This is a genomic window from Ruegeria sp. CDSB114 (assembly GCF_059611025.1).
On the sequence record NZ_JBXWOT010000005.1, the window covers coordinates 1 to 54321 of the forward strand.

The following is a 54321-nucleotide window of genomic DNA, read 5'->3' on the forward strand; positions in this document are numbered from 1 at the left end:
CAATGTCCGAATACGAAGACGCAGCTGAGTAAACAGACGACAACCAGATCAGCCCCCGCACTGGCCAGGGGCTGATCTTATGGGATGAAATTGCCAGGAACCCCAAATGGCGGCGTCTTGATGCTGGTCCCGGTCAGACCATGCAGAAATTCCACAAGACTGGCGATTTCTGCATCTGTCAGGTCAATCTCTGGGATGTCGATCCGGCTGCGTTGGCGCGCCATTTCGAACTGATCGTCCCATACCGCGAAATCAATCTGTTCCAGCCACGGAATTTCGGGCAGGGCGGCCATGTCACGGGTCCAACGCGACAGGCTGCGTTCAGGGTTGAGGTGATGGCGGATCACGCTGTCGAGATCGGGAAAGGCCCCGTTATGGCCGTATGGTGCGGTTAGAGCGACATTGCGCAGCATCGGCGTTCGAAAGCGGTAGGCATCCTCAAGCCGATCACTTTCGCCCATGCGGCCAACATCGCGGACATTGGGATCCCATTGCCGGGTGCGACCCGGGCCAAAGGGCGGCAAGGCCAGCGCGTGGAACTTCTGATCCGACATTAGGGGCCCGGCGTGGCAGGTGGAGCATTGCGCCTTGCCATAGAAAAGGGTCATCCCAGCCTTCTGAACCGGTGACAGCGCATCGGTGTTCCCTGCCAGATAATGATCAAAGGGGCTGTCGATACTGCGCCATTCGATAGCCATGAAGGCGGCCAGAGCATTGGCGATCTGGGTGATGGTTATGTCTTCGGATGTCTTGACTTCAGGAAAGGCTACGATCATGGCCGGACCGTAGGCGGGGTCGGTGCGCACACGCTTGGCAAGAATCGGCCAGCCCTTGTCTATCCGGTCATGTACCGCGCCGGTCACTTCGTTTTCAGCCACATTTCCTGCCATCTCAAACTGGGATGTCATTGGAAACAGCGCCTGCGCGGCCAGCAGAGAATTCAATCCCGCGGGCAACCATTCCTGCGCCGGAGAGTTGAAGCCGTTGCCATAGACATCCGAGATACTCAGTCGTCCGTCATGGAAAACAGTATGGATGTCCTTCGCCCCGAGGTTCCAAAGGCCGGGCGAATTTCGGGGAATACGCTTGCGGATTTTGTCGGACCCAGTGCCCGGCGTGCGATCGGGGCCTAACCCCTGACCGCCTTCGCCGATGCCCAGTGACAGCCCATCGGATGTGCCGAAATCCGGGTGGTGGCAATGGGCACAGGCGATGTTTTGATTGCCCGACAGGATCGGATCGTAAAACAGTTGATGACCAATGGCGGCCTGTTCCATATCAAAGGACAGGAAATCATCATCGGTCAGCGGGCGTGGCAGCTCTTGCGCTGCGGCCGCACCGGCGAAAAGGAAAGCAATCCCATGCGCCAGTTTGTATTTGCCCTTTGCCTGTTTGCGGCCCCGGCGCTGGCCGAGCTGGAACAGGCGCGCGATCTGATGGAAGCCGGGGAGTTTCAGGCTGCGCGCGAGGAACTGATGCCCGCCGCACGGTCGGGCAATGCCGAGGCTGAAGAGCTGATCGGGGTAATGTACGGGCTGGGTCTGGGGGTTGAGCAGGATTACGAGCGCGCGTTTGAGTGGTATCTGCGCGCCTCGATGAAGGGGCATCCGGGGGCACAATCGGGGATCGGCTGGTATTATGAGTTGGGTCTGGGAATGCCCGCGCCCGATCTGGTGCGGGCGTATATGTGGTACACGCTCAGCGCTATTGGTGGCGATCCCGATGCGGCAATCAGCCTTGAGGAAGTAGTCAAGAAAATGTCGCCGGAGCAGATCGAAAAAGCGCATGTTCTGGTCAACGACTACAAGGGGTGGATGTACCCGTTTCGGTAAGGGCCGGGCTCGAAAGCCCGGCACCATGGCTTAGTTCAGGTCCGCATCGCGGGATGCGTTCACATCCGCCTCAGCTGCGGCAACAGCCTCGGTCAGGGCGGTGAACACTTCGTCCCCGCGCGCCACGTTGGACTGGAACCAGGCATAAACCGGGGTCGCGGCCTCTTTGAACGCGGCTTTCTGATCGGGTGTCGGCACATAGAGGTCGCCGCCACCGGCGACGAAATCCTCATAGGCCTGGATCGACTTGCGCTTGGGCGACGCGAACGTGGCCTGCTGCAGCGCATAGAACCCGTCGACCACCACGCGGCGCATGTCTTCGGGCATCTCCTGGAACTTGGCGTTATTCATCCACCACAGAGCGCCCATATAGGCATGGCCGTCCAGGGTGACATATTGCAGGCCTGCATCGGGGAATTTCATGCCCATGATGTCGGTGATGCCGTTCTTGGACCCTTCAACCACACCGGTTTGAAAGCTGGTGAACAGTTCCGGCCACGGGATCGGGGTGGGCGATGCACCCAAGGCTTTAACCAGCTCTTGTGGCAGGTCAGCGACCACGGTGCGGATTTTCAACCCTTCCATATCAGCTGGTTCAGCCACGCGACGCTGGGTGTTGGCAAAGTTGCGCCAGCCACCAGTGTTGCCGATGGTCATCAGACGGATCGCGCCGCCGGAATCCTCAAGTGCCATGTCGCGCATGGTGCGGGTGAAATCGCCAGATAAAACATGCTCGGCAATCCGGTCATCCGCCATAAGGTAGGGTAGGTCGAGGACCTGAACATAGGGAAAGATGCCTGACGCCCCGCCCGAGGTCGAGATATAGATGTCGATGGTTCCATCGGCCACACCCTGCAGGCATTCCGCGCCGTTCGAACACAGCTGCGTACCGATGAACAGCTCGACCTCGATCGCGCCGTTCGAAGCGGCTTCGACATAGTTCTTGAAAACGATTAGACCGTCATAATCCTCGTCATTTTCGTTCGAGTTGGCCGTGGCGCGCAGCGTGTAATCCGCTGCCGTGGCCGCGATGGCTGATGCGGCGACCAGCGACGTGGCCACCGCTGCGGTTTTGATAAAGGTTCTGAGCATGCGTTTCCTCCCTGTGGAACTCAGTTAGTTGGCAAATCCCGTTATCCTCGGGATCGTCATGGATAATGCGGGGATGTAGGTGATCAGAAAGATCACGATGATTTCAACGGCCAGAAACGGCAGGATCGCCTTGGCAATGGTTTCAACCTTTTCGCGCGACACGGCGGCGGCCACGAACAGCACCAGCCCCATGGGGGGTGTGGCCAGACCAACGGTCAAGTTGACGCTCATGATGATGGCAAAGTGGATCGGGTCGACGCCGAGGCTGGTAAAGATCGGTCCCAGGATCGGCCCAAGAATGATGATCGCAGGCCCGGCATCCAAAAACATGCCGACAACGAACAAGAGCAGGTTGATCAGAAACAGCAGGATCAGCGGGTTTTCCGACAGGCTGAGGATCAGCGAGGCCAGCTGTTCTGGCGCATGGCTGAGGCTGACCACGGTTTTGAACGCCATGGCCGCCCCCACCAGCAGCAGAACGACGGCGGAGGTTAGGCCGGCATTGCTGAGGATCTCGGGCACTTCTTTGAGCGTCAGGGTGCGCAGGATGAAAAAGCCGATCAGAAAGGCATAGCCGACGGCCACCGCTGCGGCTTCGGTAGGTGTAAAGATACCGCCCAGAATACCACCCAGAATGATCACCGGAGTCAGCAGTGGAAAGAACGCCTTGAGGCTGGCCTGACCCCGTTCACCCCATGTGTATTTGCGGCTGGCAACGGGAAAATCATACTTGTCGGCCATGAATTTGATCATCAGCATCAGGCCAACGCCAACCATTACGCCCGGCACGATCCCAGCCAGAAACAGCGCCGCAACGCTTTCGCCCATCACATACGCGTAGATGATCATGATGCCCGAAGGGGGAATGATCGGACCGATCACCGAACTGGCCGCAGTGATCGCCGCAGCGAATTTGCGGGTATAGCCCTGCTTCTCCATCGCTGGGATCAGCATTGAACCCAGCGCTGATGTATCCGCCACGGCAGAGCCTGAAAGTCCCGCAAACAGGATCGAGCTGAGCACGTTCACATGCGCCAACCCGCCGCGAAAATGGCCCATCAAGGCTTGGCTGAATTCCACCAGACGGATGGTTATCCCGCCGCGGTTCATTAGCTCTCCGGCCAGCATGAAGAAAGGGATTGCCATCAGGGGAAAGCTGTCCATGCCGTTATAAACATTGCGGTACAGCAGGGTGATGTCATTGGATTGGCCATTCAGCCACAGCAGGATACCCGGGGCGGCCAAAAGGGCGAAAAAGACCGGCAGGCCGATCATCAGAAAGACAAGGAAAGTGGGCAGGAACCAAATCAACATCTATTCAGCCCCCACCGGTGCGTCGGCAATTTCAGGCAGCAGGTCTGCGCCCCCCAATAGCGAGACAATCGCGCGCAGGATCAGCTCGACATTTACTACGATCAGAAGGGCCACCCCTACCAGCAGCGAGGCCATCATCCAGCTGCGCGGGACGCGGTACCATTCGTCAAAGCCAAATGAGGTGGGAATATACAAGGCGGCGGTTGCGAATTTGCCCCCGAACCCGGTCACTTCGGACCAGCCGATCTTAACCGCCACCAGCAGCACCGCCAGTGACACGAACAGCAGCGCGAGCATCAGTATCTGTCCCAATACGCGCGGAAGCATCAGGGGCACCATGTCGATGGCCACGAACCCGCCGCGGCGAAATGCGGTCGGGGCCATCAGACCCGTCATCCAGAGCATGCAGAACCGGGCGGCCTCATCCGGCCAGGGCAGTGCGTTGCCCAGCACATATCGGAAGAATACCTGAATCAGGATTGCGGTCACCATGAATGCAATCGCAACGACGCCAACCGCGCGGCCCAATCGCAGCACGGTTTCGTTCACGAATGCAATCGGCGCCAGCATCGTTGCCAGTCCGCCCATGCGTTTCCTCCCTATGTCAGCCGCGGGTTTGTCCCGCAGTCGTCAGAGCGCGCTTAGGACTGCGCGAATTGGCCGAGTTTTCCGGCATAGAAGGTCAGCGCGTCTCCATCGCTTATGCTGGCCTTCAGGACTTTGCCCACCACGATCACATGATCGCCTGCGTCGTGATAAGCGTGTTGTTCACATTCAAACCGTGCCAGACAATCCGGCAGCAGAGGGGTGCCATTCGAGCAATGCCCATGGGCGATGTCCTTCAGGGCAAAGGCGTCTTTCGAGCAGCCAAAGCATAGCTCGGCCTGTTCAGACGACAGCACATGAACGCTGAAATGGCGTGCTTTGTGGAAATACGGGAAGCGGCGCGAGTTGCGATCGCCAGCCCACATGATCAGCGGCGGATCCAGCGACAGGGACGAAAAGCTGTTGGCCGTGATGCAGACCGGGCCGTCCGTGCTGTTGCAGGTGACGATGGTCACGCCGGTGGCAAAGCGGCCAAAGGCGTCGCGCAGGGTGCGGGTGTCATCCTTATGCGGGATGAACGTATGGTTCATGTCCTTTGACATTGCATTCATCATGGTACCTCATGGCCCAGTGCCGCCTCATAAAGGCGGTACCAGCTCTCGCGATCCAGATTGACTTTCAAAGCGTCTGATATCTGTTTGATCCGGCCCAGATTGTTGGTGCCCATCACCGGCAGGATGCCTGCGGGGTGGGCCAGCAAAAAGCCCACGGCCACGGCTGCCCGGTCCACTCCGAACTCTGCAGCGATCTCATCAGCGACCACACCGACCGGAGGGTTCCCGGCCATCAGCAGTCCGCCGCCCAACGGCGACCACGCCATCACCGGCTGCCCATGCTGTTGATGAAACGCCAGGTCGCCATTGGTGAAGGGGCGGATTTCGCCCAACGAGATCTCGATCTGGTTGGTGACCAGTTGGGTCTTCATCGCTGATTGCAGCAGGGTCCAGTCCCACGGGCGGAAATTCGATACGCCAACCGCGCCCACCTTGCCGCTGGCCACGACCTCGTCCAGCGCTGCGCCAGTCTCATGGTGGTCCATGAAGGGATCAGGGCGGTGGATCAGTAGCAGGTCGACATGGTCGATTGCCATTTCGGACAGCGAGGTTTCAACCGATTTCAGGATATGCGCGCGCGATGTGTCATAATATTTGACCATGGCGTCTGCGTATCGGCCCATCGGCGCAACGATGTCGCATTTGGTGACGATCTCCATCCGCGCGCGCAGCGCCGGGTTGGCGCGCAGGGCGTTGCCCAAAACCGCCTCGGCTGCGTAACCGCCATAGATATCGGCCTGATCGAATGTGGTGATGCCCTGATCCAGGCAGGCTTGTATCTTGGCTTCGACATGATCCGCCGAGGTGTCACTGTCATCACCCAAGCGCCACATGCCATATACCAGACGGCTTAGTTCCAGCGTGTCTGAAAGCTTTACACGTTGCATTAGCGGCGAACTCCGTTGCCCAGCGGGGTGGCCGGGGTGGTTTTGGGCACGCGTCCGTATTCCTCGGGCAGCGAGCAGGTTTTCAGGTTGGGCATCACGCGGGCACCGAAATGGCGGGCCTCGTCCAGATGTGGATAGCCCGAGAAGATGAAGGCGCGGATGCCCATCTTTTGATAGTCTTCAATCTTGGTCATGACTTGATCGGTGGAGCCCACAAGCGCTGCGCCGCAGCCAGACCGCGCCCGGCCCACGCCTGTCCAGAGACCAGGTTCGACATAGCCGTATTCATCCGCCAGATCGCGGTTTTTGGCCTGATGCGCCACACCCAGCGAGGTGGAATCCAGCGCCCGTTCGCGGATGGCGCGACCGTATTCGTCGTCCAGCTTGGATACGATGTAATCCGCGTATTCTTGCGCTTCGGCCTCGGTGTCGCGAACGATCATGTGAACGCGCAAGCCGTAATCCAGTGTCCGGTTGTAATTCTCGGCTACCGCATGAACCGCCTGCATCCGCCCGGCCAGTTGATCCTTGGTTTCTGGCCACATCAGGTAGACATCGCAATGCTCTCCGCACAGTTCGAGCGCAGATGGGGAATAGCCGCCGAAATACAACAGTGGTCCGCCGGTCTGATAGGGTTTGGCTGGGTCGGTGGTCAGGCCCGAGAAATTATAGACCTCGCCCGCATGGTTGATCTTATCCCGCGTCCAAGCCTGTTTCAGGATTTCGACGACTTCGCGCGAGCGTTGATAACGGAACGCGCTGTCTGCCTTTTCACCAGGGAAATCGGACGAGATGATGTTGACTGTCAAGCGCCCCTGCAACATGTGATCCAGCGTCGCGATGGTGCGGGCCAGCATGATGGGCTGCATTTCACCGCAACGCACCGCGGCCAGCAGGTTGATCTTGTCGGTGATCGGTGCGCATCCAGCAACAAAGCTAAGTGTGTCCTGACCGACCTGATAGGATGACGGGCACAGGATGTTGCGAAACCCCTGTGCCTCGGCCTCTTTCACGATGGCGGAACAGTGGTCCCAGCTGGACCGCAGATCGCCATCGGGCATCCCCAGAAACTGATAGTCATCCGAACACAGAGCCGAAAACCACGAGACCTCGGCCGCGTTCAGATCGGGGGAGGTGATTGGGACGATCGTCATCTGAGTCGGTCTCCGCAATGGATTTGCTTTTTCTCTTGCGTAGCAATCACATTGATGTAGATCAATAGTGTATCAATTTTTCCTGTGACCAATCGAAGCGCCCCGACGTGCCCCCCTCAAGCCGAAACCCCAATGCCCTGCCGATATATGTTCAGATTGCAGAACTGCTGATCCGCGATATTGCGGCCGGCCGTCTGATTGACGGTGAGCGCCTGCCGCCGGAACGGGACATGGCGGCGGACCTGAATGTCTCGGTCGGAACCCTGCGAAAATCGCTGTCCGAGCTTGAGAAAAAAGGGATGTTGGAACGCATTCAGGGCTCGGGCAATTACATCCGTGAGACCGGAACGCAAAACAGCGTCTATGCGATGTTTCGGCTTGAGCTGCCCGAAGGGGGCGGTTTGCCAAGCGCGGATATCCTGTCGGTCGATCATCTGGAAAAGCCTGCCAATCTACCCGGATTCGGAGCCGCGGCCATGGGGTCGCGCGTGCGCCGGATGCGCTATTTGAATGACACAATCATCGCGGTCGAAGAGATATGGCTCGACGAATCAGTGGGTTTGATCGACGGCGACCTGCTGTCGGACTCGTTGTATCGCTATTATCAGCAGCAGTTGGGGTTCTGGATCACGCGGGCCGAAGACAGGGTTTCAATCGCGGTGCTGCCCGATTGGACACCGACGGGCTTCACCAAGCCCGTTGGGCAGACGGTCGGGTATATCGAGCGGTTCAGCTGGTCAGAACAGGCCGAACCCGTCGAATTCTCTAAAACTTGGTTCGATCCGGATCGGGCCACCTATGTTCAACGCTTGAAGTAAAAGGAAACGCGCATGACCCGGACCATCAATTACGGGCTGATCGGATGCGGCATGATGGGGCAGGAGCACCTGCACAATATCGCTCTGCTGGATGGCACGCGCGTGGTGGCGATCTATGAGCCCGACCCGCAGATGGCCCGCGCCGCGCAAGAGATTGCACCGGAGGCCGAGATGGTAGGATCAGTAGCGGATCTTTTGGCGATCGAGGATCTGGATTGCCTGGTTATCGCCAGCCCGAACCACCTACACGTAGATCAAATCTGCGACATCGCGGCGATGCGCCCACTGCCCCTGTTGGTGGAAAAGCCGCTTTTTACCGATCCGCAGGATGCAGCGCGGCTGGAAACGGTGCAGCGTGACTATCCCCATCCAATCTGGGTGGCGATGGAATATCGCTATATGCCTCCGATTGCCGCTTTGATCAAAGGGCTCCAATCCACCGGCGGGGTGCAGATGCTGACGATCCGGGAACATCGATTTCCCTTTCTGGAAAAGGTCGGCAACTGGAACCGGTTCAACCGCAATACCGGCGGCACATTTGTCGAGAAATGCTGCCATTTCTTCGACCTGATGCGGCTGATCCTTGGGTCCGATCCGGTGCGGATCACCGCCAGCGGTGGGCAGGCGGTAAACCATCTGGACGAAAGCTATGATGGGGAAATGCCGGATATTCTGGATCACGGTTATGTTCTGGTTGATTTCGCCAACGGCACGCGGGCGATGCTGGAACTGTGCATGTTCGCCGAAGGATCGCGGTACCAAGAGGAAATCTCGGCCACAGGACCGCAGGCCAAGATCGAGGCGCTGGTGCCGGGGCCGGGGCGCTTTTGGCCCGATCATCTGGGTGACCCGCCGGTGCCGCAGGTCATTGTCAGCCCGCGTAATCCAAAAGGGCCGGTGTCACAAGACATCCCCGTTGACCCGCGCTTGCTGGCCGCCGGGGATCACAATGGCTCGACCTATTACCAGCATCAGGGGTTCCTTGCGCTTGTTCGAGGCGAGCGCGCAGCGCCGGATGTGACGCTGCAGGATGGTCTGTGGGCCGTTCGTATGGGGTTGGCGGCGCAACAGTCGCTGGCAACCGGAGAGGCCGTTCGACTGAACGGCTAAGCCACGGCCACCGGTGACGGAATTGCGCCTATCGGAAACCTGCTCCCCGGATTCGCACGTAAACCCGTGTCGTTTTTGATTTCTGATGGGTCTTTTTCGCTTGTTGATGCTGCGTCTGCACCCTAGCTCTGTCCGTGGGACACCCCTCCCCAACGAGGGGCGTGTATCTGGAAGGGTAATACACATGACTATCGAACAACCGGCATCGAATGACGCCGTGCGCAAACCTGAAACGCGGCCGGCAAATCCGCGCTTTTCCTCGGGGCCCTGCGCCAAACCCCCCACATTTGACCTGACCAAACTGGCTGACGCAGCACTTGGCCGTTCGCATCGCGCTGCTGTTGGCAAGGACAAGCTGAAAGCGGCCATCGAAGGTACGCGTGAAGTGCTGGGCATTCCAGCAGATTACAAGATCGGCATCGTTCCCGCGTCTGACACCGGCGCGGTTGAGATGGCGCTGTGGTCGCTGTTGGGTGAACGCAAGGTCGAGATGCTGGCCTGGGAAAGCTTTGGCGCGGGATGGATCACGGATGTGGTCAAGCAGCTAAAAATCGACGCCGAAGTGAAAACAGCCGATTATGGGCAGATCATCGATCTGGCCTCGGTCGACTTCTTCCATGACGTGGTCTTTACATGGAACGGCACGACTTCGGGCGTGCGGGTGCCAAACGGTGACTGGATTGCGGGTGACCGTCAGGGTTTGACGATCTGCGATGCGACTTCGGCGGCCTTCGCGATGGACCTGCCGTGGGACAAGTTGGATGTGACCACGTTTAGCTGGCAGAAAGTTCTGGGCGGAGAGGCGGCGCATGGGATGCTGATCCTTTCCCCGCGCGCTGTGGAGCGGCTGGAAAGCTATACCCCCGCATGGCCATTGCCCAAGATTTTCCGCCTGACCAAGGGCGGTAAGCTGATCGATGGTATCTTTTCTGGCGCCACGATCAACACCCCGTCGATGCTGGCGGTTGAGGACTATCTGTTCGCATTGGACTGGGCGCGCTCGGTTGGTGGTCTGCAGGGATTGATTGGCCGGGCCGATGCGAATGCCGGTGCGGTGCATGCGTTCTGCGAGCAGAATGACTGGATCGCCAACCTGGCTGACGACCCGGCGACGCGGTCGAATACGTCTGTCTGTCTGAAATTCACCGATGCGCGCATCCGGGACGGCGCAGCCTTTGCCAAGGCCGTTGCAAAGCGGTTGGAGGCCGAGAATATCGCGTTGGATATCGGGGCTTATCGCGACGCACCTGCGGGTCTGCGTATCTGGTGCGGCGGCACGGTCGAAACTTCGGATATCGAAGCGATGTTGCCCTGGCTAGCCTGGGCCTTCGAGGCTGAGCTCGCAGCACAAACTGAAGCCGCCTGATCTTTCCCAATCTTCACCGGGCCGCCTCAGGCCCGGACATCTCATTACATTCAAGGACCACAGACATGGCTCCCAAAGTACTCGTTTCTGACAAACTCAGTGAAACCGCTGTTCAGATTTTCCGCGACCGCGGCATCGACGTGGATTTCATGCCCGATCTGGGCAAGGACAAAGATAAACTGGCCGAAGTGATTGGCCAATATGACGGCCTTGCCATTCGCTCGGCCACCAAGGTCACGCCGACCTTGCTGGAACATGCGGACAAGCTGAAAGTCATAGGTCGCGCCGGCATCGGCACCGACAATGTCGACAAGGATGCCGCCAGCAAGAAGGGCGTCATCGTGATGAACACGCCCTTTGGCAACATGATCACCACAGCCGAGCACGCGATTGCGATGATGTTCGCCGTGGCGCGGCAAATCCCCGAGGCCAGCACTTCGACCCATGCAGGCAAATGGGAAAAGTCTAAGTTCATGGGGATCGAGCTGACCAACAAGACCTTGGGCGTCATTGGTGCGGGCAATATCGGCGGGATCGTCTGCGAACGCGCCCTGGGCCTGAAAATGAAGGTTGTCGCCTATGATCCCTATCTGGGCGAAGAGAAAGCCGCCAAGATGGGTGTTGAAAAGGTTGAACTGGATGAGCTGCTGTCGCGTGCCGATTTTATCACCTTGCATGTGCCGCTGACCGATCAGACTCGCAACATCCTCAGCCGCGAAAATCTGGCCAAGACCAAGCCCGGCGTGCGCATCGTCAACTGTGCCCGTGGTGGTCTGGTCGACGAAGAGGCGCTGGCCGAGATGTTGCAATCCGGCCATGTCGCCGGGGCCGCCTTTGACGTATTCAGCGAGGAACCTGCCAAGGAAAACGCGCTGTTCAACCTGCCCAACGTCGTCTGCACGCCGCATCTGGGGGCCGCAACGACCGAGGCGCAGGAAAACGTGGCGCTGCAGGTGGCTGAGCAGATCTCGAACTACCTGCTGACCGGCGCGGTTGAGAACGCGCTGAACATGCCGTCCGTCACCGCCGAAGAGGCCAAGGTCATGGGCCCGTGGATCAAATTGGCCGGGCATCTGGGCGGATTCATTGGTCAGATGACGGATGAGCCGATCAAAGCGATCAACATCCTGTATGATGGTGTTGCGTCAGAGATGAATCTTGCCGCTTTGAACTGCTCGGCTGTTGCCGGGATCATGAAGAAGTTCAATCCCGAGGTGAACATGGTGTCGGCTCCGGTTGTGGCCAAGGAACGTGGTATTCAGATTTCGACCACCAATCAGGACAAGTCTGGCGCCTTCGAGGGCTATATCAAGGTGACCGTCGTGACCGAGAAACGCGAGCGTTCGATCGGCGGAACCGTGTTCAGCGATGGCAAGCCGCGCTTCATTCAGATCAAAGGCATCAATATCGACGCCGAGGTGGGCGCGCACATGCTCTATACCACGAACGAAGATGTGCCGGGTATCATCGGTGCGTTAGGTCAGGCCATGGGTGAGCACAGCGTCAATATCGCGAACTTTACCCTCGGACGCGCCGAGGCAGGGGGGGAGGCGATCGCCTTGCTTTATGTTGATGAACCCGTACCAGCCGAGGCGCGGGCAAAGCTGGCCGAAACCGGCCTGTTCACGCAAATCAAACCGCTGGAGTTCGACGTTGCCTGAGGTGGTGTTGAATATCTGAGACACTTCATACCCGCGTCTTCCAAGGCGTGGGTATTTTCTTTTCCCGGCCGCCAAGACGCGTCACAAGCAGGGTGTTCCTGTTGATTTAGGGTTTTCCATGTCCTCGCCAATTTATGCAATCGGTGACATCCACGGCCAGCTCGGCATGCTGCAGGTTGCGCTGTCGCGGATCGAGGCAGATGGCGGGCCAGATGCAAAGATTGTGTTTCTGGGTGACTATGTCGACCGAGGCCCGAACAGCCGCGCCGTGCTGGACCTGCTGATCGAAGGCCAAAAGGCGGGGCGCAACTGGGTCATGGTCAAGGGCAACCACGACCGTATGATGGCTCGCTTCGTGCAAGAGCGCGAAATTGCAGATAAGCAACTACCCGTCACGCTGAGCTGGCTGAACCCACGGCTGGGTGGTCGGGAAACGCTGGCCTCCTACGGGGTGGAAGTCACGGACAATGACCGCATCTATCAGGTCCATGAACGGGCCTGTGCCGCCGTACCGCCAGCACATCTGGATTTCATCAACGCTTTGCCAGTTTACCATCAAGAGGATGAGCTGCTGTTCGTCCACGCTGGCATCAGGCCCGGTCTTCCACTGTCGCAGCAATCCGAAGATGACCTGGTTTGGATACGGCAGGAATTTTTGGTTGAATCTGGCCCGCACCCCTGGCTGATCGTGCATGGTCACACCCCTGTGGATGCGGCGGAACATTGCGGCAATCGGATCAATTTGGATGCGGGCGCGGGCTATGGTCATCCGTTGGCCACTGCCGTGTTCGAGGGCCGTGATTGCTGGTTGCTGACCGCACAGGGGCGCGCGCCGCTGAGACCTAGTCTTCGGTAAACAGGTCTTTGTAAGCTTCGCGTAGCGCGTTTTTTTGCACTTTGCCCATCGTATTGCGCGGCAATTCGTTCAGCACTATCAGCTTGCGGGGATGTTTGAATCGCGCCAGTTGGGTCTGTGCGCTTGCCATGATGGCCTCGAGGTCGGGCGACTTGTTTGGTTCGGCTACCAACAGGCCTAACACGGTTTCGCCGAAATCCGGATGGGGCACGCCGATAACTGCGCTTTCCAGAACACCGAGCTGGTCGTCCAGCACCAGTTCGACCTCTTTGGGATAGATGTTGTACCCGCCCGAGATGATCAGGTCCTTGCCGCGTCCGACGATATGGACATAGCCGTCCGCGTCCACACGTCCAAGGTCGCCGGTGATAAAGAACCCGTCCTCGCGCAACTCTGCTGCGGTCTTCTCGGGCATTTCCCAATAGCCCTGAAAGACGTTGGGGCCACGCACCTCGATCATGCCGATTTCGCCCTGTGGCAAGGTTTCACCCGTCTCAGAGTCGGTCACTTTGAGCTCAACGCCCGGCAAGGGGAACCCCACGGATCCGGCGCGGCGTTCACCGTCATAGGGGTTCGAGGTGTTCATGTTGGTCTCGGTCATACCGTAGCGTTCAAGAATGCGGTGCCCGGTGCGGGCCTCAAACTGCTGATGCGTTTCGGCCAGCATTGGGGCCGAGCCCGAGATGAACAGCCGCATATGACGTGCCAGATCGCCGGTGAACCGGTCGTCATCCAACAGACGGGTGTAGAAGGTCGGAACCCCCATCATCGCGGTTGCATCAGGCAAATGCCGCAGTACCTCATCCAGATCGAATTTCGGCAGAAAGATCATCGACCCGCCCGAAGCCAGTACCACGTTGGTTGCCACGAACAGCCCATGAGTGTGAAAGATTGGCAGAGCATGCAGCAACACGTCATCGTCGGTAAACCGCCATTCCCGTACCAATGTTTCGGCATTCGACAGCAGATTGGCCTGTGACAGCATCGCGCCCTTGGATCGGCCGGTCGTGCCGGACGTGTACAGGAAGGCGGCCAGATCATCCTCGGTGCGGTTGACCGGCTCGAAAGCAGGCAGCATACCCAGAGCACGCCGCATCAGGCTGCCGGATCCATCAGCGTTTAGCGTTTCAAGCCGCGCCTTCTGGGCGGCGGCGACGGGTGCCAGACCAGCCTTATTCACATCATCGCAGACCACCAGCGCAGCGCCGCTGTTTTCGATGAAATAGCTCAGTTCGCTGACCGTATAGGCAGTGTTGAGTGGCAGAAAAACCAGACCGGTCTGCACACAAGCAGCAAACAGCGCAAGCGCTTCGGGCGACTTTTCCACCTGAACCGCAACGCGTTGTCCGGGTTCGAGCTCAAAGCCGATTAGGGTATTGGCCAACCGAGATGCCATGTCCAAGAAATCAGAATGGGTCAGCACCTGACCGTTGGGCAGATGCAGGAAAGGCGTCTCTTTGCCCGCGTGAATGCTAAACAAGCGATCGTAAAGCGGGTTGCCCATTTACCGAGTTCCTTTCTGTCCAGTCCTGGCGAATCTGTCTTGGAATGGCGTGCTGGTAAAGCCCTGAATGGCGCAATCGGTCGCCGTTCTGTCCGCATGATGTGCCAGAGGTTGCTGCGGACAAACTGTCTTCTGGCGATCGGGGGCTATCTGCGTTAATCGCAGGTGAATTCGCCGGAGATAGACTATGTATGTTGCCACCCTGTTGACCAATCCCGAAACGCGCGCGCTGGATTTGGCGCTGGTCGAGTCGCTGCGGAATGCCTGGGGCGGGGCCGAGATCATCTGGCTCAGCCCGGATGAGGCGGCAGAGTTCGCGGTGCAGGACCTTCCGGGCAACCAGTGGGATGTCTGGGGTGATTTGCAGAAGCTTGGTGTTGACCTGATCGTGCAGCCCGCCGAGGGGCGGTGCAAAAAGATGCTGTTGGCGGATATGGACAGCACCATGATCCAGCAGGAATGCATCGACGAATTGGCGGATGAGGCTGGTGTCGGCGACCGCGTCAAGGACATCACAGCCCGCGCAATGAATGGCGAATTGGATTTCGAAGGCGCGCTGACCGAACGGGTCGGGTTGCTGAAAGGGTTGGATGAGGCGGTGATCGGCAAGGTGCTGGCCGAACGCATCACCTTGATGCCCGGCGGCAAGGAGCTGGTCGCGACGATGCGCGCCAATGGCGGCTATGCGGCGCTGGTCTCGGGCGGGTTCACGGCGTTTACTGCCAAGGTGGGCAGTGAATTGGGGTTTGACGAAAACCGTGCCAACACTCTGCTGGCCGAAAACGGCAAGCTGACCGGCGATGTGCAGCGACCGATTCTGGGACGACAGGCCAAAGTCGACGCGCTGGAACAGATTACCAAGCGTCTGGGCCTGTCCGAAAACGATGTGATCGCTGTGGGTGACGGGGCAAATGATCTGGGTATGTTGGGCCGGGCCGGAACCGGGGTTGCGCTGCATGCAAAGCCTTCGGTCGCGGAACAATGCGAAATGCGCGTCAACCATGGCGATTTGACCGCGCTTTTGTATCTGCAGGGCTATGCGCGGCAGGAATTTTCCCAAGCCTGAAAGCCGGGGCTTCCCTTTATTTAACAAAAATGTTAAACAGTGGTCATGAGTACGCTTCTGACCACATTCTCCGCCTTGTCCGACGCCACGCGGTTTTCCATCGTTGAACAGTTGATGCAGGACGGAGAGCAGCCCGTAGGCGATCTGATCGAAGGGCGCGGTATGTCAGGTGCTGCGGTCTCGCGTCACCTGAAGGTTTTGCGTGAGGCCGGGCTGGTTCGGCAACGGGTGCAGGGCACCCAGCGGATGTATTCGATCCGCCCCGAAGGTCTGTACGCGATCGCGGAGTGGACCATTTCGAAACGACAATTCTGGGAAAGCAGTCTGGATCGTCTGGGCGATGCTATTGAAAGGGATACCTCATGGCCGATCTAAAGCTGGAGCGCACGTTCCCGATACCGCCAGAGGATCTGTTTGCGTGGATCAGTGTCGCAGAACGGCTGTTGCAATGGTGGGGCCCCGAAGGGGTGCATGTGCCCGAACATACTCTCGATTTTTCGCGCGTTGGTCCGTGGTATTCGGTCATGCAGAATGGCGAGGGCCAGCGGTTCAAGGTCTCGGGCCATGTGACCCATGTCGATCGGCCCAATTCGGTTGGCTTCACCTGGGGCTGGCATGACGATCAGGATCAGCGCGGGGCCGAAAGCCATGTAACGCTGCGGATCGAAGCCGCAGGCAGCGGCGCTCGGCTGGTGGTCGATCACCGCGACCTGGGCGATGACGAGATTGCCGCAAACCACGAGAAAGGCTGGACCTCGACGCTGAACAAGCTGGCCGGTCTGGTGCAATAAGTTTTCATCTGGGAGGAAAGAAATGCCACAGTTTCTGTTTGTCTATCACGGCGGGACCACGCCATCGGACCCGGCCGAAGTCGAAGCAACCATGGCCGCCTGGGGCGCGTGGTTTCAGAATATGGGCCCGGCGCTGGAAATACCCGGCAACCCGGTGGGCCAGTCCTATACCGTCAGCTCGGGCGGTGTGGTCGACAATGGCGGTGCCAACCCGGTATCCGGCTTTACCGTGATCAAGGCCGACAGCATCGACGCCGCCAACGAGATGGCCAAGGGGTGCCCCATGGTCGTGAACGGGTCAGGCTCGGTCGAGGTGGCCGAGATTCACGAGATTGAGATGTAGCCGCCCTAGCCGGGGAATCCCGGCGCGGGTCGGATCACGCCACATTCCAGCCCGCGACGGCTGTATTGCGTGGCGTTCATAAAGGTGCGGGTGGCCGGGTGATCGGCCTCCAGTACGCCGAGGCTGACCAGAATGGCAGCAATGGCGCATTCGCTGGCACGGGTGGCGCCATCGGTGATCTTCAGCGCGACGCCCATGCGTTTTTCAGGGATGATGGCGATGAATACGGCCTCGGCCCCGGTCTTGATCGCGGCGCGCCCGTTCATGGCGCGCATCAGCTCGGTACAGGCGCGCGTCTCTCCGGCCACCAGCTCGGGATGTTTGATCATCGCCGCGGTCAGGTGTTGTGCTGCATCGCTGGCCCGGTCCGACCGGTCCGCCGCTGAGGCAAACCACGCCATCGACCGTGCCATCCCCACCAGCGAGGTGGCAAAGTTCGGGGCGGAACAGCCATCGATGCCATAGCCGGAGCTGGTTTCGCCGGTGGTTTCTTCCAGCGCGGACAAACAGGCCTGTTGAACCGGGTGGTCGATTTCAAGATATTCCGGCCCGGCGCCCATATGCTGTGCTACCGTCAAAAACCCGCAATGTTTGCCCGAGCAGTTGTTATGGATCTGACAGGGCGTGTCGTCGGCAAGTATCAGCCCGTCGCGCGCCGCCATATCCTGAGGCTCTTGCGGCCCACAGCGCAAATCGGGTTCAGCCAGGCCCAGATGGTCCAGCCAGGACGTTACCCTGTCTGTGTGAATATGCGCGCCGTTATGCGAGGCACAGGCCAATGCCAGATGCTCGCTGTTCAGCCCGTATTTCGCGGCCGCCCCCGATGTAATCAACGGCAGAGCCTGTATCATCTTGGCCGAAGACCGAGGGTAGATTATCGCCTCCGGGTCGCCCCAGCTGCGCACGATCTGACCCGTGTCATCACAGATAACCGCATGTCCCAGATGCAGGCTTTCCAGTAAAGGCCCCCGCCATAGTTCGGTCATTGCTACAGGCTGCGTCATCGGGACCCTCCTAAACATGCGCAAAAAACTGCCAACCGCCCTTTCGCCTATGGCGAAACTTGCGATAGTGTGTGTATGTCGGCAATCACCGGAAGACGCAACTTACAGACGAACCGTCAGGGTTCGCGAGCCATTCCGGTGGGTATGAGGTATTAGGTCGAGCTAGGAGGCTGGACAGATGGGATCAAAGCTCGTCCGCGTAATCGCGGGCCTGTGCGTGGCAGGGATGACAACGGCTGCAACCGCTCAGCAGGCAGACAGCACCAATAGAGTATCCGTAAACACCGACTGGAGTGTGTTTGTGGAAAAGGACCCAACCGAATGCTGGAGCGTTGCAACGCCGGATGAAACCGTCAACACGCGCGGCGGGCGCGTTGTTTCGGTAAGGCGCAGCGACATCCTGCTGTTTGTCGTGTTCAGACCTGATCCCGATGTGAAGGGGCGCGTCTCATTCACCGGGGGCTATCCGTTTGCCGCGGGATCGACCGTATCTGTATCCATCGACGGAAACAGCTTCGAATTCAGCACCGAAGGCGAATGGGCCTGGCCCGCGTCAGAGGGTGATGACCAAAAAGTAATCGCTGCCATGAAGAGCGGTACCGAAGCAGTGCTGACCGCCCGGTCCGAACGCGGTACTCAGACCAAAGATACTTTCTCATTGCTGGGCTTCACAGCCGCTTTAGACGACGCCGAGAAACGCTGTACCAACTGAGCGCGCCAGCGCTCGGGCAGTGGCCCGGCTTGCAAAGTGGTGCCAGTTTCGCAGGATAGGACCGCCCTCCTTCATAGCTTAACTTAACGTCATCTATAAATTTGATCTGCGTCAATGCTCCGTGCTCTGAAATACTGAACTAATCGGTTCAAGCAGAGAGAAAAGGAGAGCATCGATGCAGAAGAAAGTTTTGGGCCTGTTTGTGCTGACCGCCGTCGTATTGCTGAGCGCTTGTGATAAATCCGCTGAGACATACCCGGTTTCGGGAGAGCAATGTGGGCCAAACGATCCGGTCAAAACGCTGGACGCCGAGGATTGCTTTATTCCACCAGCAGGTGCGTGATCCAGTACGGCTGGCCTGGAAACGTCCGGGCGGCATAAGAGTTCGAATGACCGCGGGGTTGATCCCCCCGCGGTTTTTTGTAACCTCTGGCGTCGCTGTGCTAAGCTGAACGCGTTAGTCTAACGACCCTTCGAGGAGTATGTCATGCGTTTGGTGATACTGGCTGTATTAACCCCCACGTTGGCTGTGGCGGATCCTGCAATGGAATGCACGAACGCAAGTTCACAAGTCGAAATCGGATCTTGCGTTGCCAGTATGGAAGCGGGGGTTGAGGCCGCGCTGACCGATAGTTTTGGCTTTGCCATGGATGCAGCCAACGCGTTGGACGAGGTGACCGGACGGACAAGCGCGGCGCCTGCGATGGAGGCGGCGCAAAGCGCCTGGGTCGGGTATCGTGATGCGCAGTGCGAGGCGGTCGGCGCGTCTTTTGGTGGCGGGTCGGGAACCGGCATTGGTATCACCTCTTGCCGGATTGAATTGGGGCGCTTGCGGATTGACGAATTGTTGCGTTTTGCAAATTAGGCGCGACGAATTCTTTTGATCTTTGCGCGCAGTCCTATATAGAGGCGCATTCCAAGCCAGAATCTTCGAGACCCACCTATGTCGCCCAAAGCGCCGATCACTCAAGACGTCATGACCATCCCCCGCAAATTGCCGGAGGGGAAGGTGAACCTTGTCGGGTTGACCCGGGATCGCCTGCGCGAGACCCTGATCGAACACGGCACGCCTGAAAAACAGGCCAAGATGCGCACGGGCCAGATCTGGCAGTGGATTTACCAATGGGGTGTGCGCGACTTTGCCGAAATGACCAATCTGGCCAAAGCCTATCGCACCCAGCTGGCCGAGCATTTCGTGATCGAAATCCCCGAGGTTGTGACCCGACAGGTGTCCGAGGATGGCACACGCAAGTATCTGGTCCGTATTGCTGGCGGCCATGAGGTCGAGGTGGTCTATATTCCCGAGGACGATCGCGGCACGCTGTGTATCTCGTCTCAGGTCGGTTGCACGCTGACTTGTTCCTTCTGCCATACAGGCACGCAGAAACTGGTGCGCAACCTGACGGCGGCGGAAATTGTCGGTCAGGTGATGATGGCGCGGGATGATCTTGACGAGTGGCCGGTACCGGGTGCGCCCAAGGACGAAACCCGCCTGCTGTCGAACATCGTTCTGATGGGTATGGGCGAGCCTCTTTACAATTTTGAGAACGTCCGTGACGCGATGAAAATCGCGATGGACCCCGAAGGTATCTCGCTGTCTCGCCGCCGGATTACCCTGTCGACATCGGGCGTGGTGCCCGAGATCGCGCGTACCGCGCAGGAAATTGGCTGCCTGCTGGCAATTTCGTTCCACGCGACGACCAATGAAGTCCGCGATGTGCTGGTGCCGATCAACAAACGCTGGAATATCGAAGAGTTGCTGCAGGCTTTGGCCAGCTATCCCAAGGTTTCCAATTCGGAACGGATTACGTTTGAATACGTGATGCTTGATGGTGTGAATGACAGCGATGAGGATGCGCATCGTCTGATCGAACATATCAAGCGCCACAAAATCCCGGCCAAGATCAATCTGATCCCGTTCAACGAATGGCCCGGCGCGCCGTATAAGCGCAGCTCGAACAATCGTATTCGGGCTTTTGCCAATATCATCTATCAGGCCGGGTATGCCTCGCCCATCCGCAAGACGCGGGGCGAGGACATTATGGCGGCCTGCGGTCAGCTGAAATCGGCCACCGAACGCGCCCGTAAATCGCGCAAGCAGATTGAGGCCGAGGCCGGTCTCGACCGCGGATAAGCGGCTGAATAGAAGGGCGTCGCAAAATTAATTTTTGGGGCGCTGTCTATCGAATGCAAAATTTGATATGTTTCATTGGCTAGGTGTGGATGCACCAGGCTCACTTGCGCACAATAGGGTGAGTTCGGTGGCTGGTATGTGGCAAATTCGTTCACGGCGGCTACCTTGTATTTCAGCTCCGTGTGCCGATTGCGGCATAACAGGTTACGAGTTGGGTTATCTTTATGATGTTTCGATTGAAAATCCCGTGCTTTAATTTTGTTTTAGTTTTGGCTTGTGCGGCCGTAGCCGTAACTGATGCTGTTGCGCAGTCAAATGATGAGGATGCTCATCTGGCTATCGAAAATCCGGCTGATCTGACCAAGGACGACGCGCGTGAAATTTATGACTCGTTGCAGCGCCGGATGGCACGCGGCTATGCCGCAGCGCAGTTGGATCTGCTTCTGAATTACCAAAACTGGCCGCTGTTCAACGATGCGCCCTATATATCTGAAACCCATGGTCGGCGATTTGTGAACAGCTATGCAAACCGGATGGCGTATAATTATGCAACCCTGACGGAAGGCGAAAAGCTTCCGGTGGGGTCTGTGCTGGCCAAGGACAGCGTGACCGTTACGGATGAGGGGAAAAGCCATCCCGGCGCGATGTTCGTCATGCAGAAACTGGCCGAGGGCGCCAACCCTGCTACGGCTGACTGGCGCTATATCATGGTCATGCCGGACGGGTCATTGTTTGGGGACACGATGGGGGATCGCGCCAACGCAGTTGCGTATTGCCACGACTGCCACGAGGCGGTTGCCGACCGAGATTACACATTCTTTGTTCCCGAAGAATATCTAGTCGACAATTAGGCCGCTCTCACCCGAATCTCGCGGTGCCGATCACTTTGATCAGCTGCTGACGAACCGGATCTGGCTGCGCTGCGACGGCGTTCAGGACCTCGCGCAGCTCCGCGCGCAGCCCATGCATCTGGTCGATCAGGGAAATCATCATCGACACTGCGTCTGCCTCCATTTCGTATTGGTCGTGCAACTCGCAGGCCAACTCCAGCCGGGCAACGTCGAGGCTGTGATAGACCAATCCGTGATCTGTTTGTTCGGGGATCACGATTTCGGCGGCCAGATATTCTGTCAATCGGGTCGAAGTCAGCCGGGCTACGGCGGTGATCAGTTCCTCTTCGGTCAGGGTGCGGGTCATGACGGCATTCCTTTGCGTGGGTCATAGCGGTGGGTTTCTCGCCATGAATCCATAAATTGCCTCAACTCATCATCGATTTGATCGGGCATTGAAATGGTCAGCTCGATCAACTGGTCGCCCCGTTCGGCCGAGCCGCGCTTCTTGACGCCCTTACCCCGCAGGCGCAGGGTTTTGCCGCTGCTGGTTCCGGCCGGGACGGTCACGTTTACACCCCCATCGATCGTGGGCGCCGCCACTTTGCCGCCCAGCACCGCCTCATCAATCGTGATGGGCAGCGTGATGTGAATGTCATTTCCCTGACGGTCGAATACCGGATGATCCGCGACCGATACTGTCACCAGCGCATCGCCGCGCGGCCCCTCACCATAGCCAGCGGCACCCTTGCCCCGCAGGCGAATGGTCTGACCGCTTGTGATCCCTGCGGGTATCTTGACTTCGATCCGGTCCCCATCCGGCAGGGTCAGCTTCTGGCTGGCGCCGAATACCGCATCCAGAAAGCTGATCTGAAGCGTGAAGTTCAGATTGTGGCCGGGCGCGTGAAACTCGCGGCCGCCTTGCCCACCAAATCCGCCGCGACCCCGCATGAATTCGGCAAATATATCCGACATGTCGTCCGGGTCCGTCGCCTGCCCGCGATAGGGGTTGCCGGCGGCTTCGGCGTAATCGCGATAGTATTGCTGTTGCGGGCGTTCCTGTCCCGAGGCATCAATCTCACCATTGTCATAGCGTTTGCGCGTCTCAGGATCTTTCAACAGATCATAGGCCGCGGCGGCGGCCTTGAACTTGGCTTCGGCCTCGGCGTCCCCGGGTTTCAAGTCCGGATGGCATTCCTTGGCAATACGCCGATACGCTTTTTTGATTTCAGCGTCGCTGGCATCTTTGGCCACGCCAAGTGCGGCATAGGGATCGTCGCTCATCTCACCTCTCATGGATGGGGGAAGGGCTGATCATGATGAAGGTATTTTATCACGTGATTTCAACAGGTCAAAAAGAACCGGTGGCTAAATCGGTTCGCAAGTTTCGTAATCTCTGATACTATCAGGCTGTTTCATATTATTCATTGACGGAGATCAGCCGATGACGCGCAGACTTAAATCGGTTCTGGCCTTGCTGGCGGGCAATGCCATTGGGTTAATGTTGGCCGCTTTGCTACTGACCGGTTTTGCAATCAAGCCGATTTCATTCATCGTTGTGGTGATCGTCTTCACGCTGGTGCAGGTGGTGGCCGAGCCGCTGATCCTGAAGTTGGGTGAGAAAAGGGCGCCTTCGTTGAAAGGCGGGATCGCGTTGATCGTGACCTTTGTCGGCCTGCTTGTGACCGATCTGGTGACCAATGGGCTGACGGTTGGCGGAATTTCCAACCTGCTGGCTGCGACATTGCTGGTCTGGCTGGGCGCGCTGATCGCCAGCGTCGTGCTGCCGATCTACGTGTTCACCGAGCTGCGCGCGCCCAAAAAGTAATTACAGCGCGTTCAGGCTGGCATCGATTGCCTGCCAAAGCTCAACCACCGGCTCGCATCCCACAGACAGACGGACAAAAGCGGGGTCAACGTCGTCGCCCCAACGGGCGCGGCGCTCGGCCGAGCTATGAACGCCGCCAAAAGACGTCGCAGGGCGCAGCATTGGACAGGTGTTGATGAAGGTTTCGGCCTTGGCCTGGGTTTCCAACGTGATCGAAAGCAGGAATCCGAACCGCGTGGTCTGAGCCTGTGCCAAGGTGTAGGATGGGTCGCCCGGCAGGCCGGGATAGCGGATGTCTTTCACAGCCAGATGCGCCGCCAACCGTTCTGCCAACACCTGGGCCGAGCTGCACATCCGGTCGAACCGAACATCCAGTGTTTCCAGCCCACGATGCAGCAACCAAGCCTCGTGCGGACCGGGGATCGCGCCAGAGACACGCCGCCATTCCTCGACCCGCTCCATGACATCTGTATTGCGGCTGGCCACATGGCCCATCAGCAGATCGGAATGCCCACCCATGGCCTTGGTGTCCGAGGACACGACGATATCTACGCCCACATCCAAAGGACGCTGGCCCAGTGGTGTCATGGTTGTGTTGTCAGCAATGGTGATCCCACCAGCTGCGCGCACGGACGACGCGATGGCTGGCAGGTCCATCATATCCAGACCAGGGTTCGAGGGGCTTTCGACAAAGACCACATCGATGCCGTCGAACCCGCCTTCGGAAAAGGCGGTTGTCGGGCGTTCTGTCACGATGACACCCAGACCAGACAGAAATCGGTCGGCCAGCACGCGAGTGACGTAATAGCCATCCGACGGGATCAGGATGCGCGACCCGGCTTTGACCGTGGCAAACAACGCGGCCGAGATCGCCGCCATGCCCGACGGGAAAGCCAGGCAGGGGGCGTCTTCAAGATGGGCGAGAACCTGTTCCAGATGTTCCCAGGTTGGGTTGTTGACGCGACCGTAGAAATCATGCCCGTCCGGTGCGCCGGGCAGGTGAAACATACTGCTTTGGGTCAGGGGCAGGGCCACGGGCTCGCCCTTGGTCAGTGCGTTGCCCCGCAGATGCAGCATTTCGCCGGTCTTGCGCCCCATCATTTAGCGCCCCGGTATTTCGTCACGGGGCGGGGTGGGTTCCCATTTATCGATTATGTCGACCGCCTCTTGCGCGGTATCGACGAACCGGAACAGGTCCAGATCCTCGTCCGAGATGGTGCCGGCGTCGGCCAGCGCCTCCCAGTTGATGACCTTTTCCCAGAACGCGCGACCGAATAGCAGGAAGGGCACACGCTCCATACGGCCGGTTTGAATCAGGGTCAGGGACTCGAACAGCTCATCCATGGTGCCAAAGCCGCCGGGGAAGATGGTGATGGCGCGGGCGCGCATCAGGAAATGCATCTTGCGGATGGCGAAATAGTGGAAGTTAAAGCTGAGCTCGGGCGTAACGTACAGGTTCGGTGCCTGTTCATGCGGCAGCACAATGTTCAGGCCGATGGAACAGCCGTTCGCATCCTGCGCGCCGCGGTTACCAGCCTCCATCACGCCGGGGCCACCGCCGGTGACGATCACATTTTCGCGCCCGCCGGTCTCGTTCGATTTCACGGTCATCAAACGGGCGAACTCACGCGCCTCGTCGTAATATTCCGACAGCCCGGCCAGCGTTTGTGTCCGCGCGGTGTGTTTCTGTGACGGCTCAGGGATACGCGCGCCGCCGAACATGACGATGGTCGAGGTGATCTCACGCTCGGTCATGATCATCTCGGGCTTGAGCAGTTCCAGCTGCAGGCGCACCGGGCGCAGCTCGTCCCGGCACAGGAAATCCTCATCGGCAAAGGCAAGGCGATAGGCGGGTGAGCGGGTTTGCGGGGTGTCGGGTACCTCGCTTGCGGTCGAACGGTCGGTCTGCGCGTCGCGAAACGGGCTGAGGCGGTCTTCTCTCATGGGGTAACGATCCCTGCTTGCGTGTTTTCCAAACAGCTATAGGGTTCGGGCGCAGAGTGCCAGTCACGGAAAGATGAGAATGAATTGGAAGAGCGAAATACTGGCGGCACAGCACCGCATAACCGGCTATGCACAAGTGACGCCAGTCATGGAAAGCCGTGTCTTGGGTCTGGATTATTCGGTGGAAATGAAGCTGGAGCATATGCAGCACACCGGCAGTTTCAAGGCGCGCGGGGCGTTTAACACTCTGATCAGTTCGGATGTGCCCGAGGCCGGGGTTGTGGCCGCATCGGGTGGCAATCACGGCGCAGCGGCCGCCTTTGCCGCGCAGGCGCTGGGCTATCCGGCCAAGATTTTCGTGCCCGAACTGGCTGGGCCATCCAAGATCGCGCTGATCGAACAGACCGGCGCGGATTTGAGCGTGATGCCGGGTGAATATGCCAACGCCTTGACAGCCGCGCGGGCGCATGAGGAGGCCACGGGCGCGATGCAGATCCATGCCTATGACGCGCCTGCAACCGTTGCTGGACAGGGCACTTGCTTTGCCGAGTGGGAGGCGCAGGGCCTGCAGGCCGATACCGTATTGATCGCGGTGGGCGGTGGCGGCCTGATCGCCGGGGCGCTGGCCTGGCTGCAAGGCACGCGCAATGTCGTGGCGGTTGAGCCGGAAACCTCCTGCGCGCTGAATGCAGCCCTGCAGGCGGGAGAACCGGTGGATGTGTCCGTCTCGGGCATTGCGGCAAATGCGCTGGGCGCGCGGCGGATCGGCTCGATTTGTTTCGATCTGGCACAGGGCGTGCAATCGGTTCTGGTCAGTGATGAGGCCATCGCGCAGGCGCAGCAGGCCTTGTGGCGGGCGCATCGCGTTCTGGTGGAACCAGCGGGTGCAACAGCCTTGGCTGCGCTGCTATCGGGGGCTTACACGCCAGAGCCGGGCGAACGGGTGGCGGTGCTGATCTGTGGTGGAAACATCTCACCGGACCCTCTGCCCGGCTGAAACCGCAACAAACAGCCGCAAAGCGCGCGCTCAGCGTCGCATTGCAGCCAGTCCGTCGCTTGCGTATAGGCAACACAAGCGTGAATAGAATCTGCAGGGAGCCGCCAAATGTCCAACGCGCAACTGGAAGCCGCCATCGAAGCCGCCTGGGAGGCGCGAGATGCCATCACCCCCGCCACCACCGGCGAGACACGCGAAGCGATCGAAGATACGCTGAATGCGCTGGACAGCGGGTCGCTGCGGGTCGCGGAAAAGCAAGACAGCGGCGACTGGCATGTGAACCAGTGGGCGAAAAAAGCGGTTCTGCTGGGCTTTCGCATCAAGGATATGGAAATCCAGACCGGCGGCGCTCAGGACGGCGGCTGGTGGGACAAGGTGGACAGCAAGTTCGCGGGTTGGGGTGAAAACCAATGGCGGGCCGCTGGCTTTCGCGCGGTGCCGAATTGCGTCGTTCGCAAATCCGCCTTTATTGCGCCCGGCGTGGTTCTGATGCCGTCATTTGTGAACCTGGGTGCCTATGTGGACGAGGGCACAATGGTTGATACTTGGGCCACCGTCGGTTCATGCGCGCAGATCGGCAAGAACGTCCATCTGTCGGGCGGTGTTGGGATCGGCGGCGTTCTGGAACCGATGCAGGCGGGTCCGACCATCATCGAAGACAACTGCTTTATCGGCGCGCGGTCCGAAGTGGTCGAAGGCTGCATCGTGCGCGAAGGCTCGGTTCTGGGCATGGGCGTGTTCATTGGCAAATCGACCAAGATCGTCGACCGCGAAACCGGCGAGGTCACCTATGGTGAAGTTCCGCCCTATTCGGTGGTTGTTGCGGGCTCGATGCCGTCCAAGAACAACATCAACCTCTACTGCGCCGTGATCGTGAAACGGGTGGATGAAAAGACCCGCTCGAAAACCGGGATCAACGAGCTGCTGCGCGACTAATACTGGGCGCGGATCAAACAAGGGGGCTGCAGCGCGATCCGCTGCGGCCCTTTTTTGTTATCGCTTACCCTTTGACCGGATAGCGGTCCGGTTCTTCGAACACATCAATGACGCGCGACCCGGCTTTGATCTTGCCGCCATGCTCCACTCCTGCGGGGATCGAATAGCTGTCACCGGGGCCATAGCTCTTGGTTTCATCGCCAATGGTCAGCTCAATCTCACCTTCGACCACAGTTCCCCATTGTGCCAGATGGGAATGAAGGGGCAGTTCGAAATCCTGAAGAAAGGTAAAAAACGCCACCAGCCCCGCGTCTGATCTGATCACGGCCGTTTGCACCACATCTTCGGGGAAGGGCACGTCGAGGCTTGGGAATCCTGTGATGAAATCCGGATAAGTCATGGCAACGTCCTTTTGTGATCGGTGTCAGTTTACTGTGGGCACTATGGCGGCACAGGCGATCCACTGCAATTCCCCGGCTGCTTGACCGCAGGCAGGTGCGCGGCTATGGCCCCTTGCATGGAAAAGCAAAAGAAACCTTCGCGTCAGCAGGTCTATACCCTGCTTGTGCAGATCGGTCGCAAGGATGGCGATGGCCTGCCCGACGGCGCAACCGGGGCGGCATTGATGTGTTTTGCCAGCGGCGTCGACGAGGCCGAGGCCGTGCGCGAAACGGTGGCGATCCTGAAACAGGCAGATACCGCGCCTTTGGATGTCACAGGCTATGGCACTTTGGCCGAACGTGAGGCGCAAGGTCACGAGATCGACCCGGATGAACGGGCCCTAATGCAGCGCGCACTGGATGAAAATGCAGTGATCGTGGCGCAGATGACCCCGTTTTTCGGGGATGAAGAGACGGCTTAGTTCCGCGCCCCAAACCACTTGCGATAAATCTCGTCATAGGTGCCGTCTTCGCGCAGCGCCAGCAGCGCCTGGTTGACGTCTTCGACCAGCGGGGACCCGGTAGGGAAGGCAATGCCGTAATTCTCGCGCAGGAATATACCGCCTGTCATCGAGGCGATCCGGCGGCCTTCATGGGCGGCGAAATAGGACAGGATCGGCGCGTCGAACACGATGGCGTCCAATTCCTCGTTGCGAAAGGCTTCAAGCATGGGGTCGAGACCATCATAGTTGGTAAACTCGATCTCGCGGCGGTTCAGAAAGTTAGCAGCGGTTGAATTCGAGATTGTTCCGACCTCTTTGCCGTAAAGGTCATTTATCGAATTCACGCTGCCACTGATTGCATCCACTGTCATGACCGAGGTGATCCGCGCAGTGAAGACCGAGACGATAAACAGCGAAGATACAACCAGCACTACACCCAGAATTCGACCAAATGGCGTGCGCGGCATTCGTTCCTCAAACCCGCCATTGACCACCAGATTCAAGGCCCACCAGAATGAGGGGAACCAGGCCTCGTCTAGCTTGCGGTCGAAATAGGGCTGCGAGCGGCGCTCGAACACCCACATCAGCATGCCGCCGCCAAGAAGGATGGCAAAGGCAAGCCCGATAGCAATGAACAATTCGCGCGACAGTAACGCATGTAGCAGTGACGGGCGGCGCACCGCGTCCGATGGCACCATGATCTGCAAACCAGCCTCGAAAATCGGCTGGCTGAAGTCCATCTGCGTTTCTCGCGAGGCAGTGATCGAGATATTGGCGATGGCCAGATCGGCGGATCTGTCCTGCACTGCGCCCAGCATGTCGCCAAAGGCGTCGGAACGTTGGATGGAATAGTCCCAATTCAGGGATTCAGCCAACGCCTCAAGCAGGTCCATCGAGAATCCGGTTTGGGCTCCATCTTCGACAAAAGAAAACGGAGGCCGTGTCACGGTCGAAACCGTCAGCGTCTGGGCCTGGCTTTGCTGGCCGAGAACGGCGAAAGTCAGGCAGATCAATGCGAAAAGAGCACGTGTCATCGTAAAATCACCTGTTTCGCGGCCCTCTAGCGCATATTCGAACCGGCAGACAAGGCAATCGCAGCGTAAGGCCCCATGTTTTCCGGGGGTGTCAGTTCGATACAAGGTGGAAAAAGCCCGCGGTTTCTGGCCTGTTGGGGTTGGCAATCGGGCCAATTCGTTGAATCTGTGCACGAACCTGAAAGAAATTTTATGGAAAGGGCCTACCATGACAGATCCGATTGCGTTGACGGCCGACCTGATCCGTTGCCCATCGGTCACACCTGAAGAAGGCGGTGCCCTTGTCCTGCTGCAGGATGTCCTGTCACAGGCGGGGTTTGATTGTACCCGTGTTGATCGCGCCGGCATCAGCAATCTGTTTGCGCGATGGGGTGCAAAAGGTCACGCCCGAAGCTTTGGTTTCAACGGTCACACCGATGTTGTTCCAGTGGGCGACGAGGCCGCTTGGACCACACCGCCTTTCGGGGCAGAAATCCGGGAAGGGTTCATGTATGGGCGCGGGACCACTGACATGAAATCGGGTGTGGCGGCCTTTGCAGCGGCGGCAGTGGATTTTGTACGCGACACGCCGCCCGACGGGGCCATCATCCTGACGATCACGGGTGACGAAGAGGCTGATGCGCTGCATGGCACCACCGCCCTGCTTGACCATATGGATCAATGCGGCGAGCGGATGAGCGTCTGCCTGGTCGGTGAACCCACCTGCCCGAACAGGATGGGTGAAATGATGAAGATTGGCCGTCGCGGCTCGATGACCGCCTGGTTTACCGTAACAGGTGTGCAGGGCCATTCGGCCTATCCGCACCAGGCAAAGAACCCACTACCCGCCATGGCCCGGCTGATGGACAGGCTGGCCAGTCACGAGTTGGACCAGGGCACCGACCATTTCGATGCCTCGACGCTGGCGGTTGTGGCGATCGACACCGGCAATTCCGCCACAAATGTCATCCCGGCACAGTGCAGCGGGGCGGTGAACATCCGGTTCAACGACCTGCATTCCGGCGCCAGCCTCAGTGATTGGCTGCAAGCGCAGGCGCGCGATGTGGCCACCGCGTTTGGTGTCGAAATTGACGTGCGTATCAAGATATCGGGCGAGAGCTTTCTGACCCCTCCTGGCCCTCTGTCGGAATTGGTGGCCAAAGCGGTTGCGGCTGAAACCGGGTTCACGCCCGAGATGTCGACAACCGGAGGTACTTCGGACGCACGTTTCGTCAAAGATCATTGTCCGGTTGTCGAATTTGGTTTGGTCGGCAAAACCATGCATCAGGTGGATGAATGCGTTGAGGTGGCGCAGATTGAACAGCTCAAGGCGGTCTATACCCGTATCCTGACCGACTATTTTTCCTGATTCATGCAACGCACCCTGGTGATCATGGTGAAAGAACCGCGCCCAGGCCGTGTCAAAACCCGGTTGGGGCGCGATATCGGTATGGTCGGTGCGGCGTGGTGGTTTCGGCATCAGACCCGCTCTTTGATCCGGCGCCTGCGCGATCCGCGCTGGCAGATCGTGCTGGCGGTCTCGCCGGACCGCGAAGGGCTGAACAGCCGCATCTGGCCCGCTGATCTGCCACGTGCGCCACAGGGGTCTGGGGATCTGGGCGATCGTATGGGGCGGATGCTGCGGGAAATGCCAACAGGGCCAGTCTGTCTGATCGGTGCGGATATCCCGGGGGTTACACGGGGGCATATCGCGCGCGCGTTCCGGGCATTGGGGCGCAACCAGATGGTGTTTGGTCCGGCCCCGGATGGCGGATATTGGCTGGTCGGGGCGCAACGCATTGGTGCCCTGCCGCACGGCCTGTTCCAAAACGTGCGCTGGTCGACGGAACATGCGCTGGCCGACACGCTGGCCTCGATCCCCGGATGCCGGGTGGCGATGCTGGATCAGCTGCGCGATGTCGATACGGTTGCCGATCTGCGAGCCTGACCCTTTTTTGGTCATGACGCCGCCGCATCTCCGTGATAGGCCGAAATCATGACTCGCATCCCTACCAAACAAGAGGTCCTCGATTGGATCTCGGCGAACCCCACCCTGACCTCGAAACGCGACATTGCTAAAGCCTTTGGCATCAAGGGCGCGGATCGGATCGACCTGAAACGGATCCTCAAGGAACTTGAGGCCGAAGGGCATCTGGAAAAGCGCAATCGCAGCTATCGTGACCCGGATCGTCTGCCGCCTGTCAGCGTGTTGCAAGTGAAGGCGCCGAATGCCGATGGTGATCTGTTCGCGCGCCCGCTGGAATGGCATGGCGAAGGGGTCGAGCCGGTTGTTCTGATGATCACCCGCGCCAGTGACCCGGCGCTGGGTGAAGGCGACCGGATTCTGGCCCGTCTGACCGTGGTGCATGAGGAAGACCATAATTACGAGGCCCGCCTGATCCGCCGGATCGGAACCAACCCGCGCAAGATCGTCGGTATCTTCCGCAAAGGGACCGAGGGCGGACGGATCGTGCCCATCGACAAGGCCGGACAGAACGAGTGGCTGGTCAATGAAGGTGCCGTACTGGGTGCAAAAGACGGTGAGTTGGTCGAGGCCGAACAGGCCGGACCCAAAACCCGCATGGGCCTGCCACGTGCCCGCATTGTCGAACGGCTGGGCGACCCGTCGGCCCCCAAGGCCGTGTCGCTGATCGCCATTCATCAGCATGGCATTCCCGATGACTTCCCCGACACAGTGATTGCAGAGGCCGACAAGGCCAAACCCGCTGGTCTGAAAGGGCGCGAAGACCTGCGCGATATGCCGCTGCTGACCATCGACCCCTCAGACGCGCGGGATCATGATGATGCCTGTTTCGCTCATGCTGACGATGATCCTAAGAACCCCGGGGGGCATGTTGTTTGGGTCGCCATTGCTGATGTCGCCGCCTATGTGCAGCCCGGTACGGCGCTGGATCGCGAAGCGCGCAAGCGGGGCAACTCCAGCTACTTCCCCGACCGCGTGGTGCCGATGCTGCCGGATCGGCTGTCCGGTGATTTGTGTTCGTTGCACGAAGGCGTCCCGCGCGCGTGTATCGCCGTACGGATGCAGGTCGACGCCGAGGGCAACAAGATCGGCCACCGGTTCGTGCGGGGGCTTATGCGCTCCGCCGCCTCGCTGCATTATGCCGAGGTGCAGGAGGCCATCGATGGTGCCCCCAATGACCGCACCGGGCCGCTGTTAGAGACCGCATTGAAGCCGCTCTATGCCGCGTATGCTGCGCTGAAAAAGGCGCGGGCTGTGCGGCAGCCGCTGGATCTGGACCTGCCGGAACGCAAGATCATCCTGAGCGATACGGGCGAAGTTCAAAGCGTGGCGTTCCGCGACCGTCTGGACGCGCATAAGCTGATCGAAGAGTTCATGATCCTCGCCAATGTCGCTGCGGCTGAAACCCTGATCGCCAAGCGCCGCCCGCTGCTGTTCCGTGTCCACGAAGAACCAGCACCCGAGAAGCTGGAAAGCCTGCGGGAAACGGCTCAGGCGGCGGGGTTGAATTTGGCCAAGGGGCAGGTGTTGCAGACCCGCCACCTGAACGCACTGCTGAATGCGGCAGCGGGCACCGAGGATGCAGAGTTGATCAACCTGACCACCCTGCGGTCGATGGCGCAGGCCTATTACAACGCTGAGAATTTCGGCCATTTCGGGCTGGCGCTGCGGAATTATGCGCATTTCACCTCGCCCATCCGGCGCTATGCCGACCTGATCGTGCACCGCGCGCTGATCTCGGCCCATGGCTGGGGCACCGATGGGCTGACCGAGGATGAGATCGCCCGGCTGGACGAAACTGCCACTCATATCTCGGATACCGAACGCCGCTCGATGATGGCGGAACGAGATACGACCGACCGGTATCTGGCGGCTTATCTGAGCGAGCGTGTTGGGACTGAGTTCTCGGGTCGGATCAGTGGTATCGCCCGGTTTGGGGCTTTCGTGAAAATGGACGAGACCGGCGCGGACGGTCTGGTACCGGTGCGATCCTTGGGGCGCGAGTTCTTCCATTTCGACCGCGAGGCCGGAACCCTGATGGGGTCGGACACCGGGCTGATCATAGCCATCGGCCAACGCGTCACCGTGCGTCTGACCGAGGCGACACCTGTGACGGGCGGGCTGGAGTTGGAGCTGTTGTCGATCGACGATCAGGCCCTGCCGACGGGGCGCGGAGGGGCATCCAAGCGCCCAACGCGACGCAAGGCAGTCAGCACCAAGCGCAAGAAGGACAAGATCAAACGCAAGGTGGAACGCAAACGCCGTCAGAAGTGAGTTCGCATCTCGGGAACAAGGCGCATGTAAGTCAGCCTTTTGCGGGAAGGTGATAGGTCAACGCGCGGGCTATCAGCCAGCCATGGCGGGTGGCGTCGATCTGATCCGGATCATCAAACAGAACTGCCCGGTTGCCGTCTATCCTATCTTCGCCCGGAAAGGCCGAGGTGAAATCGCCCATCAACCGGCTTTGGCAATGCACGAACAGGGCAAAGCGGGCCGCTTTGTGCCCGCCCAATCGGATCGTGGATCCCTTGGGCGCCAGATAGGCGGGCTGCCCCCAGCGCAATGCCTCTTGCAACGGCTGCGCGCGGGGCAACGAAGTGGCGGTTTCCAGGATCAACTGACGCAGCGCAAGCGCCCCGGCACGTGTGCCTTCGGGCAGGGCATGATAGGCCGCTGCCACTGCGGGATCGTCAAATTGTGTCATGACAGCGGTATCGCCTGCTCCATCCGGTCTATGTAGTCGCTCAACAGCTTATCCTGTTTGATCCGCTGGGTCAGCGGTGTATTGGCCGGCGTCGCGCGCATCGCGGCAAGCATGGGGGCCACGCTCATATCCACTGCGGTCGGGGTTTCTCCCATCAAATAGGTCGACTGCCATAGATAGGCCGAGATCGCCTCAAGATCGCGTTCCAGCCTGTCCTGACGTTCCGCATCTGAGAATCGAGAGACGCCCTGAAACCCCAATCCTGTAACAACGGTCTTGCGGATAGAATTGGCAATCGGTTTGCGGATCAGGGTGGGGATGCCTGTGAAAAAGGTCTTGTACAGGGTTGGCCAGACTTCGTCATTCGCCCAACGGTCCTGAACGATCTGAAAATACAAATGTTCCTCAGCCAGGCGGATCAGAGCACGAGATTGGGCTTTTTGCAGATCGCTCAGCCCGTGATCAAAATCGGTGCCTTGTGTCTCAAGCCAGTCGCGGATCAGGTCGCTGTCGGGGATCAGACGCTGGGGCGTGCGCAGAACCGGCAGCTTTTGATGCGGCATCTTGCGCGGGTCAAGAAGGTCAGATCGCTGCCAGCGTTGGCCCGATGTTTGCAGCATTAGTGCGGTTTTCACGCAAAACGGGCTGGCGCTGAACAGGCCAAAGGCAGAGGGGTAGGTCAAAAGGGTCAGCATCTTGGGCTCCATCATGGGGATATGTGATGGGTACGCCGGCCTAATGACAATTTCTGTCATTAGAGATAAAGTAACCTGCATTATGACCCGCACCGCCCGTTTGTTCCAATTAATGCAATCCTTGCGCTCTGGCCCGTCGCCAAGAACGTCGATTGAGCTGGCTCAGGATCTGGGCGTTTCGCCGCGCACTATTCACCGAGACATCGATTCATTGCGCAGTCTCGGCGCCGTGATCGACGGAGAGGCGGGGTTCGGGTTCACCCTGATCGAGGACGCCACCCTGCCACCGCTTGGCTTCACCGATGATGAGCTTGAGGCCCTGGTGCTTGGCCTGCGCGAGGTACAATCCATTGGTGATCCCGGCCTCTCTGAGGCTGCCAGCGAAGTTCTGCGCAAGCTGCAGGGTCGTTTGCCACCGCGCCAGTCTCAGCGCCTCAGCCATGCGGTGCTGACTGCCACACGGTTTGACCGGCCGGCGAAACCAACGGTGGATGTCGCTGAACTGCGGCGGGCCACCTGGGACGAACAGACGATCGAATTTTCCTATTGGGATGCCAAAGGCGACGAGACTCATCGCTGCGTAAATCCGTTGAGCATCGTTTACATGGACCGCGCCAGCGTGCTGATCAGCTGGTGCCTGTTGCGGCAGGATTTCCGCGTGTTTCGGTTGGATCGCATGCAAGAGATGCAGATTACCGGGGCCTCGTTCCGGCCCAACCGGGTTCCGCTGCTGCGCGAAGCACTGGATCGGCTGCGGTCTGAGCGGGAGGCGAGAGACCGCGACTCGGAAAGCTGAGCGCTTTGAGATTTGCCGTTTTTGCGCTATCCTGTGGTTGAGCAGTTATCAGGAAATTCGGAATGCGTAGATGCGTAAGCGGCGTTATGACCGCAGCATTATGGGCATCCATCGTACAGGCGGAGTCCATCAAAAGCCCGGAAGGGCCACAGCCGATACAATTGGCGTCGGCTGATCTTACAGTCTCAATCCGACCGGTCGTCCGACCATCGGAGGAGATGTATCGCGTGTCAGAAGAAAGAAGCGCCCGGTTTCAGGCGTGGCTTGGCGATTTTCGGGCGCGGGCACAGGCGCAGGGCATCCTGCCCGGGACTTTGGACCGCGCGCTTGCGGGGCTGGCCTATGACAAGGACATCATCAAGCGCGATCGTAATCAGGCTGAGTTTACCAAGCCCATCTGGGACTATCTGGATGCGGCCGTTTCTGATCGGCGCGTCGCAGACGGTCGCGCGGGGTTGGAACGCCATGCCGCGGTGCTGACCCGGATTGAGGCGCAATATGGCGTCGAAAAAGAGGTCGTGACCGCGATTTGGGGGCTCGAGACGTCTTTCGGCACATTTCGGGGGTCGGATCAGACGATCCGTTCGCTTGCGACGCTGGCCTTTGATGCCCGACGGGCTGAGTTCTTTGAAACGCAACTGATTGCCGCCCTGCGGATCATTCAGGCAGGCGATGTCAGCCCCGCAACGATGGTCGGAAGTTGGGCCGGAGCAATGGGGCATACGCAATTCATGCCGACCTCGTTTCTGGATCACGCCGTGGATTTCGACGGTGACGGGCGGCGGGATATATGGACGGATGACCCGACCGATGCGCTGGCCTCGGCAGCGGCCTATCTGGCGCGTCATGGGTGGACCAAGGGACAGCCATGGGGTGTTGAAGTGCGCCTGCCCGCCGGGTTCGATTTTGCAGCCGCGAGACGCGATTACACGCTGCTGCCGTCAGGTTGGGCGGCGCTGGGCGTGGTTGCGTGGGATGGACAGCCCGTTGCGGATCATGGTCAGGCAGCGATTTTGTTGCCAGCAGGCGGTGAAGGCGTCGCATTGATGATCTTCGACAATTTCCGCGTGATCGAGCAATATAACGGTGCAGATGCCTATGTGATCGGCATTGGGCATTTGTCCGACCGTCTGGCGGGCCGCGCGGCGTTTCAGGCCGAGTGGCCTCGGGGTGATCGGGCGTTGAGCTTTGCTGAGAAGAAGGAATTGCAGCTCCGGCTGACCGAGGCCGGGTTTGACACGCAGGGGATCGACGGGCGCACCGGCCCGAACACCACCGAGGCGGTTCGGGCCTATCAACTGGCGCAGGGGCTTTTGCCGGACGGCTATGCCTCCGCGCCGCTGTTAGAGCGGTTGAGGTAGGGGAGGGGGCTCTGCCCCCGTCGCCTGACGGCACCTCCCCCAAGGTATTTTCTGCCAGATGAAGCTGCGCGGGTCAGGAGGCCGCTTTCATCAGGCCCTGTGCGATGATCTCGACCTGTGCCTCGTCCAGCGATTTGAGGATGCGTACGAGCATCTCATCAATTTCCGCGGGTGTCAGAACCAGCGGAGGAGAGATGATCATCCGGTCGCCCACATGGCGCATCACCAGGTTGTTGGCAAAGCACCGATCGCGACAGATATAGCCGACAGTGCCCGGATCGGACGCGAATTTGGCACGGCTGGCCTTGTCCGGCGTCAACGCGATTGATGCCATCATGCCGACAATCTTGGCTTCGCCCACAAGCGGGTGATCGGCCAGCGCTTCCCATTTTTTCTTCAGATAGGGGGCGGCTACGTCGCGAACATGCTCGACGATCTTTTCTTCTTCAAGGATGCGCAGGTTTTCCAGTGCCACAGCTGCAGCGACCGGATGGCCGGAATAGGTGTAGCCGTGATTGAACTCGGTTCCGCCAATGACCTCGGCAATCTCGTCACTCACGATGGACCCGCCAATAGGCGCATAGCCCGAGCTGAGCCCCTTTGCGATGGTCATGATATCGGGGCGAATGCCGACGGTTTGAGACCCAAACCAGTTGCCTGTGCGACCAAAACCGCAGATGACCTCATCCGCAATCAGCAGGATATCGTATTTGTCACAGATGCGCTGAATTTCAGGCCAGTAGGTATCCGGTGCAACAATCACGCCACCTGCGCCCTGTACGGGTTCGGCGATAAAGGCTGCGACGCGGTTTTCGCCAAGTTCCTCAATCGCCTCTTCCAACTCACGCGCGCGGGCCAGGCCGAATTCTTCGGGAGACATGCTACCACCTTCAGCCCACCAGTTTGGTTGGTTGATATGGTGGATATTCGGGATCGGGATTCCACCCTGCGCGTGCATCCCTGCCATGCCGCCCAACGACGCCGAGCCGACCGAAGAGCCATGATAGGCGTTATGGCGGCTGATGATGATGTTCTTGTCGGGCTGGCCTTTTTCGGCCCAATAGGTCCGAACCAAACGGATGTTTGTGTCATTCGCCTCAGACCCGCCGGCTGCAAAGAACACATGGTTCAGATCGCCCGGCGCAAGTTCCGCGATCTTCGCGGCCAGCGCGATGGCAGGGACGTGGGTCGTTTTGAAAAAGGTATTGTAATACGGCAGTTCGCGCATCTGGCGGGCTGCGACCTCGGCCAGTTCATCGCGACCATAGCCGATATTGACACACCACAGGCCCGCCATTGCATCGAGTATTTCTTCACCCTCGCTGTCCGTCAGGTAGACGCCCTTCGCACGGGTGATCACACGCGCGCCTTCTTTCCCTAGGGCGCCATTGGCCGAAAAAGGGTGCATGTGGTGGGCGGCGTCCAAGGCCTGCAGCTGGGCCGTGGGCAAATGGTTTGTGATGGTCGACATCGGAAAATCTCCTGCAAGAGCGATTGGCAGCTACAATATGATCAAATTTTTTCCTGTCAATCGAATCGGACAGATCTAAGCGTTGACTAAGGCGTCTGCCATCAGCTCCATGCCCTGTTCGATATCTTGTGCGGTTGCTTTTGCTGCCATATCCGCGTCCTGATTGCGCAACGCCGAAATGATATCCTTGTGGCGGTCCGGCAGGCTCTGAGTGCCGAATCTACCGCATACAACGCGCAAAGACGGCCCGAATCTAAGCCACAGGCGCTCGGCCAGATCATTGAGAATCGGGGCATTTGCATGGCCGTAAAGCGTTTCGTGAAACCGGTGGTTGAGGCGCAGATAGCCGCTAACGTCTCCGTCGCTGATAGTGCGATCCAGACGTTGGTCGATCTGCTCAAGATGATCAATGTCCTGAGGTGTCACATTCGCAGTTGCACGCCTCGAAAGCTCTGATTCTATTTTGATTCTTGAATAAATCATCTGTTCGACGTCGCCGTCGGTCAGAAGAGGAACACTCACTCGGCGGTTGCCCTGAAACACCAGAGCACCATCGGATATCAGGCGTCTGATAGCCTCCCGCACAGGGGTCATTCCAACACCCAGCGAATCAGTGAGACCCTGGATCGTGACGGGTTGCCCCGGCACCAATTCACCGTACATGATTTGTGATCTGAGGGTATTATAGACCTGTTCATGCGCAGGTCGTTTTTCACGCGCACCGTCAGTGCTGGATGCCTTATTTTTGATCAAATCCAAGTGGTTTGCCCTGTTTCCCGCTATGTTGACTTGTCAGGTTTCTGACCTCGTGAAACCATACGACGGATCGTGCGAAAACGCAAAACTTGATCAAATCCAAAAAAACGGGAAAATAGCGCTTACACTTGCAGGGAGAATAATATGACAATCAAAACGCTGACCATGACAGCGGTCATCGCATTGGGGACTTCGGCGGCCTTCGCTGAAGAGGTGCGTGTTTACAACTGGTCCGACTATATCGACGAAGAGCTTCTGACAAAGTTCGAGGAAGATACCGGTCTGACTCTGATTTATGATGTTTTTGACAGCAACGAGGTATTGGAGACCAAGATGCTGGCCGGTGGATCAGGCTATGACGTGGTGGTGCCTTCGGGTACTTTCCTTCAGCGTCAGATCCAGGCTGGAGCCTTTCAGGCACTTGACGCTGCACAGCTGTCGAATTCAGGCAATCTGTGGGATGTGATTCAGGAACGTACTGCCGGGTATGATCCGGACAACGCCTATTCAATCAACTACATGTGGGGCACAACCGGGCTTGGTGTAAATGTTGGAAAAGTGCAGGAAGCGTTGGGCGACGATGTTGCGCTGAACAGCATGGATCTGGTTCTGAAACCCGAGAATATGGAGAAACTTGCATCCTGCGGCGTACATTTCCTGGATGCTCCGGCAGAAATCATTCCGATGGTTCTGCAATATTTGGGTGAAGACCCGGACAGCCATGACAAAGATGTTATTGGCAAGGCCGAGGCGGTTTTGACCAGCGTTCGACCGCACATTCAGAAGTTCCACAGTTCGGAATATATCAACGCATTGGCCAATGGCGACATCTGTGTTGCCGTGGGATGGTCGGGTGATATCCTGCAGGCCCGCGATCGTGCGGCCGAAGCCGATAATGGTGTTGAAATTGAGTACCATCCCTTCGCTGAAGGGTCGTTGATGTGGTTCGACCAGATGGCGATTCCGGCTGATGCTCCGAACCCGGAGGGTGCGCATAAATTCCTGAATTTCATTCTGGATGCCAACAATATGGCGGCGGCCTCGAACTATGTTTACTACGCCAATGGCAACAAGGCTTCGCAAGAACTTCTTGAGGAAGACGTGATCGGTGATCCGGCCATTTATCCGGATGATGCGACCATGCAGAACCTCTATATCACGACGCCTTACCCGTCGAAGATACAGCGGGTCGTGACCCGTTTGTGGACCAAGATCAAATCGGGCACCTGATCCGGCTTGTTTCAGCAGGGCGGACCAACCGCCCTGCCATTCTTTTCAGATTGCCGAACGGGGGCCGTTTTGAACTCTACTGTTTTTGTGCCGTGGGAAGACCCACAGGCGAAACCTCTGATCCAGTTCCAGAATGTCACCAAACGGTTTGGTGAGTTCACGGCCATCGACAATCTGTCCTTGGATATATTTGAAAAAGAATTCTTTGCTCTGCTAGGGCCCTCGGGCTGCGGCAAGACCACGATGATGCGAATGTTGGCCGGGTTTGAAAAACCGACCGAAGGGCATATTCTGCTGGGCGGGCAGGATATAGATCCCATTCCACCGAACAAACGGGCTGTGAACATGATGTTCCAATCCTACGCGCTGTTTCCGCATCTATCTATCTGGGAAAACATCGCCTTTGGTCTGCGTCGGGACAATATGCCAAAGCATGATCTTATGGATCGTGTCGAAGAGATGTTGCGCCTGACCCGGCTTGAACAATTCGCCCGTCGCAAACCGCACCAGATCTCGGGTGGTCAGCGTCAGCGCGTGGCGCTTGCGCGATCCCTGGCCAAAGCGCCGAAGCTGCTGTTGCTGGACGAACCTTTGGGGGCGCTGGATAAGAAATTGCGACAGGATACGCAATTCGAGCTGATGGATATTCAGGAAAAGACCGGCACCACCTTTGTGATCGTGACCCATGATCAGGAAGAGGCGATGACCGTGGCCAGCCGGGTTGCGGTAATGGATCAGGGTAATCTGATACAAGTGGCGACGCCCGACCGGATTTATGAGAATCCCAGTTCGGTCTATGTGGCTGATTTCATTGGCGACGTGAACATCATCCAGGGCCGAGCCACGGCAAGCGCCGATGAGACCTACCAGATTGACTGGGCTGAAGGTCAGGCACCTTTGACTGCGTCCTCGACCACAGAGTTTTCGAACGGCCAGCTATGTCATCTGGCGATCCGCCCCGAGAAGGTGACGATCTCGGTTGATCGTCCTGCGGATGCAATCAACGCAGTGCAGGGCAAGGTGCTTGACATTGCCTATCTGGGCAATCTGTCCACTTATCACGTTGAACTGAATAACGGCACGATTATCAAGGCGCAGACGGCAAATACCCGTCGCATTTCGCGTCGTTCCTTTACATGGGAAGACCCGGTCTGGCTGTCCTGGACAGCCACCGCCGCGGTTCTGTTGGCGGATTGATGCGCCGCGCCCTTCTGATCGCCGTCCCGTATGTCTGGCTTTTGGCGCTGTTTCTGGTGCCATTTTTCATCGTTCTGAAAATCTCGCTTTCGGACACGGAGCTGGCCATCCCGCCTTACACGCCGACACTGGATCTATCTCAGGGCTGGGCCGGGCTCAGGGATTTCTTCAGCCAGCTGGATTTTGAGAATTTCGTCTGGCTAACCGAAGATGACCTGTATTGGAAAGCTTACCTGTCCAGCGTCAAAATCGCGTTGATTTCTACCATACTGACTTTGCTGGTGGGGTATCCTATCGCGTATGGCATGGCCCGCGCACCGGCTGAGTGGCGCCCGACGTTGATGATGCTGGTAATTCTGCCGTTCTGGACGTCGTTCCTGATCCGGGTCTATGCTTGGATGGGTATTCTCAGCAACGAAGGTTACCTGAACCAACTGCTGCTGTGGACGGGCATCATCTCGACCCCGCTGACCATTCTAAACACCAACACAGCTGTCTATATCGGTATCGTCTATACCTATCTGCCCTTCATGATTCTGCCGATCTATTCCGCGCTTGAACGAATGGACGAGTCGCTGATCGAGGCCGCAGAGGATTTGGGCTGTTCGCGTATTCAGGCCTTCTGGCTGATAACAATCCCCTTGTCACGCCCGGGTATCATCGCGGGTTGTTTCCTGGTGATGATTCCGGTGATCGGCGAATTTGTGATCCCATCATTGCTCGGAGGATCCGGGACATTGATGATCGGCAAAGTGTTGTGGGAGGAGTTCTTCTCGAACCGCGACTGGCCGGTGGCCGGTGCCGTGGCAGTTGTGCTGTTGCTGATCCTTGTGATTCCCATCGTGCTGTTCCAGCGCAACCAGCAGAAACAGACGGAGGCTGAGCAATGAACAGGTTAAGCTGGTTCAACGTCGTCTCGTTGACGCTTGGTTTCGCGTTTCTCTATATCCCGATGCTCATTTTGATCATCTTCTCTTTTAACGAAAGCAAACTGGTCACGGTTTGGGCTGGGTTTTCGACCAAATGGTATGGTGAGTTGGTCCAGAACGAAGCGTTTCTTGATGCTGCCTGGGTCACCTTGCGGGTTGCAGTATTCTCGTCGACCCTGGCTACCATTCTGGGTACGGCGGCGGCTTATGTGCTGGTACGCGGTGGGCGGTTCTTTGGCCGGACTCTGTTTTCGGGCATGATCTATGCGCCTCTTGTGATGCCCGAAGTGATCACTGGCTTGTCGCTTTTGCTGCTGTTCATCGGAATTGGACTGGACCGGGGTATTTTGACCATCGTGCTGGCGCATACGACCTTTTCAATGTGCTTCGTGTCGGTTGTTGTATCCTCACGTCTGGTCACGTTTGATCAGTCTCTGGAAGAGGCAGCGTTGGATCTTGGGTGCTCACCCGCACAAGCCTTCCGTCTTGTCACCCTGCCGATCATCGCCCCGGCGGTGATCTCAGGCTGGCTATTGGCTTTTACGCTGTCGCTGGATGATCTGGTGATCGCATCATTCACATCGGGCCCGTCAGCCACGACTCTGCCGATCAAGATTTTCTCAGCTGTGCGGTTGGGCGTCAGCCCTGAAATCAATGCGCTATCCACGATCATGATTGCGGTCGTGACGGTCGGTGTCATAGCAGCATCTTTGGTCACCAAGCGCGCGATGGTCAGGCAGAAACAGGATGAGATGGCGGCAGTGCGTGCGGAATGAAACGCCTGTTCCCTGAGTATACCTATGGATCTGGACCGCGATCAGGGTGCTGGTGGGATGAAACTATCGCAGCACCGGACTGGCCGGTGTTGCAGGATGATCTGAGCGTGGATGTCGCCATCATCGGCGGCGGGTTCACAGGTGTTACAGCCGCGCTTTTCCTGGGGCAGGCAGGCCTATCCGTCGCAGTTCTCGAGGCGGAGACGCCGGGGTGGGGTGCCTCGGGTCGCAATGGTGGGTTTTGCTGCCGAGGTGGGTCAAAGCTGAGCGATCGTGGCATGGCTCGGCGATATGGGGTCGAGGGGGCCGAAAGCTTTGCCCGGGCCGAAGTGGATGCGGTCAATCTTGTCGCCGACCTGCTTGAGGCGCATCAGATCGAAGCGGACGTTCATTCCAAGGGCGAGACCGCCCTGGCCCACACCGCCCGCGCCATGGAGAAATTGCGACGCTCGGCGGATGACGGGGGCTGCTTGCATGAGGCGGCCGACCTGCCCGGCCTCGGGTTGGGAGGGGATTTTTTCGGGGGCTATAGCGTGCCGGTCGGATTTGGTCTGAACCCCCGGAAATACCTGTTCGGCATTGCAAATGCGGCCGCTTCCGTTGGGGTCCGATTTTTTCAGAAAACCATGGCCAGAGACATCACCAAAACCAGCGCGAGCTTTGATGTTCGAACCGGGTCAGGGCGGATCAAAGCGTCGAATGTACTGATCTGCACCAACGGATATTCCAGTGAAAACATGCCTGAATGGCTGTCTGGGCGCTATATGCCAGCGCAATCAACCGTTCTGGTGACCCGCCCATTGACCGAGGCTGAGGTGTCGGCGCAGGGCTGGACCTCGGATCAGATGTCTTACGATACACGAAATCTTCTGCACTATTTTCGTCTTATGCCGGATCGACGGTTTCTGTTTGGGATGCGCGGTGGCCTGCGCTCATCACCTAAGGCCGAGGCTGCGATCCGGCAAAAGGTGCAGCGTGATTTCAAGGCCATGTTTCCGGCATGGGCCGATGTGGACGTGACCAATATGTGGTCAGGGATGGTGTGCCTTACCCAGGACCTGACGCCGTTCGCAGGGCCCGTTCCGGGTCAGAATGGGATGTTTGCCGGGCTGGCCTATCATGGAAACGGTGTCGCGATGGGTACCTATTGTGGGCGGGCGCTTAGTCGCATGGTGCTTGGACAGGATGCGGAATTGCCTGAGCCAATGGCCCGACCCCCGCGGCGTTTTCCACTTGGGTCCTGGCGGCGGGCGCTGATGCCGCCAGCCTATGCGTTAATGGCACTGGCCGACCTCTGACACTCACAAAGCGGCCAGTTCCAGCTCGAGCCCTTGTTCATAATCCGGTGCCCCATGTTCTGCGCGCCATAGGCAGTAGGCCGCCATCCTCCACCCGTACCAGCGGCGCAAAGACCGGTAGCGGATTACGGTTTCCTGCCGGTCATAGGCCGAAAGAAAGGACTGTTGCTCGTCGACGGTCAAAACCGCACCTCTGTAAAGATATTGCATGGCGGGTGACAGGAACAGCGCAAGGTCCTCGCAAGGATCACCAACGGCTGGGCATTGCCAGTCAATCAGCGTCAGCCCCGAGGATGCGACGAGGATGTTTCCCGCCACCGGGTCGCCGTGAATCAGGCAAGTGTGATCCGACCGCAAAATATGATGCTGTGGTTGCATCTTTTCCAGCTGAGCCCGTCGATCCGATGTGCACATCGCCAGAATGCTTTGACCATGTTCGGCCAGATCTGCGCTACCGTTTTTACCGGTGGGTGCGTTCTCTATGTTTAGGTTGAGCGAATGCAGGCGGTGCAGCAACCGGGCCACTGGGGCCGGGTCAGACCGCCAGGGGGTGCCCTGTGCGTGGTCGTAGAACACCCAATATCCGTTGTCATGTTGTCCTGTTGCCCGCAATCGCGGCACAACCCCAGAAGAAGCCAGTGCCCGCAGACAGGCGGCTTCCAATGCGGGATCGTTGCGAAACAATGGGTTTTCTAGGTCCGAGCGGTACAGCTTCAATACTTGATCACTGTCGTCGCCCAGCACCTTCCACACCCGGTTTGTCCTCCCACCATACAGCGTTTCGAACTGTGCCCCAGCGCTGGCAAATCCGAGCCTGACAAGTTGAGCAACAAGGTCGCGCGGTGGGGATAGTATTTGAGGCAGGGAGATCACCAATCAGTCAACGAGTCGGGCATTGCCTTGGTTTCGCCTGTCGTTAACCGTAGATCAAGCTCCTGTTCGCACCGCAGTGACTATTCCTGCTGGCACCACCTCTCCGCCAGCGAGCGTCAGCAAAACGGCATCCGTGCCCACCTGCGCCTCAAGCACCTGATTATAGGCTGAGGCGAGGCGTTCAGACAGCAGCTCATCACCGTCATAACTTTCCATCGTTGCGGTGTAATTTCCTGCCGGTAACGGGGCGCCATCGTCATCGGTTCCGGCCCAGACAAACTCAGATTCCGTTGTAGCAACGGCGATGCGCTCAACGATTTCGTCGGACTCGTTGCGGATCACCATATAGGCGCTGTCCGCCCCGGGGTCGGCCTGCGCATACAGCGTTTCTGGTGAACCGTCGAAATGAAAGGCCGAGGCGGTTCGCACATCCATCCCGACCCAGCTGGCAAGCTCTTCAAGGTTGACGCTACCAAGTGAATAGGCAAGCGCAGTAAGCAGATCGTTGGTTTGAACCTGCTGTTCGACCATCGAGAATTGAGCAAGCTGTGAGGCGTATTCCGATGAGTCCAGCGGCTCCAGCGGGTCTTGGTTGCGGGCCTGGGCGGTCAGCATCAGAAGGAAGGTTTCAAAATCCGAGGCCAGGCCGGATGTTCCAGATTTCGCCGAAGACTGTCCCTGTGCGGCGGTAGAGCTTGTATTCTGTGCGGGTGTGATCATGCTCAAAGCCTCATATCAACGCGGCCACTATGGCCGATCCGGGTTAAGACCGGCTCGCTGGCCTGATCCATTTCGGTCTGGGTTGTATTCAGACCGGAATCTGCGTGTCTATCCGCGCTTTCGGACTGGCCGTCTGACGAACCACCCAGATTGAAAGACAGATCGCCAAGCCCGAGGTTTTTGAACTCAGCCTCAAGAACCGAAAGATGTCGCCTCATCATTTCCAGAGTTTCCGGCCGCTCGGCTGCGATCGTCATCTGCAACCCGTCATCCCGGCCATTCATGACGATTGAGATCTTGCCCAGCTCTTCCGGGTTCAAGGTCAGTTCAATCGTACCGGATTGTGGTCTTGCATGTATCGCAGCGGCCATCTGCCCCGCGATTGCCCGCGCCGTTTCTGTCCGTGCTGAGGTTAAAAAGTGCTGATGGCTTGCTGACGTATCCCGTGCCGTTGAAAATGGCTGGCTTTCGCGCGCGGGCAGAATCTCCTCGGCGTCCGGGTCTGAAACCAAATCAACGTCCTGCACCTTGGCAGACGCCATCAGTTGCATTTGAACAAATGTCGGAACGGATTGTGTTGTCGGCGGTGAACCGGTGGCTTTGGGAGCCTGAGCCGCATCTGGTGTATCTCGCGAAACCAGCTTTGGTTCTGGCACTTCGGGTTTTCCGGGCGCAGAATCCGAGGGTATCGACGCCTTGGTCCGATAGCCCTTTGCAATAGTGGATTGCGGCAGATTGTGTTCCGGTTTTTGCTGTGCGGTTTTCGCCTGCAACAAAGCCGAAACCTCAGATCGGGCGCGCTGCTCCGCGTTTCCAAGCGCATCCCCCCGAGGATCGGGGGTCGCATTGTTTGGCGCTGCGAGTATTACGGCCTTGTCAGGTTCGGGCAGCGATGCCGGCGTTTCCTCAGGTGCCATCTCTTCGTCCTGCGCCGGCGCGCGGGTGGGCGGGTCAGTTACAGGTTTTCCCGACAGGCTGGTCGCAAGATCAACAGCTTCTTCTTCGACCACATCCTCTTCAACCCGCACCTCGGCATTAATGGTCAGTTCGGGCACGTCCTCATTCAAGCTGTCACCTTCGGAACGCTGCAATTCCTGCTCCATTACCTCAGCAAAGGTGTCAGCCCCTTCCGAGATTGGGTGTCCCTTGGCGGCAGTTTCAGATTTTGCGGCGCTGGCGGTCGAGGATGTGGACAATATAAGAGGGTTGGGCATTTTGCTCCGGCTCCGGTTTGCGTAACCAGGAATTTGCCCGCAGGAAGTTACGTTTATTTTAACCGCTTTCATCTTTGATCCAGAAAGTTCGATGCAATTTTTGGAGAAAGCTATGAAGCTATCTGGTATTCCAGCGGCGCCGCAGCCCTTGTCTGTTGAGCAAAAGCTGAAAGATGCTGCGGTAGAGCTTGAGGCGGCGTTCCTGTCTGAAATGCTTAAGTCCGCAGGTCTGGGCGAATCCCGAGATTCGTTCGGCGGCGGTGCGGGTGAAGACCAGTTTTCATCGTTTCTTGTTCAGCAGCAGGCACTGCAGCTTGCCAGGTCCGGCGGTGTTGGCCTGTCCGAAATCCTGTTTCAGTCCATGATGGAGAATACCAATGCCTAACAAGTCTGAACATGACCTGATCAAATCTCTTGAAGAAGTTCTGGACCTTGAACGCAACGCCTTGGTGACCGGGGATCTGGATCGGTTGAATCACATGGCCCCGGAAAAGGAAAAGCTGATCGGTGCGATCAATGATCTTGAGGTGATTGATAGTGATGAACTGATCGGGGTTCAAAAGAAAGTCGACCGGAATCAGGCTCTGCTAAACAGCGCGGCCGAAGGGATTCGGGCGGTTGCCGGGCGCATGGCTGAACTGCGCCGAGTGCGTCAGGAATTCAGTACTTATAGAGCGGATGGGCAACGCAGCGATTTTGCCGTTCGCAGTCACGCAAAGCTGGAAAAGCGGGCCTAGCACGAGGATTGAATCAAATCCGAACTTTCGGATTTTCGAGTCTTAGCACTCCGTTAGGAGATCGGCGTCAAAGGTGATCCTGCATCTGGAAAACTCAGGTGGCGCGAACAGCCCGTCGGCGGGTCGCAGTGATCAGAAAGACGTCAAAGCCCGCACATGTTGCGGGGTAAGCAAGGGCGAAAAAGCCCGAACGGAAAAGGAAGAAAGCTATGTCTAGCATTCTGACCAACAATGGCGCCATGGTTGCGCTGCAAACCCTGAAATCGGTCAACAAGAACCTGGCGCAGACCCAGAACGCGATTTCAACTGGTAAGGACGTCGCCACAGCCAAGGACAATTCAGCCGTCTGGGCGATTTCCAAAGTCATGGAGTCGGACGTTAAGGGGTTCAACGCCATCAAAGACAGTTTGGCACTGGGTGAATCGACCGTTGCGGTAGCCCGGAACGCGTCCGAGACAGTCACTGACCTGCTGTCCCAAATGAAAGAGAAGATCGTTGCGGCACAGGAAGACAACGTTGACCGTGGCAAAATCAATGACGACGTGACTGCTCTTAAAGATCAGATCGCATCGGTGGTTGGAGCGGCGCAGTTTAACGGGCTTAACCTGGTTGACGGGTCGGCGGGTACAGCCTCGATCCTGTCGTCTCTGGATCGTGACTCCAGTGGCAACGTAACCGCATCTTCGATTTCGGTGGCCTCGCAGAACCTGTCCACAGGTGGGTATGCCAGCAAAGGTGTTCTGGCCGGCTCGGACAACGTCACAACCGACAATGACGCCGCGGGCTTCACGATGGACAAAGCTGGTGGAACCGGCGACATCGTGGTGGACAGTTCAACGGACAACTTTGCTGCTGGTGACAAGATCTCGATCACTATTGGTGACAAGGTTGCGTCCTACACGGTGCAAGCTGCTGATCTGGACCCATCTGGAACATATGACGCCGCTTATACGGATGCCATTGTTGCCGTTGGCCTGAAAAATCAGATCGATTCTCTGGGGATCACGGGTGTCGCAATCGACTATGACTCAGCCAACCCGGGCACTTTGACATTTGTAACCGGTGCTGCGACGGCTGGCGCCGACGCTGATCGGGACGTTACTGTCTCGGCGCAGTTCACCAATGCCAATGCAGGTGGCCTGGGGGCGTTGGCTTCGATTGATGTATCGACAGATGCTGGTGCTCAGGCGGCGCTGGGTACTATCGAGACCTTGATCGACACGTCCATTGATGCATCTGCGGCGTTCGGTTCGTCTCAGGGCCGGATCGAAACGCAGAAAGAATTCATCTCGAATCTTTCCGACTCGTTCAAGTCCGGTATCGGAGCGCTGGTTGACGCCGATATGGAAGAAACCTCAGCCCGTCTGCAGGCCCTGCAGGTACAGCAGCAACTGGCAACGCAGTCGTTGTCGATTGCCAACCAGGCGCCGCAGTCGATCCTGTCGCTGTTCCGCTAAGTTCAGGACCCTGGCCGGGGCGTGGAAACGCGCCCCGGCTTTGACCGCCGTAAGACGGCCTTTTGGAAGGATTTCAAGTGACACCGCAAACTCTTGCACAACGCGCCTATGCGCAGACCGCCGCTCCGACGCGCACACCGCGTGATACGGAATATGAGGCGATTTCCAAGATCACGCATCGGTTGAAGGCTGCGGCCGCGCGGCACAAAACCGACTTTGGAGCGTTTGTTCAGGCTTTGCATGAAAACCGGAGGCTTTGGTCTGTGTTGGCAAACGGGGTAGCCGATTCCGATAACGCCTTGCCGAATGACCTTCGCGCCCGGATTTTCTATCTAGCTGAGTTCACCGAACAGCACAGCAGCCAGATACTCAGCAATAAGGCTTCGGTAGAGCCCCTTCTGGAAATAAACATGGCCGTTCTTAAAGGCCTTCGGCAAATGGGTGCGAACTGATGGCGGGTTTGGTATTGAAGCTTGCCCCAAAAGAACGGGTGCTGATTAATGGTGTAGTTGTGGAAAACGGCGATCGTAGAAGTCGGTTTTCAATCATGACACCACAGGCAAATGTCCTGCGTTTGCGCGATGCGATACATCCTGACGAGGTGAACACACCCGTTCGCAGAGTGTGCTATGCGACGCAACTGGTTCTGTCTGGAGACATGGAAGCTGAAAGCGCCCGCCAACAACTGCTACGTCGGGTGGAAGAGTTGAGCCAAGTGTTTACGGATGCGGACAGCCGCAGAGTTTTGGCCGAGGCAACAGAAGCCTTGTTGGCCGAGCAGTATTACAAATGCCTTAAATCCCTGCGTGCTCTGCTACCGCGAGAAGAGCGCCTCATGGCCTACCAGCAATGACCTTTCAGCCGGTCATACCCTCAGGTGGCATTGTTGGCTGGCGGTTCCTTCAGCGCACCTACGAAGGCCAGTTGAACAGCTTTTCCTCTTCGACGGTCAATGAGCGTGAGGCGACGTATTTCCGGGAAAACATCGGCAAGGTTCAGACGGCTGAAGATCTGGTTTCTGACCGCCGGCTGCTACAGGTTGCCTTGGGCGCATTTGGTCTGGAGGGCGACATCGACAACCGCTATTTCATCCAGAAAATCCTGTCAGATGGAACGAGCGCAGATGATGCTTTGTCCAATCGCCTATCTGACAAAAGATACCGTGAATTCTCTGAGGCATTTGGACTGGGCCCTGGCGAAATTCGAAGAACCATTCTTTCGACATTTATGGAGGATATTGCCCGGGACAACGTGACCTCGCGCTTTGAGGTCGCCGTGGGTGAACAGGACGAGACAATGCGCATATCCCTCTATGCAAAACATGCGCTGGCTGAGTTGGCATCGCAAGACAGCAGTGGTGACACGAAATGGTTCGACTTGATGGGCCTTCCGCCGTTGCGAAAGATGATGGAGACGGCGCTTGGGTTGCCCTCAAGCTTTGGTCAGTTGGACATCGACAAGCAGCTTGAGGTGTTCAAGGATAGGTTGTCGAACCTGACTGGATCTGACGATTTAGCGCAGTTCGCGGATGAAGAGGCGATCGGGGATTTGACCGACAGATACCTTGCGCGCAGTCAGATCGCGCAGCTTCAAAGCACAATTTCCCCGGCCCAAACCGCGTTGCTTCTGCTGGGCGGATAGTCCTACGTCAATCGCAAGATGCCTCTATATCAAGCGCTGGCGCTCTAAATTTCTACCACAACTAGCTATTCAGGATCGCGTCCGCCGAGGTTTTGAGCGCGTATGAGCACACGGGTTGTGACACGTTGTGCAGCTTGACCTCTCCAAGTGGCAAAGCGTCAGTGCAGGCCGGCACGATGTCTTTGGTCACAACAATCCTGTGATTCACGATCTTGCTGTATTCCCCAAGTCGGGCGGCGACGTTCGCAGCTTGTCCGATCACGGTGAAGTCTAACCGTTCGCGCGACCCGATATTGCCGTAGGTTACGCGCCCATAGGCGACGCCAATCGAACAATCGCAATGCATGTCGGACCCAGACTTGCGCAGCTCTCCTAACCTTTCAACGATTCCAACTGCTGATCGCTGCGCGTTTTCGCGGGCTAAGGCAGAATCTTCGCCTGCCGGGAATACAGCAAGAACAGCGTCCCCGATGAATTTCAGAACTTCACCACCGTTTTCGTCGACGATGTCCGAGACCGTTTCAAAGAAGTCATTCAGCAGATTGATATAGGCGGCGCGGCCCAGCTTTTCTTCTAACAGGGTAGAATTGCGCAGGTCGCAGAACATGATGGCTGCATCAATCTCATCCCCGTCTCCACGACGGATTTCTCCGCCCAGGACACGCGCGCCGGTCCGCTTTCCGACATAGGTTTCCAGCAATACCTGGGCGTTTTCGCGCTGCATGAAGACTTCGTAGAACCGGGCAATCACCGAGGAGCATTCGAACACCAGCCCAAGATTGGCCGTTGTGAACCCGTCGGGGTGATCGCAAGTCAGCGTCAAGACATTGGTGCGCCCGTCGGAAAATGGCAGGGGCATCGCGACATAGTCAGTCGCCCCTTTGGCGCGCAGGTCTTCCATGATTGGAAAGCTGTGCTGAGGGTTCTCGTCATTCAGCCTTTGGCGCACGCCGCCCATACCGTTGGACACGTGGCGCAGAGGGCTGTTGATATAGGCGGGGTGGTCGTGGATTTCATAGGTGGGCACATTGGTCGAAATCTCGGCTTCACCCTTTTCCCAAATATAGTGTTTGCCCGCGATCAACGGATGTAGGGACCAGGCAAGGATACTGAGGCGCTGAATGGCAATTCCATGTTCCAGCATCTTCTCGGCCAGTGCTTTGGTGAATGCTTCGGGCGTGCTGAGATCACTGGCCCCCCGCATCAGCCAATCAATCAGCGGCCCGCTGATATTGCCGTCTTCCGGGTTGCGCAGGTTGTTTTCACCCAGCTCAATCCGCGTATAAGCGGTGGGCATAAAGCCGATATGGCCCTGGATTGCGGCGCTTTCGGGCAGGGCGTTCTCGTAAGCCCAGACGGAGTTGGCCAATCGTTGATCCGCCAGAACGACATCGTGGTAAGTGGCGGTGCCCTTGAACGGGCAGAATGTCTGAAGTTCGGTCTCATCGCTGAGATCGACATGTACATCCTGACGGGGGATGTAGATCATCGGCGGCAACCGAGTTTCGTACATTACCTTGGCATCAAAGCTTTCAGCCAGAAGGATCTCATCCCGGTAGATTGCGATACGGCCGACAAGTGGTTCGACCGAGATCCCATAGCCTTTGATATTTGGAGTCACGTGAACGTTCATAATCATCCTCCCTGGCACGGGTCTTTATAGGATGGGCGTTTGATCCGTGTTTTCCAAGGGGCAGAGCAGGATTTTCCCAATATCAAATCATCTGAATGACGTCTTTTTCGATCGACAACATATAGCCTTTTTTAGCGATGTTCTTGACCAGCAACTCGCTGACCATCTGATTGCCCAAAGCATCGCGCAGGCGCTTGATCCGCGTCGCGCCAGCAGCCTCGTCACAATCAGCGGTGCTTTTGCCGGAAATCATCGCCTCGATCTGAATGCCGGATAGAACCTCGTCATCCAACCGGGATTCGGCAAGAACTGACAGGGTTTCCATCGCCGACGCAGTCAGTTTGAAATCCATGTTATTGAGATAGACGGTATTCTCTTCCCGGCTGATCAAAAGTGAAGTGACCTGAATCCCAGTACGTTCAATCTGTGCCATGCGTCGGTTCAACAGCACCAGCATGACCAGAAACACCAGCGCAGCAATCAGCATTGCAGTGGCGAAAACCAGCAAAACAAAGATAACCATGCGGTAACTGGACAATGTATCGGCAAAGGCAGTGCCGGACTGGGCCAGAATCTCGAGTAGGCGAATCTCGGTCTGCGAGGTCAGATCACTCTCGACGAACAGACGTTCGACGCGGGCATTGAACGCGTTTGCATCTGGCAATGTCCACAACAGAAAGGCGGCAGAGGCCACAAGTATGACAACGATTACTGTGATGCCCGCGCCAACCAACCTGACGCCCGAGCGCCGTGCCTCAGTAACGGAGATAGAATTTTCCGGCATTGGCCTTCCTTTTATCCAACCCTTCCGGTCCAAAAACGGACATGACGTTCAGCAGGGTCCAGCCCGAGCCGCGCAGCCGTTGCGCGACCTCTTTTTTGGCTTTTCCTTTGCCGCAGGACGAAACCTGCATGACGCCATAATGCAGGCGCAACGGATTGTCCTGCTTGGCCTTGTAATCGGCATAGCAGTCCGCTGCTGACGCCATGGAACCAAGCGATATCAGGGCCCCGATGGCCAGAGAAGAGAGGATCTGTTTCATAGGCCGCATCCTGCGCATGGCTTTGGTTGATATTCAATAACGCAAAGGGGTTTCGCGGTCTGATATCGGATAACAAAACGGCGTTATTGCTTGTCTGAAGGGGACGCCCCCAATGTCGGGTTATCGAATTTACGGACTGTCATCACGTCCACCGAGTACCCGAAAGGACAGCACCATGCATAAGAAATTCATCGCTCTGATCATCGCCTCTGCAGTCGCAATCACCGGCGTTTCTGCATCCCAGGCCCGTGCCGCTGATGCAGAAGATATTCTTGGCGGGCTGGCGGCGATTGCCTTGATTGGCGCTGCCATCCATCATTTTGACAAGAAAGGCGACAGCAAAAAGGTTACCCGCAACCATAACCACGTGTATGAGGTCCCCAAACAGCACATCCAGAGGACCCCCAGGCATCGGCCGAACCATATTCGTCCTTTGCCCCAGCGCGTAGCACGCTATAGTCTGCCGCAACGGTGCCTGAAGACCTTCAAGGGCTATGGCAAAAAGCGGCCGCTTCTGGGGACGCGCTGCCTGGATAAGCACTACAAATACGCCAATAGCCTGCCCAAAAAG

61 protein-coding genes (1 of these 61 only partly in view) are annotated in these 54321 nt (G+C 58.0%); 36 read left to right on the forward strand and 25 right to left on the reverse strand.

Features of this window, described 5'->3' with window-relative positions; translation table 11 throughout:
• Positions 1–77: 77 nt before the first annotated feature.
• Positions 78–1277, reverse strand: a complete 1200-nt coding sequence (locus tag AC2FIP_RS12985) for a cytochrome-c peroxidase (RefSeq protein ID WP_496786723.1) — start codon at positions 1275–1277, stop codon at positions 78–80.
• Between the two features lie 84 nt (positions 1278–1361).
• Between AC2FIP_RS12985 and AC2FIP_RS12990 the strand changes: the two genes are divergently transcribed.
• Positions 1362–1832, forward strand: a complete 471-nt coding sequence (locus AC2FIP_RS12990; protein WP_496697700.1) for a tetratricopeptide repeat protein — start codon at positions 1362–1364, stop codon at positions 1830–1832.
• A 30-nt stretch (positions 1833–1862) separates the two neighbouring features.
• Here AC2FIP_RS12990 and AC2FIP_RS12995 read toward each other — a convergent pair whose 3' ends face one another.
• From AC2FIP_RS12995 to AC2FIP_RS13020, 6 genes are read right to left on the reverse strand one after another with little or no spacing between them, the layout of a single operon-like run.
• Positions 1863–2924 (reverse strand): TRAP transporter substrate-binding protein, encoded by a 1062-nt coding sequence (locus AC2FIP_RS12995; protein ID WP_496786725.1) that lies wholly within the window; start codon positions 2922–2924, stop codon positions 1863–1865.
• A gap of 24 nt (positions 2925–2948) precedes the next feature.
• On the reverse strand, positions 2949–4238 hold the full coding sequence (locus AC2FIP_RS13000; protein ID WP_142637247.1) for a TRAP transporter large permease: 1290 nt from the start codon (positions 4236–4238) through the stop codon (positions 2949–2951).
• A complete protein-coding gene (locus AC2FIP_RS13005; RefSeq protein WP_496689969.1) occupies positions 4239–4826 on the reverse strand; it encodes a TRAP transporter small permease in 588 nt (195 codons plus the stop codon).
• Positions 4827–4879: 53 nt separating this feature from the next.
• A complete protein-coding gene (locus AC2FIP_RS13010; protein ID WP_282022006.1) occupies positions 4880–5395 on the reverse strand; it encodes a flavin reductase family protein in 516 nt (171 codons plus the stop codon).
• On the reverse strand, positions 5395–6285 hold the full coding sequence (locus tag AC2FIP_RS13015) for an aldo/keto reductase (RefSeq protein WP_496786726.1): 891 nt from the start codon (positions 6283–6285) through the stop codon (positions 5395–5397). The genes AC2FIP_RS13010 and AC2FIP_RS13015 overlap by 1 nt, the downstream gene beginning before the upstream one ends.
• Positions 6285–7439, reverse strand: coding sequence for an LLM class flavin-dependent oxidoreductase (locus AC2FIP_RS13020; RefSeq protein WP_496786727.1), 1155 nt, complete (start codon positions 7437–7439; stop codon positions 6285–6287). Before AC2FIP_RS13020 ends, AC2FIP_RS13015 begins: the two co-directional genes overlap by 1 nt.
• A 107-nt stretch (positions 7440–7546) precedes the next feature.
• Here AC2FIP_RS13020 and AC2FIP_RS13025 point away from each other — a divergent pair, with 107 nt between their 5' ends.
• The 5 genes from AC2FIP_RS13025 (at position 7547) to AC2FIP_RS13045 (ending at position 13250) form a co-directional block, all read left to right on the forward strand.
• The gene (locus tag AC2FIP_RS13025) at positions 7547–8257 is read left to right on the forward strand and encodes a GntR family transcriptional regulator (RefSeq protein WP_496786728.1); all 711 of its coding nucleotides are present in this window, start codon (positions 7547–7549) and stop codon (positions 8255–8257) included.
• A gap of 12 nt (positions 8258–8269) precedes the next feature.
• A complete protein-coding gene (locus tag AC2FIP_RS13030; protein WP_496786730.1) occupies positions 8270–9367 on the forward strand; it encodes a Gfo/Idh/MocA family protein in 1098 nt (365 codons plus the stop codon).
• Between the two features lie 184 nt (positions 9368–9551).
• The gene (locus AC2FIP_RS13035) at positions 9552–10733 is read left to right on the forward strand and encodes a phosphoserine transaminase (protein WP_496786731.1); all 1182 of its coding nucleotides are present in this window, start codon (positions 9552–9554) and stop codon (positions 10731–10733) included.
• A gap of 65 nt (positions 10734–10798) precedes the next feature.
• Positions 10799–12394, forward strand: a complete 1596-nt coding sequence (serA, locus tag AC2FIP_RS13040; RefSeq protein WP_496697508.1) for a phosphoglycerate dehydrogenase — start codon at positions 10799–10801, stop codon at positions 12392–12394.
• A 118-nt stretch (positions 12395–12512) separates the two neighbouring features.
• Positions 12513–13250, forward strand: coding sequence for a metallophosphoesterase family protein (locus AC2FIP_RS13045; RefSeq protein WP_282021998.1), 738 nt, complete (start codon positions 12513–12515; stop codon positions 13248–13250).
• Here AC2FIP_RS13045 and AC2FIP_RS13050 read toward each other — a convergent pair.
• Positions 13237–14754, reverse strand: coding sequence for a malonate--CoA ligase (locus AC2FIP_RS13050; protein ID WP_496677863.1), 1518 nt, complete (start codon positions 14752–14754; stop codon positions 13237–13239). The two genes, AC2FIP_RS13045 and AC2FIP_RS13050, sit on opposite strands and share 14 nt — an antisense overlap.
• Before the next feature lie 187 nt (positions 14755–14941).
• Here AC2FIP_RS13050 and serB point away from each other — a divergent pair, with 187 nt between their 5' ends.
• Genes serB through AC2FIP_RS13070 form a run of 4 tightly spaced genes read left to right on the forward strand, consistent with a single transcriptional unit; the run spans position 14942 to position 16954 of the window.
• Positions 14942–15820 carry a phosphoserine phosphatase SerB gene (gene serB / locus AC2FIP_RS13055; RefSeq protein WP_496786733.1) on the forward strand — a complete coding sequence of 293 codons (879 nt, stop codon included), beginning with the start codon at positions 14942–14944 and terminating at the stop codon, positions 15818–15820.
• Between the two features lie 45 nt (positions 15821–15865).
• Positions 15866–16195, forward strand: coding sequence for an ArsR/SmtB family transcription factor (locus tag AC2FIP_RS13060; RefSeq protein ID WP_496786736.1), 330 nt, complete (start codon positions 15866–15868; stop codon positions 16193–16195).
• Positions 16183–16611, forward strand: coding sequence for an SRPBCC family protein (locus tag AC2FIP_RS13065; protein ID WP_496786739.1), 429 nt, complete (start codon positions 16183–16185; stop codon positions 16609–16611). Before AC2FIP_RS13060 ends, AC2FIP_RS13065 begins: the two co-directional genes overlap by 13 nt.
• Before the next feature lie 22 nt (positions 16612–16633).
• Entirely contained in the window at positions 16634–16954 is a 321-nt protein-coding gene (locus AC2FIP_RS13070) for a YciI family protein (protein WP_496677859.1), read from the forward strand.
• A gap of 5 nt (positions 16955–16959) precedes the next feature.
• Here AC2FIP_RS13070 and AC2FIP_RS13075 read toward each other — a convergent pair whose 3' ends face one another.
• Positions 16960–17958 carry an asparaginase gene (locus AC2FIP_RS13075; protein WP_496786741.1) on the reverse strand — a complete coding sequence of 333 codons (999 nt, stop codon included), beginning with the start codon at positions 17956–17958 and terminating at the stop codon, positions 16960–16962.
• A 178-nt stretch (positions 17959–18136) separates the two neighbouring features.
• Between AC2FIP_RS13075 and AC2FIP_RS13080 the strand changes: the two genes are divergently transcribed.
• From AC2FIP_RS13080 to AC2FIP_RS13100, 5 genes are all read left to right on the forward strand, one after another.
• The gene (locus AC2FIP_RS13080; RefSeq protein ID WP_496697518.1) at positions 18137–18670 is read left to right on the forward strand and encodes an invasion associated locus B family protein; all 534 of its coding nucleotides are present in this window, start codon (positions 18137–18139) and stop codon (positions 18668–18670) included.
• Positions 18671–18845: 175 nt separating this feature from the next.
• Entirely contained in the window at positions 18846–19013 is a 168-nt protein-coding gene (locus tag AC2FIP_RS13085) for a hypothetical protein (protein WP_185956689.1), read from the forward strand.
• A gap of 144 nt (positions 19014–19157) precedes the next feature.
• The gene (locus AC2FIP_RS13090) at positions 19158–19535 is read left to right on the forward strand and encodes a lysozyme inhibitor LprI family protein (protein ID WP_496713319.1); all 378 of its coding nucleotides are present in this window, start codon (positions 19158–19160) and stop codon (positions 19533–19535) included.
• Positions 19536–19613: 78 nt separating this feature from the next.
• On the forward strand, positions 19614–20804 hold the full coding sequence (gene rlmN / locus AC2FIP_RS13095; RefSeq protein WP_142637213.1) for a dual-specificity RNA methyltransferase RlmN: 1191 nt from the start codon (positions 19614–19616) through the stop codon (positions 20802–20804).
• Between the two features lie 227 nt (positions 20805–21031).
• Positions 21032–21655 carry a cytochrome P460 family protein gene (locus AC2FIP_RS13100; protein WP_496786745.1) on the forward strand — a complete coding sequence of 208 codons (624 nt, stop codon included), beginning with the start codon at positions 21032–21034 and terminating at the stop codon, positions 21653–21655.
• A 7-nt stretch (positions 21656–21662) separates the two neighbouring features.
• On the opposite strand, the gene AC2FIP_RS13105 is transcribed toward AC2FIP_RS13100, so the two are convergent.
• Together AC2FIP_RS13105 and AC2FIP_RS13110 are read right to left on the reverse strand one after the other, a co-directional pair.
• Positions 21663–22001: a hypothetical protein gene (locus AC2FIP_RS13105; protein WP_496786747.1), complete on the reverse strand. Its 339-nt coding sequence runs from the start codon at positions 21999–22001 to the stop codon at positions 21663–21665.
• Positions 21998–22918 (reverse strand): DnaJ C-terminal domain-containing protein, encoded by a 921-nt coding sequence (locus tag AC2FIP_RS13110; protein WP_496786749.1) that lies wholly within the window; start codon positions 22916–22918, stop codon positions 21998–22000. Before AC2FIP_RS13110 ends, AC2FIP_RS13105 begins: the two co-directional genes overlap by 4 nt.
• A gap of 160 nt (positions 22919–23078) precedes the next feature.
• Here AC2FIP_RS13110 and AC2FIP_RS13115 point away from each other — a divergent pair, with 160 nt between their 5' ends.
• On the forward strand, positions 23079–23462 hold the full coding sequence (locus AC2FIP_RS13115) for a hypothetical protein (RefSeq protein ID WP_496750331.1): 384 nt from the start codon (positions 23079–23081) through the stop codon (positions 23460–23462).
• Here the strand turns inward: AC2FIP_RS13115 and AC2FIP_RS13120 are convergent, their stop codons facing one another.
• Both AC2FIP_RS13120 and AC2FIP_RS13125 read right to left on the reverse strand, forming a co-directional pair.
• Positions 23463–24563 (reverse strand): cystathionine gamma-lyase, encoded by a 1101-nt coding sequence (locus AC2FIP_RS13120; protein ID WP_496786752.1) that lies wholly within the window; start codon positions 24561–24563, stop codon positions 23463–23465. It lies immediately after the preceding gene.
• The gene (locus AC2FIP_RS13125; protein ID WP_496786754.1) at positions 24564–25406 is read right to left on the reverse strand and encodes an LOG family protein; all 843 of its coding nucleotides are present in this window, start codon (positions 25404–25406) and stop codon (positions 24564–24566) included.
• A 79-nt stretch (positions 25407–25485) separates the two neighbouring features.
• On the opposite strand from AC2FIP_RS13125, the gene AC2FIP_RS13130 reads away from it, so the two are divergent.
• Entirely contained in the window at positions 25486–26403 is a 918-nt protein-coding gene (locus tag AC2FIP_RS13130; RefSeq protein WP_496786756.1) for a threonine/serine dehydratase, read from the forward strand.
• Between the two features lie 108 nt (positions 26404–26511).
• Entirely contained in the window at positions 26512–27339 is an 828-nt protein-coding gene (gene dapD, locus AC2FIP_RS13135) for a 2,3,4,5-tetrahydropyridine-2,6-dicarboxylate N-succinyltransferase (protein ID WP_271949578.1), read from the forward strand.
• A 64-nt stretch (positions 27340–27403) separates the two neighbouring features.
• Here dapD and AC2FIP_RS13140 read toward each other — a convergent pair whose 3' ends face one another.
• Positions 27404–27739: a cupin domain-containing protein gene (locus tag AC2FIP_RS13140; RefSeq protein ID WP_142637196.1), complete on the reverse strand. Its 336-nt coding sequence runs from the start codon at positions 27737–27739 to the stop codon at positions 27404–27406.
• A 117-nt stretch (positions 27740–27856) separates the two neighbouring features.
• Between AC2FIP_RS13140 and AC2FIP_RS13145 the strand changes: the two genes are divergently transcribed.
• Positions 27857–28201 (forward strand): DUF8846 family protein, encoded by a 345-nt coding sequence (locus AC2FIP_RS13145; protein ID WP_039539567.1) that lies wholly within the window; start codon positions 27857–27859, stop codon positions 28199–28201.
• Here the strand turns inward: AC2FIP_RS13145 and AC2FIP_RS13150 are convergent.
• Positions 28198–29256 carry a transporter substrate-binding domain-containing protein gene (locus AC2FIP_RS13150; RefSeq protein WP_496689957.1) on the reverse strand — a complete coding sequence of 353 codons (1059 nt, stop codon included), beginning with the start codon at positions 29254–29256 and terminating at the stop codon, positions 28198–28200. The two genes, AC2FIP_RS13145 and AC2FIP_RS13150, sit on opposite strands and share 4 nt — an antisense overlap.
• Before the next feature lie 208 nt (positions 29257–29464).
• On the opposite strand from AC2FIP_RS13150, the gene dapE reads away from it, so the two are divergent.
• From dapE to rnr, 3 genes are read left to right on the forward strand one after another with little or no spacing between them, the layout of a single operon-like run.
• Positions 29465–30604 carry a succinyl-diaminopimelate desuccinylase gene (gene dapE, locus AC2FIP_RS13155; RefSeq protein WP_496786758.1) on the forward strand — a complete coding sequence of 380 codons (1140 nt, stop codon included), beginning with the start codon at positions 29465–29467 and terminating at the stop codon, positions 30602–30604.
• A gap of 3 nt (positions 30605–30607) precedes the next feature.
• Positions 30608–31183 carry a TIGR04282 family arsenosugar biosynthesis glycosyltransferase gene (locus AC2FIP_RS13160; protein WP_496786760.1) on the forward strand — a complete coding sequence of 192 codons (576 nt, stop codon included), beginning with the start codon at positions 30608–30610 and terminating at the stop codon, positions 31181–31183.
• A gap of 48 nt (positions 31184–31231) precedes the next feature.
• The gene (gene rnr / locus AC2FIP_RS13165; protein ID WP_496786762.1) at positions 31232–33493 is read left to right on the forward strand and encodes a ribonuclease R; all 2262 of its coding nucleotides are present in this window, start codon (positions 31232–31234) and stop codon (positions 33491–33493) included.
• Between the two features lie 31 nt (positions 33494–33524).
• Here rnr and AC2FIP_RS13170 read toward each other — a convergent pair whose 3' ends face one another.
• A complete protein-coding gene (locus AC2FIP_RS13170; RefSeq protein WP_281995448.1) occupies positions 33525–33923 on the reverse strand; it encodes a DUF1801 domain-containing protein in 399 nt (132 codons plus the stop codon).
• Complete coding sequence (locus AC2FIP_RS13175) at positions 33920–34618, reverse strand: glutathione S-transferase family protein (protein ID WP_496786764.1); 699 nt, start codon at positions 34616–34618, stop codon at positions 33920–33922. The genes AC2FIP_RS13170 and AC2FIP_RS13175 overlap by 4 nt, the downstream gene beginning before the upstream one ends.
• 82 nt (positions 34619–34700) lie before the next feature.
• Here AC2FIP_RS13175 and AC2FIP_RS13180 point away from each other — a divergent pair, with 82 nt between their 5' ends.
• Positions 34701–35414, forward strand: coding sequence for a helix-turn-helix transcriptional regulator (locus AC2FIP_RS13180; RefSeq protein WP_496703271.1), 714 nt, complete (start codon positions 34701–34703; stop codon positions 35412–35414).
• 62 nt (positions 35415–35476) lie between these two features.
• Positions 35477–36775, forward strand: a complete 1299-nt coding sequence (locus tag AC2FIP_RS13185; RefSeq protein ID WP_496786766.1) for a lytic murein transglycosylase — start codon at positions 35477–35479, stop codon at positions 36773–36775.
• Positions 36776–36848: 73 nt separating this feature from the next.
• Here AC2FIP_RS13185 and AC2FIP_RS13190 read toward each other — a convergent pair whose 3' ends face one another.
• Both AC2FIP_RS13190 and AC2FIP_RS13195 read right to left on the reverse strand, forming a co-directional pair.
• A complete protein-coding gene (locus tag AC2FIP_RS13190; RefSeq protein ID WP_496703273.1) occupies positions 36849–38246 on the reverse strand; it encodes an aspartate aminotransferase family protein in 1398 nt (465 codons plus the stop codon).
• 75 nt (positions 38247–38321) lie between these two features.
• Positions 38322–39005 carry a GntR family transcriptional regulator gene (locus tag AC2FIP_RS13195; protein WP_271949594.1) on the reverse strand — a complete coding sequence of 228 codons (684 nt, stop codon included), beginning with the start codon at positions 39003–39005 and terminating at the stop codon, positions 38322–38324.
• A gap of 141 nt (positions 39006–39146) precedes the next feature.
• On the opposite strand from AC2FIP_RS13195, the gene AC2FIP_RS13200 reads away from it, so the two are divergent.
• From AC2FIP_RS13200 to AC2FIP_RS13220, 5 genes are all read left to right on the forward strand, one after another.
• On the forward strand, positions 39147–40232 hold the full coding sequence (locus tag AC2FIP_RS13200) for a polyamine ABC transporter substrate-binding protein (protein ID WP_496786768.1): 1086 nt from the start codon (positions 39147–39149) through the stop codon (positions 40230–40232).
• Positions 40233–40301: 69 nt separating this feature from the next.
• A complete protein-coding gene (locus AC2FIP_RS13205) occupies positions 40302–41429 on the forward strand; it encodes an ABC transporter ATP-binding protein (RefSeq protein WP_142637173.1) in 1128 nt (375 codons plus the stop codon).
• Positions 41429–42319 (forward strand): ABC transporter permease subunit, encoded by an 891-nt coding sequence (locus AC2FIP_RS13210; protein ID WP_142637171.1) that lies wholly within the window; start codon positions 41429–41431, stop codon positions 42317–42319. The genes AC2FIP_RS13205 and AC2FIP_RS13210 overlap by 1 nt, the downstream gene beginning before the upstream one ends.
• On the forward strand, positions 42316–43134 hold the full coding sequence (locus AC2FIP_RS13215) for an ABC transporter permease (protein ID WP_142637169.1): 819 nt from the start codon (positions 42316–42318) through the stop codon (positions 43132–43134). The genes AC2FIP_RS13210 and AC2FIP_RS13215 overlap by 4 nt, the downstream gene beginning before the upstream one ends.
• A complete protein-coding gene (locus tag AC2FIP_RS13220) occupies positions 43131–44432 on the forward strand; it encodes an NAD(P)/FAD-dependent oxidoreductase (protein WP_496697548.1) in 1302 nt (433 codons plus the stop codon). Before AC2FIP_RS13215 ends, AC2FIP_RS13220 begins: the two co-directional genes overlap by 4 nt.
• Before the next feature lie 3 nt (positions 44433–44435).
• Here AC2FIP_RS13220 and AC2FIP_RS13225 read toward each other — a convergent pair whose 3' ends face one another.
• Genes AC2FIP_RS13225 through AC2FIP_RS13235 form a run of 3 tightly spaced genes read right to left on the reverse strand, consistent with a single transcriptional unit; the run spans position 44436 to position 47239 of the window.
• Positions 44436–45305: a phosphotransferase family protein gene (locus AC2FIP_RS13225; RefSeq protein ID WP_496702747.1), complete on the reverse strand. Its 870-nt coding sequence runs from the start codon at positions 45303–45305 to the stop codon at positions 44436–44438.
• Positions 45306–45359: 54 nt separating this feature from the next.
• Positions 45360–46025, reverse strand: coding sequence for a flagellar hook capping FlgD N-terminal domain-containing protein (locus AC2FIP_RS13230; RefSeq protein WP_496786771.1), 666 nt, complete (start codon positions 46023–46025; stop codon positions 45360–45362).
• Between the two features lie 2 nt (positions 46026–46027).
• Positions 46028–47239: a flagellar hook-length control protein FliK gene (locus AC2FIP_RS13235; RefSeq protein WP_496786773.1), complete on the reverse strand. Its 1212-nt coding sequence runs from the start codon at positions 47237–47239 to the stop codon at positions 46028–46030.
• Between the two features lie 112 nt (positions 47240–47351).
• On the opposite strand from AC2FIP_RS13235, the gene AC2FIP_RS13240 reads away from it, so the two are divergent.
• The 6 genes from AC2FIP_RS13240 (at position 47352) to AC2FIP_RS13265 (ending at position 51074) form a co-directional block, all read left to right on the forward strand.
• Positions 47352–47624 carry a rod-binding protein gene (locus tag AC2FIP_RS13240; RefSeq protein ID WP_142637161.1) on the forward strand — a complete coding sequence of 91 codons (273 nt, stop codon included), beginning with the start codon at positions 47352–47354 and terminating at the stop codon, positions 47622–47624.
• Positions 47617–47976, forward strand: coding sequence for a flagellar biosynthesis protein FlgN (locus tag AC2FIP_RS13245; RefSeq protein WP_496786775.1), 360 nt, complete (start codon positions 47617–47619; stop codon positions 47974–47976). Before AC2FIP_RS13240 ends, AC2FIP_RS13245 begins: the two co-directional genes overlap by 8 nt.
• 209 nt (positions 47977–48185) lie before the next feature.
• Positions 48186–49433 carry a flagellin N-terminal helical domain-containing protein gene (locus AC2FIP_RS13250; RefSeq protein ID WP_496692542.1) on the forward strand — a complete coding sequence of 416 codons (1248 nt, stop codon included), beginning with the start codon at positions 48186–48188 and terminating at the stop codon, positions 49431–49433.
• Between the two features lie 77 nt (positions 49434–49510).
• A complete protein-coding gene (gene flaF / locus AC2FIP_RS13255; RefSeq protein WP_271949611.1) occupies positions 49511–49885 on the forward strand; it encodes a flagellar biosynthesis regulator FlaF in 375 nt (124 codons plus the stop codon).
• Positions 49885–50286 carry a flagellar biosynthesis repressor FlbT gene (gene flbT, locus AC2FIP_RS13260; RefSeq protein WP_271949613.1) on the forward strand — a complete coding sequence of 134 codons (402 nt, stop codon included), beginning with the start codon at positions 49885–49887 and terminating at the stop codon, positions 50284–50286. Before flaF ends, flbT begins: the two co-directional genes overlap by 1 nt.
• The gene (locus tag AC2FIP_RS13265) at positions 50283–51074 is read left to right on the forward strand and encodes a DUF1217 domain-containing protein (RefSeq protein ID WP_496786777.1); all 792 of its coding nucleotides are present in this window, start codon (positions 50283–50285) and stop codon (positions 51072–51074) included. Before flbT ends, AC2FIP_RS13265 begins: the two co-directional genes overlap by 4 nt.
• Before the next feature lie 61 nt (positions 51075–51135).
• Here AC2FIP_RS13265 and AC2FIP_RS13270 read toward each other — a convergent pair whose 3' ends face one another.
• The 3 genes from AC2FIP_RS13270 to AC2FIP_RS13280 all read right to left on the reverse strand — a co-directional run bounded on the left by AC2FIP_RS13270 (position 51136) and on the right by AC2FIP_RS13280 (position 53750).
• Positions 51136–52707 (reverse strand): DUF427 domain-containing protein, encoded by a 1572-nt coding sequence (locus AC2FIP_RS13270; protein ID WP_496786779.1) that lies wholly within the window; start codon positions 52705–52707, stop codon positions 51136–51138.
• Positions 52708–52789: 82 nt separating this feature from the next.
• The gene (locus AC2FIP_RS13275) at positions 52790–53491 is read right to left on the reverse strand and encodes a winged helix-turn-helix domain-containing protein (protein WP_496689945.1); all 702 of its coding nucleotides are present in this window, start codon (positions 53489–53491) and stop codon (positions 52790–52792) included.
• Entirely contained in the window at positions 53463–53750 is a 288-nt protein-coding gene (locus tag AC2FIP_RS13280) for a hypothetical protein (protein ID WP_142637145.1), read from the reverse strand. Before AC2FIP_RS13280 ends, AC2FIP_RS13275 begins: the two co-directional genes overlap by 29 nt.
• A gap of 112 nt (positions 53751–53862) precedes the next feature.
• Here AC2FIP_RS13280 and AC2FIP_RS13285 point away from each other — a divergent pair, with 112 nt between their 5' ends.
• Positions 53863–54321, forward strand: partial view of a hypothetical protein gene (locus AC2FIP_RS13285; protein ID WP_496786783.1) — the 5' portion only. Its footprint extends 93 nt past the window's final position; the window shows 459 of its 552 coding nt (coding positions 1–459); the start codon lies at positions 53863–53865; its stop codon lies off the right edge, out of view.

Coding starts and splice junctions, on each gene's coding strand:
- AC2FIP_RS12985 (WP_496786723.1), bottom strand. CDS start 1,277: ATGGAACAGGCCGCCATTGGTCATCAACTGTTTTACGATCCGATCCTG.
- AC2FIP_RS12990 (WP_496697700.1), top strand. CDS start 1,362: ATGCGCCAGTTTGTATTTGCCCTTTGCCTGTTTGCGGCCCCGGCGCTG.
- AC2FIP_RS12995 (WP_496786725.1), bottom strand. CDS start 2,924: ATGCTCAGAACCTTTATCAAAACCGCAGCGGTGGCCACGTCGCTGGTC.
- AC2FIP_RS13000 (WP_142637247.1), bottom strand. CDS start 4,238: ATGTTGATTTGGTTCCTGCCCACTTTCCTTGTCTTTCTGATGATCGGC.
- AC2FIP_RS13005 (WP_496689969.1), bottom strand. CDS start 4,826: ATGGGCGGACTGGCAACGATGCTGGCGCCGATTGCATTCGTGAACGAA.
- AC2FIP_RS13010 (WP_282022006.1), bottom strand. CDS start 5,395: ATGAATGCAATGTCAAAGGACATGAACCATACGTTCATCCCGCATAAG.
- AC2FIP_RS13015 (WP_496786726.1), bottom strand. CDS start 6,285: ATGCAACGTGTAAAGCTTTCAGACACGCTGGAACTAAGCCGTCTGGTA.
- AC2FIP_RS13020 (WP_496786727.1), bottom strand. CDS start 7,439: ATGACGATCGTCCCAATCACCTCCCCCGATCTGAACGCGGCCGAGGTC.
- AC2FIP_RS13030 (WP_496786730.1), top strand. CDS start 8,270: ATGACCCGGACCATCAATTACGGGCTGATCGGATGCGGCATGATGGGG.
- AC2FIP_RS13035 (WP_496786731.1), top strand. CDS start 9,552: ATGACTATCGAACAACCGGCATCGAATGACGCCGTGCGCAAACCTGAA.
- serA (WP_496697508.1), top strand. CDS start 10,799: ATGGCTCCCAAAGTACTCGTTTCTGACAAACTCAGTGAAACCGCTGTT.
- AC2FIP_RS13045 (WP_282021998.1), top strand. CDS start 12,513: ATGTCCTCGCCAATTTATGCAATCGGTGACATCCACGGCCAGCTCGGC.
- AC2FIP_RS13050 (WP_496677863.1), bottom strand. CDS start 14,754: ATGGGCAACCCGCTTTACGATCGCTTGTTTAGCATTCACGCGGGCAAA.
- serB (WP_496786733.1), top strand. CDS start 14,942: ATGTATGTTGCCACCCTGTTGACCAATCCCGAAACGCGCGCGCTGGAT.
- AC2FIP_RS13060 (WP_496786736.1), top strand. CDS start 15,866: ATGAGTACGCTTCTGACCACATTCTCCGCCTTGTCCGACGCCACGCGG.
- AC2FIP_RS13065 (WP_496786739.1), top strand. CDS start 16,183: ATGGCCGATCTAAAGCTGGAGCGCACGTTCCCGATACCGCCAGAGGAT.
- AC2FIP_RS13070 (WP_496677859.1), top strand. CDS start 16,634: ATGCCACAGTTTCTGTTTGTCTATCACGGCGGGACCACGCCATCGGAC.
- AC2FIP_RS13075 (WP_496786741.1), bottom strand. CDS start 17,958: ATGACGCAGCCTGTAGCAATGACCGAACTATGGCGGGGGCCTTTACTG.
- AC2FIP_RS13080 (WP_496697518.1), top strand. CDS start 18,137: ATGGGATCAAAGCTCGTCCGCGTAATCGCGGGCCTGTGCGTGGCAGGG.
- AC2FIP_RS13085 (WP_185956689.1), top strand. CDS start 18,846: ATGCAGAAGAAAGTTTTGGGCCTGTTTGTGCTGACCGCCGTCGTATTG.
- AC2FIP_RS13090 (WP_496713319.1), top strand. CDS start 19,158: ATGCGTTTGGTGATACTGGCTGTATTAACCCCCACGTTGGCTGTGGCG.
- rlmN (WP_142637213.1), top strand. CDS start 19,614: ATGTCGCCCAAAGCGCCGATCACTCAAGACGTCATGACCATCCCCCGC.
- AC2FIP_RS13100 (WP_496786745.1), top strand. CDS start 21,032: ATGTTTCGATTGAAAATCCCGTGCTTTAATTTTGTTTTAGTTTTGGCT.
- AC2FIP_RS13105 (WP_496786747.1), bottom strand. CDS start 22,001: ATGACCCGCACCCTGACCGAAGAGGAACTGATCACCGCCGTAGCCCGG.
- AC2FIP_RS13110 (WP_496786749.1), bottom strand. CDS start 22,918: ATGAGCGACGATCCCTATGCCGCACTTGGCGTGGCCAAAGATGCCAGC.
- AC2FIP_RS13115 (WP_496750331.1), top strand. CDS start 23,079: ATGACGCGCAGACTTAAATCGGTTCTGGCCTTGCTGGCGGGCAATGCC.
- AC2FIP_RS13120 (WP_496786752.1), bottom strand. CDS start 24,563: ATGATGGGGCGCAAGACCGGCGAAATGCTGCATCTGCGGGGCAACGCA.
- AC2FIP_RS13125 (WP_496786754.1), bottom strand. CDS start 25,406: ATGAGAGAAGACCGCCTCAGCCCGTTTCGCGACGCGCAGACCGACCGT.
- AC2FIP_RS13130 (WP_496786756.1), top strand. CDS start 25,486: ATGAATTGGAAGAGCGAAATACTGGCGGCACAGCACCGCATAACCGGC.
- dapD (WP_271949578.1), top strand. CDS start 26,512: ATGTCCAACGCGCAACTGGAAGCCGCCATCGAAGCCGCCTGGGAGGCG.
- AC2FIP_RS13140 (WP_142637196.1), bottom strand. CDS start 27,739: ATGACTTATCCGGATTTCATCACAGGATTCCCAAGCCTCGACGTGCCC.
- AC2FIP_RS13145 (WP_039539567.1), top strand. CDS start 27,857: ATGGAAAAGCAAAAGAAACCTTCGCGTCAGCAGGTCTATACCCTGCTT.
- AC2FIP_RS13150 (WP_496689957.1), bottom strand. CDS start 29,256: ATGACACGTGCTCTTTTCGCATTGATCTGCCTGACTTTCGCCGTTCTC.
- dapE (WP_496786758.1), top strand. CDS start 29,465: ATGACAGATCCGATTGCGTTGACGGCCGACCTGATCCGTTGCCCATCG.
- AC2FIP_RS13160 (WP_496786760.1), top strand. CDS start 30,608: ATGCAACGCACCCTGGTGATCATGGTGAAAGAACCGCGCCCAGGCCGT.
- rnr (WP_496786762.1), top strand. CDS start 31,232: ATGACTCGCATCCCTACCAAACAAGAGGTCCTCGATTGGATCTCGGCG.
- AC2FIP_RS13170 (WP_281995448.1), bottom strand. CDS start 33,923: ATGACACAATTTGACGATCCCGCAGTGGCAGCGGCCTATCATGCCCTG.
- AC2FIP_RS13175 (WP_496786764.1), bottom strand. CDS start 34,618: ATGCTGACCCTTTTGACCTACCCCTCTGCCTTTGGCCTGTTCAGCGCC.
- AC2FIP_RS13180 (WP_496703271.1), top strand. CDS start 34,701: ATGACCCGCACCGCCCGTTTGTTCCAATTAATGCAATCCTTGCGCTCT.
- AC2FIP_RS13185 (WP_496786766.1), top strand. CDS start 35,477: ATGCGTAGATGCGTAAGCGGCGTTATGACCGCAGCATTATGGGCATCC.
- AC2FIP_RS13190 (WP_496703273.1), bottom strand. CDS start 38,246: ATGTCGACCATCACAAACCATTTGCCCACGGCCCAGCTGCAGGCCTTG.
- AC2FIP_RS13200 (WP_496786768.1), top strand. CDS start 39,147: ATGACAATCAAAACGCTGACCATGACAGCGGTCATCGCATTGGGGACT.
- AC2FIP_RS13210 (WP_142637171.1), top strand. CDS start 41,429: ATGCGCCGCGCCCTTCTGATCGCCGTCCCGTATGTCTGGCTTTTGGCG.
- AC2FIP_RS13215 (WP_142637169.1), top strand. CDS start 42,316: ATGAACAGGTTAAGCTGGTTCAACGTCGTCTCGTTGACGCTTGGTTTC.
- AC2FIP_RS13220 (WP_496697548.1), top strand. CDS start 43,131: ATGAAACGCCTGTTCCCTGAGTATACCTATGGATCTGGACCGCGATCA.
- AC2FIP_RS13230 (WP_496786771.1), bottom strand. CDS start 46,025: ATGATCACACCCGCACAGAATACAAGCTCTACCGCCGCACAGGGACAG.
- AC2FIP_RS13235 (WP_496786773.1), bottom strand. CDS start 47,239: ATGCCCAACCCTCTTATATTGTCCACATCCTCGACCGCCAGCGCCGCA.
- AC2FIP_RS13240 (WP_142637161.1), top strand. CDS start 47,352: ATGAAGCTATCTGGTATTCCAGCGGCGCCGCAGCCCTTGTCTGTTGAG.
- AC2FIP_RS13245 (WP_496786775.1), top strand. CDS start 47,617: ATGCCTAACAAGTCTGAACATGACCTGATCAAATCTCTTGAAGAAGTT.
- AC2FIP_RS13250 (WP_496692542.1), top strand. CDS start 48,186: ATGTCTAGCATTCTGACCAACAATGGCGCCATGGTTGCGCTGCAAACC.
- flbT (WP_271949613.1), top strand. CDS start 49,885: ATGGCGGGTTTGGTATTGAAGCTTGCCCCAAAAGAACGGGTGCTGATT.
- AC2FIP_RS13265 (WP_496786777.1), top strand. CDS start 50,283: ATGACCTTTCAGCCGGTCATACCCTCAGGTGGCATTGTTGGCTGGCGG.
- AC2FIP_RS13270 (WP_496786779.1), bottom strand. CDS start 52,707: ATGAACGTTCACGTGACTCCAAATATCAAAGGCTATGGGATCTCGGTC.
- AC2FIP_RS13275 (WP_496689945.1), bottom strand. CDS start 53,491: ATGCCGGAAAATTCTATCTCCGTTACTGAGGCACGGCGCTCGGGCGTC.
- AC2FIP_RS13280 (WP_142637145.1), bottom strand. CDS start 53,750: ATGAAACAGATCCTCTCTTCTCTGGCCATCGGGGCCCTGATATCGCTT.